This window comes from Lujinxingia vulgaris, from assembly GCF_007997005.1.
GTDB lineage: Bacteria > Myxococcota_A > Bradymonadia > Bradymonadales > Bradymonadaceae > Lujinxingia.
Map to the genome: position 1 here is coordinate 1 of NZ_VOSL01000058.1, position 57,671 is coordinate 57,671.

Here is a 57,671-nt window from a genome sequence, read left to right on the forward strand (position 1 = left end):
CCACCCCCCCCCCCCCCCAACCCCCTCACAAACCTCCCCACTCCGCAAACCCCCGCGCCTCACAACCACCCAACAACCCAACCACCTAACCTCAACCCACACACCCCCGAACCCCCTCACAAACCTCCCCACACCGCAAACCCCCGCGCCCCTCACGACCCCTCAATACACCACCTTCTCCACCAAAAACTCCAACACCTTCCGATGGAAGTGGTCGATGGTCTGCGCCCGACGCCACCCGTGCCCCTCCTCCTCATACACATGGTAGAGGTGCGGCACGCCCCGACGCCGCAGCGACCCGGCGATCGCCTCGGCCTGGTCGAGCGGCACCACCGAATCTTTGGCCCCGTGAAAGATCGCCAGCGCGTCACTGATGCGCTCCGCCCGATTAATCGGGGAGCGCTCCCGATAAAGCTCGGCGGCCTCGGGCAAAGGCCCGATCAGGCTGTCGTTATAATGCGCCTCAAACTTATGCGTGCCCCGCTGCAGGGCAAAAAGATCCGAGATACCGTAGAGGCACACCCCGGCCTTAAAGGTGCCCGGATGATCCACCAGGGCCTTGAGCACGGTGTAGCCGCCGGCGCTCCCGCCCATGATCACCGCGCGCTGGCCGTCGGCCAGACCTTCGTCTTCCAGATAACGAACCGCCGCGACGGCATCCTCGACATCGGCCTCGCCCCACTTGCCAAAGAGCGCCTCCATGTAGGCGCGCCCGTAACCGGTGGAGCCGCGGTAGTTCACATCAAGCACCGCAAAGCCGCGCGTGGCAAAGAACTGGTTGCGCGCCTCCCACCCCATCACCCGCTGCGCGGTGGGGCCCCCGTGAATCATCACGAGCACCGGCGGCTTGCCGCTGGCGCTGTAGGTGGGATTGGTCGGCGGGTAGAAGATCCCGTGCACTTCCACCTCCTCGTCATCCTCACCCCTCACAGGCCAGCTCACCGCCCGAGCCGCCGCAAGTTCATCTTCTTGAAGACGCTCGCTCGACGCGAAGCGACGCACCTGCACGGAGCCCGCAGCCACCGTGATCACCCGCGGCGGACGTTTGGACGATGACGCGATCAGCGCCACCGCCCCCCCGGTGGTAACCCGCGGCTGGGCCAAGGAGGTATAGCCCTCCAACCCCGGCAGCCGCCGCGCGCTCCCATCAACGCCCAGCCGCTCCAGGTGATGCTCCCCGCGCACACTGCCCAGCGCGATGACCGCCTCGCTATCCTGGGTCCAATCATAAAAACGCAGCCCCTGAATCCAGGGCGGCCCGCCAAACTCCACCCCCTCGCGCGCGATCACCTGCGACTCCCCGCTCTCCACATCGCGCAGCACCACCTGCCAGTGCCCGGTGGCGTCGCTTAAGTACGCCAGCCACCGACCATCGGGAGAATACTGCGGCTGCTGCACCGCCACGCCCTCCTGCCCCACCACCGTGGCCCGCGGCCCCACCCGCACCACCCCGCCGGTCATGTCGATGCCCGCCGACTCCACCCGCGTCTGCGTCCAGGGCATCTGCGGATGATCCCAGCTCACCCACACCAGCCTGTCGCCCTCAGGCGACCACGCCGGCTGCATGTAGAAGTCCGCGCCCTCAGCCACTTTCACCGGCCACTGCGACCCATCGGTGGGCACCACCGCCACCACATCCTCATCGTTGACTCGATGCACATAGGCCACCCACGCCCCGTCCGGAGAGATCGCCGGGCTGGCCACCTTCCCCCACTCTGGCGAGAGCGGGCGAGGACGCCCTTTGTCGAGATCGGCGGCGTAGAGGCGCCCGTCGGAGGCCGCAAACACCACGAGATCGTCACGCACATCAAACTCACCGCCCCCGTAGCCCACCCCGCCGCTGACGCTGAGCTCATCGTTAAGCGCGCGCGCAGCCTGGTCGGGGCGTTGCACCATCAGCACCCCGCGCCCATCCACCCGCTCCGCCCACACCAGCGTGCGCCCCTTGCCTCCCCACGACACATCTAAAAAGCGCAGCTCCCCGGCCAACATCTCCGGCCCCAGCTTGCTCGACCACAACCCGAAGGGCACCTGCTTCTGCGTCGACTCACTCATCTGCGCTCCTCACATCCTCACATCGTCCATCAACCGGCCCCGACGCACCGTCAGCACCGTCGCGGCTCACCCCGCTTCACGTGGCCGCAAAGCTAAAACACCCGCCACAAAAAAAGAACCCCTCCCGACCAGTGCGGCCAGGAGGGGTTCTTTGTATTGCTCACCTCGCGACGCTCGCCGGCGTCGCGGAGGGCGGGGCGATCAGGTCTCGATCACGCCCACATTCTTATCGTCACGCTTGTACACCACGTTGATCGCCTGAGTCTCGGCGTTGGTGAACACGAAGAACTGACGATCTTCGAGAAGGTCCAGCTGCAGCACCGCCTCATCAATGCTCATGGGCTTGGCCTCATAGAGCTTGTTGCGCAGCACCGAGACCCGGCCCGACGGGGTGTTCACCGTCTCCACCACCGGCACCTCTTCGGCGGCCGAGGGCTCCGGGTAAAGCTCGTAGTCTTCGGCGAACTCGCTGTCGATATCACCCGCTGCTTCTGCGGCGAGTGGCGAGACCACCGCCATCTTGAACATCTTGGCCTGACCGTTGGTCGGCTTGTGGTCACGAAGGCGATCCTTGTGGCGACGCAGCTGCTTCTCGATCTTGTCGAGCGCCAGGTCGATCGAGCTGTACATATCCTCGCTGCGCTCCGCCCCCTTCACCGTCAGGTTCTTGATCTGCAGCGTGAAGTCGGCGATGTGCCAGAACTTCTCGACGGTCATCACGACCGAGGCGTCGATCTTGCCCTGAACATACTTGTCGCAGATGCGCTCCAGCTTGGCCGTAGCGTAGTTGCGAAGCGATGCCGACGAATCCATGTTCCGGAAGGATACGTTTGCGTTCATGAAGGACTCCTTCTTCGGGTAGATGATACTGCATTCTAGAATGAGCCGACGAAGCTCCAAGACGACACCGCCTCACCACCTCGTCTGCGCTCGAAGGTCCAGCATAGTCCGAAACGCCAGTACCTACCAACCGTATTCGTTACAACTCGCAGAGCAAACAAGCCCCCCTCTGCGCCGGCCTGCACCTTTTGACGCGCTCAGAAGAGCTGCTTGCGTTTGCTGCTCGACAAAATCCCCATCATCTCCCGGTACTTGGCCACGGTGCGCCGGGCGATGTCGATCTCTTCTTCTTTCAAAAGCTCCACGATGCGCGCGTCGCTCAGCGGCTTTTTGGGGTCTTCATGGGCGACGATGTCGCGGATCTTGGCCTTAACCGCCTCGCTGGCCAGATCGTCCCCGCCCAGGTTGGTGATCGAGGAGTTGAAGAAGTATTTCAGCTCAAAGACCCCCCGGGGCGTGTGCACGTACTTGGCGCTCGTCACGCGGCTGACGGTCGACTCGTGCATGCCGATATCCTCGGCCACATCGCGCAGCACCAGCGGCTTGAGGTGCTCGACCCCCTTCTCGAAAAAATCCCGCTGAAACTTAATGATGCTCTCGGTGACCTTCACGATCGTGTTCTGGCGCTGCTCAATGCTGCGGATCAGCCAGAGCGCCCCGCGCAGCTTGTCCTGGATATAATCCTTGACCTCGTCGCGCTCCCCCTCCTCTTTTTTGCGCGCGAGCTCCTTCTTATAAAAGTTGGAGATGCGCAGCCGCGGGAGCCCATCCTCATTGAGCACCGGCACCCACTCCCCATCGAGCTTGCGGATATAGATGTCCGGCGTGATGTAGCGCGGCTCATCATCGGAGTAAGCACGCCCCGGGCGCGGCTCAAAATGCGAGAGCGCTTTGGCCGCGGCGATCACATCATCGAGATCCACCCCCTGAGCGCGGGCGATCTTCCCGTAGCTCTTCCGCTCCAGATCCGGGATATGCTCCTCGATCATCGCATGCAACAACCCGAAATCCGGATGCTCGCGCCGCGCCTGAATCAACAGGCACTCCCGCAGGTCGCGCGCAGCCACCCCCACCGGATCAAAGGTCTGGATCAACGTCAGGATCCCCTCGACCCGATCCACCGAGGTGCCCGCGTCCTCGGCGATCTCCTCCAGACTCACCGCGCTCAGAAACCCCGCCTCATCGAGGTTGCCGATCAGAAGCGCCCCCACGTACTCATCCTCCGGGGCGAGCTCGGCCAGGCGCAGCTGCTCCATCAGATGATCGACCAGCGACTCGCTCGTCGAGAGCGTCTGCTCCAGCCCGGGCAAGTCCTCCCCGCGCATCCCCTTATAATGGTTGGTCGGGCCATCGGAGCCTCCGAACTTCTCGGCGTAAGCCTCCCAGTCCACCTCCCCCATATCGCGCTCATCGGCCCGAACCTCGGCGAGCTCTTCGCGCCGCTCCGGCTCGCGCTCAGCCGGCCCCTCCGACTCGTAGGGCTCCGGGATCTCTTCGAGCACCGGGTTCTCCACCATCTCCTGGCGAACCTCGGCGATCAGCTCCATGCGCGAGAGCTGCAGTAACTTAATCGCCTGCTGCAACTGCGGGGTCATCCGCAGCTGCTGCGACATCTTCACTGATTGGCGCAGCTCCATCGCCATACGCGTCTCTCCCGTCTTCAGTCATCCATCACGGAGCGCCCGACCCGGCCCCCGAATCCGCGGCGCGATCGCCACCTGTCAGGTCCAACCGGCACTCTCTACAGACCTCTAACGTATAAAATCGTCGCTCACTTCGCAAGCTCCTGAGCTTTTGGTACAGCTCTTGCTTAATACTACCCACATCGAGCCTGGCGCGTAGCTCGGACTCGGAGAGACGACCATCTGACACCCTCGAAACACTCATGATATCAGGCACTTGCAACCTCTTTCCCCCACGTCCCTTCCGCGCGTCATTTGAGCGATGTTCTCAGACCATGACATCGATGTCAGAGCCTGGAGCACGCTCGCTTCATCGACCCTGTTTGTATGGAGTTTTACCATGAAGAAGACATTGAAATGGTTGGCCCCCCTGCTGATCGCCCTGCCGCTGAGCGCCTGCGGCGGCGACGAGCCCCCTCCCTTTGACGAGCGCGAGAACCTGCTCACCATCGACGATCAGAGCCCCGAGATCCCCAACGAGATCGTCGTCGCCGAAGTACTCGCCGAGAGCGCCGGCTACGTTGTCATTCACGACGCCGATGACGAAGGAGAGCTCGGTGAGCCCCTGGGCACGCTCCCGGTCGAAGCGGGCAGCGCCTCCGATCTGACCATCGAGCTCGCGCGCCCCCTCCTCGATCAAGAGCTCCTCTACGGTAGCCTCTATCTGAGCGAGGACGACGCCGAGACCTTCGAGCCCGACGACGCCCTCCTGGCGATCGACCGCGGCGAGCCGGTCCGCGTTCAGTTTACGGTCAGCATTGAGGTTGAGGAGATCGCCCCGGCGCTGGTGGCCGAAGATCAGATCGCCGACCCCATCAACGAGGTCGTCATCGCCGAAGTCGCCAGCGACGTCGACGCCTGGCTTGTGATTCGTGCCGATGATGAGGGCACCCCCGCCGACGTCATCGCCACAGCCTCGCTGGAAGCCGGCTCGTATGAAGACGTCCGCGTGATCCTCTCGCGCGATGCCTTCGAAGACGAGACCCTTCACGCCTCGCTGCACATCGACGCGGAGCCCGAAGATGACTTCGACCCCGAGTCGGACATTGTTGTCACGGTGGATGAAGAACCTCTCACCACCAGCTTTGTCGTGACCCTGCCGGAGCTTCAGCCGGTCGCCACCATCTCGGTCGACGATCAGTCGGTGAGCTTTGAGGCCGCCGACAGCATTGTGATCGCAGCAGCAGAGCTGCAGGGCTTTGCCGGCTGGATCGCCATCTACGCCGACGACGAAGGGGAGCCCGGCGACCTGCTCGCCAGCGAACTCTTCTCCGCCGGTGAGCTCGAGAACATCACCATCGCGCTCGACGAAGCGCTGGCGGCCAGCGCCACCCTTCACGCCCGCATCCACCAGGAGAGCCCGGCCGACGGCGACTTCACCTACGATGGCGAGAGCGACGAAGATCCCATCGTCGTCGTCGACGAAGCGCCCGTCATGGCCACCTTTGACGTAACCCTGATCGACCCCTCCGCCCCGCAGCTCACCGTCGAAGATCAGCTCCTGGAGAGCCTCCCCCTCAATGAAGTTACGATCGCTGAGCTCGTCTACGACCAGGACGGATGGCTTGCGATCTACGACGCCGAAGACACCCTCCTGGGCGCGGTCGCCGTAGCCGCCGACCCGGCCGTGAAAGCCAACATCGTCGCCCCTCTGAACCGCGACATCGAAGATGGCGAAGCGTTGCGCGTGGTGCTGCACAGCGACATCACCGCCGGCGACGCCTTCGACGCCGACGTGGACCTTCCGGTGCTCGACGCCACCGAAACCGGCGTCGAAGCCAGCTTCATCGTCGAGCTTCTCGAAAACAGCCTGGAAGCCCGCGACCAATCGCTCGATGAAGTCTCCACCGAAGTTCGCATCGACGCGCTGCACGCCGGCGAGAGTGTCATCCTGGAGATCTTCGCCGAAGCCGACGAGAGCGTCCTTCTGGCCGAAGCCGCTCTGGACTATGGCATCCACCAGGACATCGCCCTGACCGTGGGTCGCCCCCTGGAAGATGGCGAGGTCATCGTCGCGCAGCTCTTTAAGCTCGAAGAGGGCGAGCGTGTGCCGGCCGAAGATGAGGCCGGCGACCCGGTGCGCGTCACCTTCGAAGTGACCGTCCCCGATGGCACCCCGGCGGTCTTCCTGACCTTCAGCAGTAACGGCAACTCCTACCGCGTCTCGGCGGTGCGCCCGGCGGGTTATGTCGACATCGTCGACGGTGGCTCGACCACCGATGATCCCACGCTGACCCTCTTCCGCGGCTGGCGCTACGGCATCAACAACACCGTCTACAGCGCTAACCCGCTGCAGTTTGGCCACCCCTCGGGCATTGCCGGCTTGGACTTCACCAGCCTGATCTCCCAGGACGAGAGCGGCTCCTACAACGGCGACTCTCAGGTCAACCGCGTCGCCGACGGTCAGCGCATCTGGTTCACGCTCACTCAGGACCTGGTCGACGCCAACATCAACACCTACCGCTCGGCCGACACTCCCATACTGATGCGCGGCGACCTCGACATCGAAGACGCCCCGACGCTCATCGAGCGCTGATCGTCGCGTTACCGCGCACCCTACGGAAGCTCTTGTAGGGCGCGTTTTAAGCCCGCGAGCCGGTCATTTCAGACCGGCCGCGGGCTTTTTGTTGTGCATCGCCCACGCACTCACTACCCTCTCCCTGGACCTCACACCTTCGCCGGAGCCTCCCCATGCCTGTTCGCACAACTTTCGTCTTCTGCCTGACCGCGCTGACTCTGATGATCGTCGGCTGTCAGGAACCCGAGCGGGTCCGCGATGTCAACGACTCCACCGGCCCCGGCGGGCTTGTCGGAAACAACTCCGGGGGCGACCCGGACACCGGCTCCGACGCTGGTGACGCAGGTGACACCGGCGACGCGGGTGATACCGATACCGACGCAGCGCCCTTCTGCCAGCTGACCCCGCGCCCCGGCGCCAACCCCACCGTGGCGCCCTGCTGTTTCACCGACCAGGATTGCCAGAGCTCCAGCGCCCCGAACGCCGAGTTCATGCGCTGCTACGCGAGCCTCTGCACCACCAACGGCGAAGGCGTCTGCCGCATCCCCCCGGCCCTCGACGCCGACTGCTGGGACGACTCCGACTGCGACGCCAACCAGGCGTGCATCGACGCCTACGTGGGCACCTGCAACCAGCCACTCAACGGCGAATACACCGGCATCTGCCGCGATCGCTGAGGCCGTCGAAGTCCGCATAACAAGCCGCTCCACGGCACATCACACAGTGTGGCGAGCCGACGCGCCATCTGATGCCTTACAGCGGGTCCTGCTCATCGCGAAGTTTGCGATGGGTGCGCACCCGTCTTCGGCCCGGCTCGCGTTTGACTTTCTCACGAGACGACTTCGCCCGCGGTGGCTCCAGCGTCTGGGCGGCGCCGGGCTTCTCATACCAGGCCACCCCGGCCCGATCGGCCCGATCCAGCTCCGCGATCACCTGCGCGCCCAGCAGCAGGATCACCGAGGCCACCTCCATCGAGAGCAGCACGATCACCACGGTGGCCAGCGAGCCGTAGATCATATTTACCAGCGAGATGCTGGTGAAATACCACACCATAATATGGCGCACGATCTCCCAGAGCACCGCTGCGGTCAGCCCGCCTACCAGCGCCCTGCGAAAGGAGATCTCCGGCAGAGGCAGTACCCGGTAGATCGCCGCAAAGAGCAGCGTCAGCCCCACCACCCCTGAGACATAGAGCGCCACGCTGGTCGCCGTGTCCATGCTCAGCTCCCACCCCAGCAAGGGCACCTCGTAGATCGCCCAGGGGATGGCATCGAGCGCCGCGGTAAACGCGGTCAACGCCGTGATCGCCACCCCCATCACGCAGATAAACAGGTAGGGGATCAGCACCGAGACCCACACCGAGCGCTTCACCGGCTGCTCGGGCTGATCAAAGATCACGTTAAGCGCGTTCTCCAACACCCGAAACGCAATCGAGCTGAAAAAGAGCAGCACCAGCAAGCCCACCACCCCGATGAGCTCCTTCTGCTCCAGAAAGCCCTGGAGCGCGCGCACCATCGACTCGCTCTGCCCCGGCGCGATCAGGCTCAACTCCACCTGAATCGTCGAGAGCAGCAGGGCTTCGTCCACAAAGGTCGAGAAGAAGACGGCGATCAGCGCAAAGAGCGGGATCACCGAGAGCAGGGTGTTATAAGAGACCGCCCCGGCTAAAATCAGCCCGTTCTTCTCTCCGAAAAATCGCAGCAAGACCCGCAGCGCAAAGCGCAGCGTGTGGCCGGGAACCCCCGGGAGCCCTCGTATCCAGCTGGTGATCTTCGCGTTCAGAACGTGTCCTTCTTCTGACATCTGAGCTCGTCGTGCGCCGTCCGTACTCTGGCGCCCAACCACCTGCGCTCAACACGGCCGCGCGTCCGCGCCGACAGCTTGCATGTTTGCCTTCCCGACGTCGACGACGCAAGGCGCTTTCAACTCGGCCCCGCCTCCCTGGGAGCATCCAGGCCGAGACGCTCGCGTCCTCACCATGCACCACGCCCTCGCCACATCACACGCCCAGAGCTTTATGTTCACCGCCGAGCCACAAACAAGGAATAAGACCTCAAATTCAACGACTTACACACGCACATCGACCATCGAACCGGCCCCCGGCTGCCGCGCCTCGGGCACACTGTTGCCGCAACTCATCGCCCTGTGCTACCTTCTTCGTATGACGTAACGCATTCGCTTCTGGCGCCTTTGCCTGATGCCCGCTGCCTGACCTGACAGGCCGCGCGGCCGCGAGGTTTATGATGTACGCCTATACGCTCAAGACGCTTGAACGCCACATGCTCAGCCCGGCGCGCCGCCTCTTTATCTACGATCAGATGAAGGCCGTCGCCGACGAGCATCAACTCCGCTCGCTCTGCCAGCGCATCGACGATGCCCGCCGCCTCGACACCCTCAACGTCGAGCGCTCCACGCGCTGGCGTCAGTGGAGTCGCATGGAGCGCACCCACCCTGGAATCATTTTTGCCGCCACCACCGCAGATGAACTGCGTAAGAGCGCGGCGCGCGGCCAGCAAGAGCTGCTCAGCCTGATCTACTTCATCGTGCACAGCCCCGCCTTTGATCATGGCGAGCTGCGCGAGCGTCTGCTTGAGCCCCTTCTCCAGCATGTGCGCCGCCTCGAACATTACGCCGACCGAGCCACCGATCAGGCCGCCTGCGTGGAGGCACCGACCTCCCCCCCCGGAGAGTCCCTCGACCTCGACCACGCCTTCACCGACAGCCCTCCCTCCTCGATCCACTGAGGCTTCGCGTTGTCCGAGCGTCACACCAGCTTCTGAGTTCCGAGCGCCTCCGGCCCATGCCCGAGGCGCTTTCGCTTCTGAGCCCTCGCACACATCGGCGGCCTTTTCGGTTGCACAAAGTTCAAAGGTTCTTAAACTTCGCACGATTGTTTACGCGGACTTAAACCGCAACGCGAAGTGAACGCCATGCCTCAGACCGCCGCAAAGCCCCTCGCCAGCGACTTTCTCTCGCGCTTTGAGCGCCAGCTCCACCTGGCCTTCGAAGATCCTCGCCACCTCGGCAAACAGCCCGAGGTGCTGCTGGAGGCCTGCCGCCACGTCTCATTTGCCGGCGGCAAACGCATGCGCCCGCTGCTCGTCGATCATTTCGGCGCGGCGCTCGATCTCGATGACGACGCGCGCATCCGCCTGGCCATCACCGCCGAGCTCATTCACACCGCCAGCCTGTTGCACGACGACGTCGTCGACGAGGGAACCACTCGCCGCGGCAAACCCACGGCCAACGCACGCTGGAACAACTCGGTGGCCGTGCTCGGCGGCGATCTGATGCTCTGCATCGCGCTGGAGCAGCTCGAAGATTACCCCCGCGAGGTTACCTTTGAAGCGGTGACGCTCGTGGCCGAGATGACCCGCGCGGCGATGCGCGAGGTCGACGCTCGGCAGGACTCCACCTGGACGCTGCCGGAATGGGAAGCGATCGCCCACGGCAAGACCGGCGCGCTGCTCGCCTTCTGCGGCACGGCCTCGGCGCGGGTCGCCGGCCGCACCGAGCTCATCGAGCGCCTCGGCCAGTGTGGACATCACCTGGGGTTGGCCTTCCAGATCACCGACGACCTCATCGACGTGGTCGGCCACCCCGTCGACATCGGCAAAGATCGCCTGGCCGATCTGCGCAACAAAAACCCCTCCTTCCCAATCGCCCTGGCCCGCTCCTCCAATGAGGATTTCCGCCGCGCCCTTGACGAACTCTGGCAACGCGATGACTTATCAGAGGACGACGTGCAACGATTCGGCGCCTGGATCGTTGAGCTGGGATGCGCGGACAAGACCCTGGCCACCGTCGAGGAGCACCTCGACCAGGCCATGGACGCCTTAGGCCCCTTTGCCCACGGCCCGGGCGGCGAACATATCGCCGAGTGGGCCGCCCAGCTCCGCGCGCAGGCGCGCTGGAGTTTGGAGAGCCGATGAAAGGCTACAACTACCGCACTACCGACAACGATCCCACCACCACGCTGCCTCTGTGGGAAGCGCTGGTGACCGACGCCGTCGGCGACGTCATCGAATTCTGGGGCTTTAAACGCAATCACGGCCGGGTCTGGGCGCTCCTCTATTTGCGCCGCCAGCCGATGAGCTCCTCCGAGATCCAGGAGGCGCTCGACCTCTCCAAGGGCGCCGTCTCCATGATCACGCGCGACCTGGAGGTCTGGAGCGTGGTCAGCCGCGTGCGCCAGGCCACAAGCTCCGCATGGCATTTTGTGGCTGAGGTGGAGTTTATGCAGATGATCGGCCAGGTGCTCGAGCAGCGCGAGGGCCAGCTCATCTCACGCGTGGCCACCGACCTGAAAGACGCCGGACGCCTGGCCTCCGAGCAAGAAGATATGGATCCGGAGACGCTCGAGCGCATCGAGCGCATGCGCCGGCTGGCGGGCATGATGCAGCAGGCCCTGGAGATCTTCACCCGCACCGCCCAGCTCGATGTCAGCAAGACCCGCGATCTTCTCTAAAGATTCGCGCCACCTCGACCGCCACGCCCCTGGCCAGCCCGAAACGCTCGCCACGCGAACGCAGGGGTTTACACTCCTGCCACTTCAGCGCGGAGCAGCTCTTTAGCGCGGAGCACCTCGGGGTCTGCGCCGCCGCGCCCCGCCATGGCGCTGGCCTCACCGCGCCGTGCAAGGCTGGCGCCCGGCCCCGGCGATGCGCTATGACACCTCGGGAAGGAATGCACGCAGCACGCGCGTTGTAAGCCACTCCAGGCGCCTGGCGCCCCCGGGGCCGGCTGCCCCACGCCCTGTGACCCAACGTTTGCCCTCTGTGACGAGCACTCATGGCCACCGATCTGAACACCGACGCCCTCACCAACCCCCTCGACGACGAGCTCGCCGCGGTCGAAGAGTTAGCCCGGGCCCGCGACGCCATCGTCGAACAGGTGCGAAAGCGCATCTTTGGCCAGGACGAGCTCATCGAGCACCTGCTCATCGCGATCTTCGCCCGCGGCCACTGCCTATTGATGGGCGTCCCCGGCCTGGCCAAGACCTACCTCATCGCCACCCTCTCCCAGGTGCTCGATCTGGACTTTAACCGCATCCAGTTCACCCCCGACCTGATGCCCGCCGACATCACCGGCACCGACATCCTGGAAGAAGATCCGGCCACCGGAAAACGCGTCTTCAAGTTCATTGAGGGACCGGTCTTTACCAACCTCTTGCTCGCGGACGAGATCAACCGCACCCCGCCCAAGACTCAGGCCGCGCTTCTGCAGTCAATGGCCGAGTACCGCGTCTCGGCCGGCGGAACGACCTACGAGCTCGATCTTCCCTTTCTGGTCTTCGCCACCCAGAACCCCATCGAGCAGGAGGGCACCTACCCCCTGCCCGAGGCCCAGCTCGACCGCTTTATGTTTCATCTTCAGGTCGACTACCCCGATCTTGAAGACGAGCTGGCGATCGTCAAAAACACCACCACCAGCCACCGCCCCGAGATCGAGAAGATCCTGGACGCGGCCACCATCCTGCGCCTGCAGGAGCTGGTGCTTAAAGTGCCCGTCTCCGATGAGGTCGTCGCCCACGCGGTCAACCTCATCCGCAAGACGCGCCCGGCCGACCCGAGCGCGCCGGATATCGTCAAACGCTTTGTCAGCTTCGGCGCCGGCCCCCGCGCCGGACAGGCCATCATCCTGGCCGGCAAAGCCCGCGCCCTCCTCGACGGGCGGCTGACCGTCTCCACCGAAGACATCGATTATCTGGCCCCCTCGATCTTGCGCCACCGCCTGCTGACCAACTTCCAGGCCGAGGCCCAGGGGCTCGACCCGCAGGCCATCATCGAGCGCCTCATCGCCGGCTGAGCCTTCGGGCTCGTCGACGATGACGTCTCACTCCCTCTCGCCACGGCAACGTCTCTATGGCCGAAGCGCTGCGCCAGACCTACCTCGATCCGGCAGTCCTCGATCAACTCGGTGATATGCACGTACGCGCCCGCCAGCTGGCCCAGGGCGTCATCGCCGGACTGCACCGCTCGCCACAGCGCGGCGGCTCGGTGGAGTTTTCCGAATACACCGAATACTCCGCCGGCCAGGAGCTGCGCCGCGTCGACTGGAAGGTCTTTGGAAAAAGCGACAAATACTACGTCAAACAGTACGAAGACGAGACCAACCTCCAGACCTTTTTGCTCCTCGATGGCTCGGGCTCCATGGCGTTTAAGAGCGAGCTCGGGCCTGTGACCAAGCTCGATCACGCCCGCTACGTGGCCGCCACGCTGGCCTACCTGCTGATCCGTCAGGGCGACGCCGTCGGCGCGCTGGGCTTTGCGGACACCCCGGGCGCCTTCTTGCCCGCGGCCGCCCGCACCAAACACCTCGACGACATCTTTTACCTGCTCGACAACCTCCCGGCGCAGGGCCCCACCGCCCTCGACGACAGCCTGCGGCAGATCGCCGAGCGCGCCCGCCGCCGAAGCCTCATCCTGATCTTCAGCGACCTGCTCGACGCCACCGAACACACCGAGGATCTGCTGCGCGTACTCAAGAGCCGCAAGTTTGACGTGGTGATCTTCCAGGGTCTCGACCCCGCCGAGCGCACGTTGCCCTTTGAGGGCTTGAGCCTCTTTGAGGGCATGGAGGAAGACGGCGAATTGCTGGCCGATCCCGACGACCTGCGCGACCGCTACATCGAGGCGATGCGCGCCCACAACGCCCGCATTGAGGCGGTCTGCAACGGGGCCAACATCACTTACCTGAGCTACGACACCACACGCCCTGTTGAGCTGGTGTGCCAGGACTTTTTGAGGAGGCGCTGATGAACTTCGTACAGCCCCTCTTTCTGGCCGGCCTGCTGGCCGCGGCGCTGCCGATCCTGATTCACCTTTTTAACCGCCGCAAAGCCGTCACGCGCCCCTTCCCGGCGCTGCGTCTCTTGCAGGAATCCAACGAGCGCACCGCCCGCAGCGTCAAGGTCCGCCAGCGCGTGCTGCTCGCGCTGCGCGTGCTCGCCATCGCCGCGCTGGCCATCGCGCTGGCCAAGCCCTTTGTGCTCAGCCAGTCCGGGCTGACCGCCGAAGAGCGCATGCCCACCGCCGTGGCCATCGTCATCGAAGACGGCCTGGCCATGGACCACGGCGACTGGATGGAAGACGCCACCGCCCGCACCGAAGGTCTCATCGACGATCTTCGTCCCTGGGACCAGGTCGCGCTCCTGCGCTCCAGCGGCCCCGGCGACGGGGAGCGTCTCTCCGAAGATCACAGCGAGGTCGCCCGCCAGCTTCGCGAACTTCAGGCGTCGACCTCCCCCGGCGACCTCGGCGAGGCGATCACCCGGGCGTCCACCCTGCTGGCCTCCTCGCAGCTGCCCAACCGCCGCCTCATCGTCGTCGGGGCGCTGACCGAGGGCAGCTTCGAGACCGCTCCGGCCGACCTGGAGATCGCCCACCCCTTAGAGGTCATCTCGGTGCGCGAGAGCCCCGAGCGCCCCACCCCCAACCTTGCCATCACCGGCGTGAGCTACCAGCAGCAGGGCAGCACCCGCGAGAGCGCCTGGACGATCACCGCCACCCTGGCCAACTTCGGCGACGAGGACGTCGACGCCGTTCAGGCGCAGCTGAAGGTCGGCGAGTCGGTAGTGGGCGGCCAGCAAGTCTCGGTGCCGGCGGGCCAGGAGAGCACCGTGGAGTTTGTGCACCGCCTGGCCGATCCCACCCTCACCGCCGCGCAAGTTGAGCTGATCGACGCCGACCCGCTCGAAGGCGACAACACCTGGCACTTCTTCATTCGCCCCCGCGAGCAGGTGCGCGCGCTGCTCATCAACGGCAGCCCCAGCAACATCCCCTACGATGACGAGCTCTTCTTTTTGACCCGCGCGCTGCGTCCCGGCGTGGCCTCGGAGAGCGCGATCTCACCGACCACCGGCGCCCCGGACCGCCTGGAGCGCGACGACCTGAGCACCTTCGATGTGATCGTGCTCGCCAACGTCAGCCGCCTCTCCGCCGAGCAGGCCACCCGCCTCAAAGCCTTCGTGGAGCAAGGCGGCGGGCTGCTCATCGGCATGGGCGATCAGGTCGACCCCGAGGCCTACAACAACCAGCTCGGCGAGCTTCTCCCCCGCCCGCTTCGCGGGCTCAAGAGGCTCGCTGAGCGCGACGACCCGGATGCCCCGGTCAAGATCACGCGCCTGGGGCCCACGCGCCGCCAGCACCCGATCTTCCGGGTCTTTAACCTGCCCGGCGGCGGCGCCATGCAGTCGGTGCAGGTCTACAGCTACATGCTCCTGGACCCGGCCCCCAGCGGCCAGCAGACCACTCTGGCGCTCTCCTACCAGGACAACGCCCCGGCGCTGCTGGAGCGCCAGGTTGGCCAGGGGCGGGTGCTCCTCTGGACCACCACCCTGGACCGCGACTGGACCGACTTCCCGGTGCGCACCGCCTACCTCCCGGTGGTGCGCCGCGCGCTGAGCCACCTGGCGCGCCGCGCCGGGTCGTCCAACGACACCCAACGCATCGTCGGTGCCGACTTCGAGGTGGAGGTCGGCGATCTGGTCAACGAGCGCGCCATCGTCACCGGTCCCGACGCGAGCCGTCAGGTGGTCGAACCCATCGACGGCCTGGTCACGCTGAGCGCCGAGACTCCCGGCCCGCATCTCTTCTTCGCCGATGACGAATCCGAGAGCGGCCTGATCGCCGGGCTGAGCTTTGCCGCCAACCTCGACCGCCGCGCCTCTCGCCTCACCCCGCTCGCCCCGGGCGTGATCGAGGGCTGGCAGCGCGACGCGCAGGGGCGCCCCATCGCCGAGAGCGCCCCGGGCCAGCAGCGCCGCGTCAACCTGTGGAGCGGCCTGCTCTTCTTCGTGACGATGGCGCTCTTGCTGGAGTCGGTGCTCGGCGCGCGCCGCAGCGTTTTGGTGCAGGTCGGCCGTCGCCTGCTGCGCAGGCGACCCGCCGACGCGTAACCCCGGCGCTCCGCCTCAAATCGGCGAGGGAGCCCCTCCGGGCACCTCGGCATCCTCCATCGCCTGCAACAAGGCCCCTGCACGCTCCACAAGCTCCACCAGGGCCTCGGACTGCTCGCTGAGAGGCAAACCCGGGCTAAGGGCCTCAAAGGCCTCCTCGACCTCCACACGCATCCACGACAACCCCGGGTAGAAGCGCTCCTGGGTGCGCCGGAGCTCGGTGACGCCGCGGCTCCAGGCCGCCCAGATCAGCGTCGCCTCCTCCACGGGCAGGATCTCGTCGGGGCGTCGATCGTCGTCGGCAACCGCGTCCGTGTCGTCCTCATCGTCGCGCTCGTCCCCCTCATCATCCTCCCGATCGTCGTCATCCTGATCGTCGGAGTCTGCGTCATCGACGTCCGGGGGCTCATCCTCCTCGTCGCCGTCCTCCGCCTCGCTGCGGGTGACGACCCGGGCCGGGGTCCCCTGATCGGCCAGGGCCAACCGGAGTGCCTCCAGCGCCAGGACCAGCGCGGAGGTCGAAGCCCACGCATAACCTGCGGCGTTCGCGGCGACCTGCTCCGGCGTGGCGCCACCGAGCTGCGCCAGCGCCCCGGCCGGTGTCATCCCGGCCACAGCCCCCTCCCAATCGCCGGTGGTGTCCGCTCCCATCGCCTCCTCCCCGCCGGCGGCGGCCTCCGCGCCGAGCGTCGCCTCACTCCCCGTCGCCGCAACCTCCTCGCCGGCGATCGGCTCGACGGCCGCCTCATCGCCGTAGAGCAGCGCGTCGACCTCCGCCTCCAGCTCATCTTCAAGCTCGGCGGCCAGGGCCTCCTCCTCCAGCATCGCCTCCTCCTCGGCCAAGGCCTCCTCCTCGCTGAGCGCCTCCTCTTCGGTGAGGGCGATGCCCCGCTCACTGGCGAGCGCCTCCAGCGTCTCCAGATCGTCGACCTCTTCCTCCTCAATCAACGCCTGCAACGCCTCGCGGCGCGCCTCTTCGTCCTGCGTCAATGCGCCCGAATCGGAGTCGTCGGACGGTCCCGTAGCATCAGGCGCATCGCCCTCGTCGTCCTCCTCCGGGTCGGTCTCATTGAGGCGAGCGCGCGTCTCGGGCTCAACCTGATCGTCGATCTGGGAGCGCTCCACGGCCCGGGTCAGCTCGGCGATGCGCTCCGGATCGGGCTCGGTCGAGAGCACCGAGCTCTCTGGAGCCCCGTCGGAGGCTCCATCATCGCCGCGGGCCGGCTCCATTGTCGGCTCTCCCCGCTCGCGGGGGGAGTCGCGCGCCGACTCCGGGTCGGTGGCCGCCGGCGGCACCTCGGCCCCTGGAGCGTCCTCCTCGCCGGGCATCGCCTGCGGACCGGAGCCATGGGGCGGCTCCTCGCGATCCCCCCAGGTCATCGCCACCCACACCAGCAAAAACGTCAGCACTGCGGCCGCGCCCCAGCGTATCCAGCGCTGGGTCTGAGGCGTTCGTCGTCGACGTACCATCGCGTACCTCCCGGCTCTGCCGCGTTGCCCTGAAGATCCTTCCATCCCGTTAAAGGTACGCACGGGCGCGCCCCACCGAGCGCTTGCCGGGAAACGTGGTGTGCCTACCATCCCCTCTCGCATGACCGGTAACGCGCCGCGAAACGAGCTTTGACCGGGTCCCAGAGCTCACACAGGCTCGCGGCGAGTCGCATCCTTGAGTTTTCCGCCATCGATGGGGGCGCGCACGAGGTCTGTGGCAGTCGCGCCGGAGCTCCGCTGGAGCTTCGCCGCTACGCCTCATCTACTGTCCTGATTATTTCCTGCCAGGAGCCTCTATGCCGCGTCGCCTCCCCCCTCGGTCGTCGTCCCCCTTCCCACTTCATCGTCTGCTGACCCCGCTCTTCTGCGCGCTCCTGATCTTCGGCGGCGCCTGCACCTGCGACGATGACGACCCGGACGACAACCCCAACCTCGACGCTGGCGATGTGGGTGATGTCGACGACGCCGGCGACACCGAAGACGTTGAGCCCCCGGATGTGGCCGATGACGCCGACGCCGACGAGGATGACGCTGACGACGCCGACGAGGACACCGGTGACGTTGGCGACGAGGTCGTCCCCATCCCCGCGGGCCAGGCGCGCATCCAGGTCATTCACGCCGCCGCCGACCCCGACGCCGCCACCGTCGATGTGTACCTCAATGAGACTCTGCTCCTCGACGACTTCGCGTTCCGCACCACCACGCCCTTCGTGGATGTGGACGCCGGCGACGATCTGGAGATCGCCATCGCCCCGGGGGATTCGGCGAGCGTCGATGACGCGCTGACCACCTTCAGCGCGGTGTCACTTCCGGCGGAGGAGCGCACAATCATCGTGGTGGCCGGCGTGCTCGATCCCGACGGGTTTGACCCCAACCCCGACGAGGCCGACACCACGCTGAGCCTTTACACCTTCGCCGACGCCCGCGAGCGCTCCAACGACAGCAATTTCGATCAGCTCGCCATCTTCCACGCCTCCACCGACCAGCCCGCCGTGGCCCTGGCCCTCCCCGACGGCACCGAGATTCTCTCACAGCTGGCCTACGGTGAGTTTGCCGAAAACTACCTCTCGGTTCCCCCCGGGGTGCTGGCGTTTGATCTTCTCCAGGCCTCCGATGGCGCTCGCCAGGGCTCTTTTCAAACCCCGGAGCTGACCGGCGGAGATGCCTTTGTGGTCGTGGCCACCGGCTTTAGCGACACCGCCCAGAACCCCGACGCCACGTTCGAGCTCACGCTCTTCCCCTCGCGCTACGGCGGCGATCGTAGCGAGGGCGTCGCGTTGGAGGACGCTGCGCGCCTGCAGCTGATCCACAACGCGCCGGATCCCGACGCCGCCTCCGTGGACCTGTACCTGGACAGCGAGCTGACCTACCCGGCGGTGGCCTTCCGCGAGGCGACCTCCTTTCGCACCGTCGCCGCCGGCCAGGACTTCGAGCTGCTCGTCACAGCCGCGGGTGACGCCAACACCGAGGTGCTCACCAGCACCCTCAACCTGGGCAACGGCCAGAGCGCGGTGGCGGTGATCGGCGGCGTCCTCGACCCGGGCGACTTCACCGCCAACCCGGACGGCGAAGACATCGCGCTGCGCATCTTCCTCAACTCCGACGCCCTCGAAGAGGCGCGCAGCGCCGACACCGTCGATCTTCTGGTCTTCCACGGCGTGCCCGACGCCCCGACCGTCGCGCTGGTCACCGACGCCGGGGAGTCAGCGCAGGTCTTGAGCCCGACGCTGACCTACGGGGATTTTGACGGCTACCTCAGCGTCGCACCGGAAGATATCGTGGCGCAGATCACGCCCGCATCCGACACGACCACCGCGTTGGCCGGCTTCGCGCTTCCCCTCTCGCTGCTCGAAGGCGAAGCGCTCACCGTGGTGGCCAGCGGTCTGCTCAACACCACGGATGCGGCGCGCAGCCTGGCGCTGCTCATCGTCAGCGCCGACGGCAACCTCACCGTCGTCTCGCCAGAAGAGTAAGGAGGTTGGCCCTGCGTGCGCTGGCGGGCGGCCCCTGCTCCTGCCCGCGCGCTTTTTGCGGGCCCAGAAACAAGCGCCCCGGGACGCTTTGCGTCCCGGGGCTGTCGTCTTCACAACCTCATTGCCACGCCTCAATGGGTCAGCGGCATCCACCCGGTCTCTGTGGGGATCTGGCTGACCTCCCAGTCTTCAAAGGACATCTCGCCAGCGCTCTCTTCCTCGACCTGCGACGCGAGCACCTCCGCACAACTTCGGTCGTCCTCACCGGCGGTCTCATCATCGGCGCAGACCGCCAGTTGCACCCCGCCCAGGTTGCTGCGGTTCACCTCGTCGAGCGCGGCGTGGTACTCCGGCCAGGTCAGCTGCTCCAGAAAACGCATGTTCACCAGCACGCGTCGCATCTTGTCCTGACGGCTGGAAGGAAGATAACCGGCCTTGATCAACGCCCCAAAACGCGAGGGCGCCGGCAAGATCGCGCCGAGCATCGCGCTCTGCGAGACGTTCAGCTCGTCCGGGTTGCGATCAAAATAGAAACGCGACGCCTGATAGAGCCCATGTACGCCGGGGCCCCAGTCCACCACGTTGATGTAGAGCTCCAGGATCTGCTCTTTGCTCAACTCGCTCTCCATGCGCCAGGTCAAAAACGCCTCCTGAAGCTTGCGCGAGATGGTGCGATCCCGGGTCAAAAAGAGGTTCTTAGCCAGCTGCTGCGTGATGGTGCTGCCGCCCCGCTCCAACGCCCCCTCGCGCAGGTTATGCACCATCGCCATGCGTAGCCCCACCCAGTCGAGCCCGGCGTGCTGCAAGAAGGTCGCGTCTTCGGCCGAGAGCAGCGCCGAGGGCACGTGCGCGGGCAGGCGCGCGATGCGCACCCATTCTTGAGGATCAATGTCGCGAGCCGGGTGAGCCTCGGAGTCAAAAAAGCCGCCGCCACCGGCCTCTTCTGGCACATCGACACCGGCCGCACGCATCGCGTCCCAGCGCAGCGAGTCTTCGACCTGCACATCGCCCGTAAAGCTCACATCGAGCACCAGGCTGTCGGGAAAGGCGCTATGCCCGGAGGTACCAAGCTCTACCCCAAATCGCCCCTGCATCTGCGTGTTGGCCAGCACTCCACTCATCGCTTCGGGCAGCTCCGAGAGCACCTGGCTGGCGTCCAGATCCTCGCCGGCCAGCGACCACCCAAACGAGAACCCCTTACCCGCGTCAATCACATGCCCGGACCAGCGCACCTCGTCGAGCGCGCCCAACTTCAGGCGCCCCTCCCCTACACTCAGCGCGCGCGCGCCGGCGTCAAAGGTCGCGCCCAGGCCGACCTCCACCGCTTCAAACTTCAGCGTCTCTTCGGCCAGAAAGGGCGCACTGACATGAAACTCCTCCAACACCAGGTCCCCGTTGAGATCGGCGATGCGCTGGGCCAGGTCCACCTCCCCATGCAACGTCCCCTCCAACAACGCCCGCTCCACACGCGACGATCCGGGCACCGGCCAGGGCGTGGTGCCATCCCAGGCAAAGTCGTGGAACCAGGCGTTGATGCCGACCATCGCGCTGGGCAAGTGCCACTGCGCCTCCACGTTGAGGTGGCCTCCCTCATCGTCGAGCACCTCGGCCACAAGGCCCAAACCGGGCACATCGGCACGGTAGCTCAGCTCCACGTCGCGCAACCCGTAGATCTTCTGCTCGCCGCGCACCCGCGCGCCCTCCGAGCTCCAGATCACCGTCGGCCCGCGACGCTCCAGCGTTGACGCATCGGCTTCCAGCACCACGTCGGCCCCCTCAACAGGCCGAACACGCATCTTCGAGAGCGTCACGCGCTCGGGCATCTTCCCGCGCCTGAGCCTGGCGAGCGCCTCCCCCAGATCGAGCGACACCGACGCCACATCGAGCTCCCCGGCGGGCGCCTTAAGGAGCGCGGCCACATCCATCGTCTCGGTGTGCACGACAAGCGCTTCCCCATCGACCGCCGCCTCAAAGGGCTGTGCATCCACCTGGCCGCGGGCGCGCAGCGACGCCAGCGTGCGCCCGGCCACATCAACGCGCGCCTCACCAGCCCCCAGGTTTACAGGCCATAACGCGCCCTGAAGCTCAACCGGTCCGCCCTCCCAGCTCACCTGCACCATCGACGCCAGAACACGCTCGGGTCCTCTCGGCGTGCCGGCAGGCGATGACGACTCGGACGGCTCGTGCGTCGAAGCCCTGTCGTCCCCAGGGGCGACGTCCCCGCCATCTTCGACGCGCGGCGCCACCGGCGCGTCGCCTCCCCACACCTCAAAGGTGCCCAGCCTCACCTCCCCCAACTTCGGCGCGCGAGCGCGCAGGCTCTCGGACCAGTCCAAATGAAGATCGACCTCGTCGAGCAGCACCTCCACCCGCTTCGCGCCCTGCGTCTTCGCCAGGCTCACCTCATAGGCGCGCACGCCCGCCCAGCCGGCCGGCCCCATCGCGCCGATGCGCAGCTCCACGCCCTGCTGATCTGCCAGCTGCGCCACGCGCGGCACCACCACCCGCTTGAGCACCATCGGGCTGCGCAGCACCTCCGCGCCCACCCAGAGGCCACCGCACACCACCGCACACGTCAGCAGCGCCATCCCTGCCGAATGACCGCTGCGCCTTGCCTCCCCCGGCCCATCTTTCAAGGTCTTTGTCACGCTATGTTCGCTCTCCGACGCCCCGTTCATGGCCCGTTTATAGAGCATAGACAGGCCTGGCGTCCAAAAAATTGCCGGAACACCTCGTCGGCTAAGACCGCGAAACATCTGAGCTTAAAGCTTGAAATCCCGCCGCGAACCCGCCATACTTACAAAACGTCACGTTCAGACAGGGAGGGATCCCGGCGCCTTCGCCACCGATCGACTCGTTGCCTGTCGCGACTGGCCGGCCTTGCAGTAGGGGAGCGCTTTGCCCGCGCTCCTTTCGCCAAAACACACTGGGATTGGGTTTGAGAGAGCCACTCTCGCTCCGTGCACCTCTCTGCCCGCAGTACCGAGGTAACACGCATGGCCGACAAACGACTTAAAGCCGAAGCCACCTACTCTGGCGTCAGCGACAAAGACATGGACACCTTTCGTGATGATGTGCTCAACGAGATGAGTACCAACAACGTCGGTGGCTATATGATCGCTGCTGAAGGAGCCTCCTGGATCGAGCTTGAAGGCGATGAGTTCGACGTCGACGACGTCTGCAACTACATCGACAACTACGGCATCTTCGCGACCTTCAATGTCGAGAGCGTCGTGACCATCACGTCGCGCAAGCTCACCAACGCGTACCTCTATTTCAAGAACCTCACGCCGGTGACCTCGCTGCCCTGATCTGGCAGGCCCACGCGCTCAGGGGGCTGTGAGAAGGTGCGGCATCGCCTCTCGCAGCTCTTTGAGCCGCGCCCATCGCCCCCATTGCTCTCCGCCATCTTCGGCGAGCGCGGTCGCGGTTTCGATGAGCAGGCGCGCGTCACCGTCCCCATAAAATTGGGTATCCCGAATCAAGCGCAACGCCTCCTCGGCGAGCTGCTGCACGCGTCCCCGATCCCGTTCGTTAAGCGCGTTCACCAGACAGCCCAACACCGCATAGAGCAAGAGCTGCGGGCGCCGCTGCCGTCTCAGGCTCACCGCCGCACGTTCAAAATACGAACGCGATCCTTCGATGTTGTCTTCGACGATCAACATCAGACCCAGGTTCATCATCGCCACCGTGCCGTTCTGCACGTTAACGCGGCTGCAATAATGCACCGAGCGCTCCAGCGCAGCGCGCGCCCCCTCCAGATCCCCCTGCAACCTCAAGACCTCGGCGCGAAGGTTATACGTCTCCGAGAGCCCCATGCTCTGGTCGGCCAACTCGCAGATCGCGATCAGCTCATCGACTTCCGCAAGGCTCGGCACATCTCCCCGACGAACGCACAAAATCAGCGTTTCATAACGGGCGTTGGCCACCATCACCATATCCCCGGAGGCGTCCGCCTGGACCGCCGCTTCCTCCAGCAAGATGGAGACCTCCGCCCACTCCGAGCGGCGCGCCAGCGAGCGCGCCAGCGCCGTGGCGCATGTCACATACGCACGCGGAAACTCCCGCGAACCGTACTCGCGAAAATGCGCCAACGCCTGTCGTAAGAGTCTCTCCCCCTGTTCAGGCTGCCCACCCATAACAGAGCAAGCTCCTGCCATGGCCCGCGCCTGCGCCACCAACGCCGCGTCGCCCAGCGCCAGCGCCAGCGCCTCGGCGCGCTCCGCCCACTCCAACGCAAGCGCGATATAATAGAGCGAGTTGTAGGCCCAGGCGCGCGCCACGGCCAACTCCACGCGCAGCCGAGCGATCGCCTCGCTATCCCGGGCATCCATGCGCTCCAGAGCCTGCCAGGCCTGGTCGAGCAGGTACGCGTTGACATGCTGCTCCCCTCGAACTCGCCGAAGTTCGCTGGCCTCCATATAGCGCCGCACCGCCTCTTCGGGCTCACCACCTTCTTTGAGCATCGCTGCGGAACGCTCCAGCGCCCCCTCCTCGCCGCGCTCAACCGCCGGTTCCAGAACCTGCGCGCACAGGGCGTGCGCCTTCTGCCAGCCTCCCGAGCCGCGCAGGTGCGTGAGCAACGCCTCCTTCAGGAGGTTTTGCGCAAACGCCAGCTTATCGCCCCCGACCTCCACCAGATGGCGTCGCACCAGAAGATGCTCCACCACATCCATCGACCACGGGATCCCGGCGAGCTCACAGGCGGTTCTCCAGTCCTTCAGCTCAAAACGCGCGCCCAGCACGGCCGCCAGCTGCAGAGCAAAGAGCCGGTCTTCGCCATACACATCTGCAAGCGCCAACGCCGGCGCCAGCCATAAGAGCTCGTCATCCTGAAGTTCACTGACCCCGGTGTCCCGCTCCAGCCTAAACCCGTCGAGCGTCGGGTGCAGGAGCTCGCGCTCAATCCAGCGCGCCACCAGCGTGGTGGCCACCAGCGGGTTGCCGGCGCAGCGCTCCGCCACCTCCCGGGCGAGCCCGGGCTCCAGAAAGAGCAGCTCCTCGACAAAATGTTGGGTCTCGGCCGGGCTGAGCGCCTCAACAGGCAGCTCCAAAAACGCCCCGCCCTCGCGCAGCTCGCCCATCGCGTGGGCGTGCGTCTCACTGAGCGCCATCGCATCGTCGCGCGCGCTCATCACCACGAGGATCGGCACCGGCTCTTGAAGCTGATGCAGCAGCAGACTTACCCACCCCAGCGCCTCGACGCCGTGATGCACATCCTGCAGCCGGATGATCAACGGCCCTGCCATGGCCAGACGCATCAAGAAGTCAGCCAGGGTGCGCTGGCGCTGAGCCTGGCCGCTCATGCGCACCCCGCCCTCATCGCCAGGCTGGGAAGGCAAGAGCAGCTCGGTCATCGCACGCCAGAGGTAGGGGTCCTCACCGCCTCCCGCGCGCACGATACCCTCCAGACGCGCCATCACCTCGTTGCGCTTCAGGCCCTCCAGGCTCAGGTGGTGCATCAGCGCCTCACCCATCGCATCGCTGGCTTCGCCATCGGCTCGGTAGCGCACACGGAGCGCCCGTGCCGAGCCCACCTCCTGCGCACGCTCCACCAGCCATTCGGCCAGATGATCTTTTCCGACGCCGGGTGCTCCGGTGAGCATCACCGCCGCCGGCTCCCGCTCCCCGATCACCTCGCGCAAGGTCGACCAGAGCTGCTCGCGCTCCTCCAGTCGTCCCACCGTGGGCAAACGTCGCAACCCAAAGAGCCCCAGGCCGGCACCGGCCACCCGAACGCTGGAGGCGCGACGGGGCCGCTCCCAGTTGGCAGGAAGTGGCGAGTAACGCTCGGCCACATCGCCTTCGGTTCGCACCGGCTCGAAGTTCAAGAGGGGCATGAGCGCATGAAAAGGCGACATCTGGCCCGAGCCCGGACCGCGCACCTCCGCCCTCGGCATGTCATGGGTCGACCCGACGTTGGCCTGCAACAGGGTCCGCCACTGGCGCGCGCTCACCGCGGAGGGCGCGCGCGCTACCGCCCGCCGCAGCTCCCGGGCGGCCACCGCCGCCGACGCCCAGCGTTGCTTCGGATCTTTGGCGAGCAGGCGCGACAGCCACCCTTCCACCCCCTCGGGAACCTCACTGCGCGGCCGCAACGCCGGCACGGGCTTGTCGAGATGAGCACGGGCGATCTGCATGACGTTGTCGCCGCCAAAGGGCACCTGGCCACAGACCATCTCAAAGATCACACACCCCAGCGCGTACAGATCGGTGGCCGGGCCGTAGTCGCGCCAGCGCCCCAACAACTGCTCCGGCGCCATATACTGCGGCGTGCCAGCCACCTTCTTGCTCTGCACAGCCCCCTCGTCGGGCTGAAGCGCGTACGCCAGCCCGAAGTCGGTCAGCAGCACCCCCGGCCAGCCCTCTTCGCCGCGATCCAGGAGCACGTTCTGAGGTTTGATATCGCGGTGAACCACACCGCGGGCGTGGCTGTGAGCAAGCGCGTCGAGGATGGCGTAAACCACCAGCTCGATCACCGCCCATGGGAGGGCCTCGTCCATCAAGCCCGCCAGCGTGCCGGCGCGCGCGTACTCCATGACCAGATACGGGCTCCCCGGACGGAACGCGCGCGGCGCCAACGCCTCATCGCTCTCGCCAATCACCCCGTAATCAAAAAGTCGTACAATCCCCGGATGATCCAGCCCCGCCACGCTGCGCACCTCGTGCCCGAACGCGCGCTGGTAACGCTGCTCTCCGGCCTGCTCCCCCGAGATCACTTTGACGGCGACCTCCATCCCCTGCTCGGGATGATGCCCCCGGTAGACTTCGCCCATCGCCCCCTGGCCGATCTGCTCGAAGATCTGAAACTTCCCCAGGCGCACCCCCGAAGGGGTGATAGGCTGGCTCCCCGAAGATGGCTCCTCGGATGTGGTCATGCAGGCGGTGTGGTCCGAAACAGGTCTTCCAAACGTCAGGATTGCGATAGCGCTACCCTAACGTCGAAGCGCCCAGATCCCAAGCTTCAATTGCCATCCCTCGCCAGGCGAAGGCATTGACGAGCGCATCATTACTCGGCCTGGCCGCGTTTCTCCATGCGCTGCTGCAGCCGAATCATGAGGTATTCCGAGAGGTAAGCCGGGTCTTCAAAGAGCCGACACGCCACGATCTCCACCCAGAGTGTGGAGCCCTTCGAGGGATCGATGCGCGTGGGGAAGCTGCGCCGTGGCCAGATCACATTATGCGACTCGACCTGATAGAACTCAGTCGAGGCGTCGAGCAGCTTCTGAAAGCTCAGCCCCTGATCCTGACCACGGTAAAGATCGGTCACATCGGCCACCGCAAGGCACGCCTCATCGGAGATGTTCAAGATCGCCGCCGAGTCGTCGATCGTCACCTGGTAGCTCTTCCACAGGCTCTTGTCAGCGTTGAGAATATCGACCTTCGAGGTCCCCCCGATCAGCTCCACGATCTGGGCGTTCTGCGCCAGGACCGGCTCGGGCTCGCGCCCTTCCACCTGCACAAAACGCTCCTCATCGCTCAAGTTGAGCACATAGAGCTCGCCGGAGCCGTAGAGGATCGAGCGGTAGCCCAGAAAGCCCACCCCGGCCATCTGCGTGACCGCGCCCAATATGGCCACAACCACCAGCAACGCCGCCACGCCCAGCGCGACGCGCTTGCCGGTGGACATCCCCGCATCGACCTCAAACCCCTCGAACGACTCGGGCTCTGTGCCCATCATCTGCCTCACGCGCTTTGCTCGGCCCCCGGCGCGCTCATCGCGTCGGCCAACCGCTCCCGGGCAGCCATATCACAGCCCTCGCTTAACGCGGAAGACAGCGCTCGGAGCGATCGCTTCCCAGATAATGATCGTGACGCTTCATCCGACCGCTGAGCACCGAACCGGCGGCCATCAGCACAAACACCGGCTTGGAGAGCAAAAAGAGCAACACCACGTCCGTCGCCGACATCTGCGAGAGACGGATGAAGATCTGCAAAAAGCTCGTGGTCAACACGAAGTTCTCGATCAACTCAAGCATAGCTGGACCCCGGGGGCTGGCCATCGGCAACGCGTTTAACAGGCACCTATTGAACCTGATCACCGGCGGCGACTCGTCCTGTGCTTCGTTATAAATCCTCCCAGATTGCGTCGGTGAGCGCAAAACTCGCCGCTGACTCCCCCTGCCCCTGACGTCCCCTAGCCCCGAGTAGTCAACGCGTCGGGATGACGCTGATACCACCAGCGCTTGACCGCCGGCGCCGACCACACCACCGGCGCCGGCGGCAGGCTGTTGAGGAAGTAGCGCCCGTAACTCTTATGGGCCACGCGCGAATCGAGGATCGCCACCACCCCCACATCGCTCTTCGAGCGAATCAGGCGGCCAAACCCCTGCTTGAGCGTGATCGCCGCCGAGGGCAATGAGATCTGCGCAAAGCTGTTGCCCCCGCGCTCATCCACCAGGTTGAGGCGAGCGCGCGTGAGCGGATCGGAGGGGTTGGCAAAGGGCAGCTTGTCGATGATCACCATGCTCAGCGCCTCGCCCTCCACATCCACCCCCTCCCAGAAGGAGCTCGTGGCGAAGAGCACCGCGTTGGGCGTTGCCCGGAACTTCTCCAGGATCTCGCGCTTGCTGGCCTGCCCCTGCAAGAGCACCGGGAAGTCGATCGTATCGACCAGCAGATCGTAGACCGCGTTCATGTTCATGTAGCTCGTAAAGAGCACAAAGGCGCGCCCCTCGGTGATCTTGAGCAGGTAGTCGACGATCAGCGCTACGTTATCGCAGAACTTCGGATCGTTGGGGGCCGGGAGTTTGTTGGGCACATAGAGCACGCACTGGTTCTCGTAGTCGAAGACCGGCTCCAGGATCAGCTCCTCGACCTTGACCGGCTTGACCGAGGGCCCCTCCTCGCGCTCAAAGCCCAGCATGCCCATGCGACGCTTAAAAAACTCGAAGTTGCCGCCGGTGGCCAGGGTCGCCGAGGTGAAGACCAGGGCGTCGTGGGTGTCGAGCAGCTTGCGCCGCATCAGGCCGGCCAGGTCGATAGGCGCGGCCTGCAAAAAGACCCCGCGATCGCGCCGCTCCACGATATACGCGTAGCGGGCGTTATCGCAGTTCATCACCTGCTTGAGCTCAAAGCTCAGCTCGCTGGCCCGCTGCGCCAGGCGCTGCCCCGACTCTCCCAGCGCGCTCACCGCGCGCACCGCCCCGCCCAGATCATCGAGCGAGTCGTACACCTCAGCCAACGCCTCATCGATGGCGGGGCGCTCGGGGATGCCGTCGAGCACGTCGAGCCCGTGGCGCCCCTCTCGCAACACGCCCAGAAGGCGATCGAAGAGTTGGCCGGCGACCTTGACCATGTATTTGGTCGCCTCCAGCACGTCGGCCGAGGCCTCCACGCTGACCTCGTCGCTCTCCATGGCCCGCTCCACATCGCCGGCCAGCTCCCAGAAACGGAAGTTGGAGACCTGCAGTCCGAAGTACTCCGTGGCGACGTTCTCCAGGTGGTGGGCCTCATCGAAGACCACCGCGTCGTAGGAGGGCAAGATCTCGGCAAAGCCCGTCTGGCGCAGCGCCAGGTCGGCAAAGAAGAGGTGGTGGTTGACCACGATGACGTCGGCTTCCTGCGCATCCTCGCGCACCCGGTTGACGAAGCACTCATCGTAGAAGGGGCATTTGGTGCCCAGGCAGGCCTCCGAGCCCACCGAGAGCTCTTGCCAGGTGGGGTAGTTGTCGGGGAACCCCTCGATCTCGGCGCGGTCGCCGGTGCGGGTCTTGCCCGCCCAGCTGCGGATCACCGGCCACATGCGCACATCTTCGGCCGAGCGAAAGGCGGGCTTGCGCTCCATCTCCTCAAAACGATGTTTGCACAGGTAGTTACGCCGCCCCTTGAGCAGCACCGCCTTAAAGGATCGCGGCAGATGTTCTTGCAGAAAGGGGATGTCCTTAAAAAAGAGCTGCTCCTGCAGCGCCTTGGTGCCGGTGCTCACCACCACCCGGCGCTTTGAGAGCAGCGCCGGAATCAGGTACGCCAGCGTCTTGCCGGTGCCAGTGGCCGCCTCCACGATCGCCGCGTGGCGGCCCTCCAGCGCGTCGGCCACCATCCGGGCCATCTGCACCTGCTGGGGGCGAAACTCATAGCGCTCAAGTTTCTGATCGAGCAGCCCCCCGGGCTCCAGAAATCGCTCCACCGCGCTGCTCATTGAATCACCTCACCCAGGGTCTCGATCAGTCGACGCCAGTCGTTGGCGCTGACGTTGGCAGGCACATCCACCTCCTGCTCGCTCAGGTCGGCCAGCCTTCCGGCGTAGGCCACGGGCACATCGTCGGCGTGAAGACCGCTGGCGCAGACCCAGATCGCGTCGCGCTTCTTTCCGGAGCGCGGCCGCAGCCCCGCACAGATCGTCTCGCCATGCACTCGAAACACAAGCTCTCGTCCGGGACGATCCACGAGCACGCGCCGCAGCATCGTCTGCTCGGTGTGCAGCTCCAGGCGACGCCCGTCAAAGACCACGCTCCCCGGCTCTCGGACCGGGCGCGTGCGATCGGCCGCCCGCGCCCTTAACCCGTTATGAACGCTGCGTTTTTTCAACTCACGAACCGGCGCCGCGATCGCCAGCGCGGCGGCCAGCGCCCCCAGAACGATCGGACCGACGGAGCCGCCGAAGATCATCGCCAGCACACCCAGCACCGCCAACCCCACCTTGACCTGGCGGGCCCGCTGACGTCCGGCGCGGCTGTCGCGGTAGGAGGGCATGTAGCCCCAGAGGTAGTCGAGCGCGCGCCAGAATCTGCGGCTGCGAGGCGCATAGGCCTCCTCGCGCTCCAGCTCAGCATCCAGCCTCAATGTCATTGCGCCAGTCTCAGTCATTGGCCTCGGGCACGCTCATGTAGAGGGCGCGAAGCGGGTCGGCCTCGTCACCGTAGATGTAGGCCGGCCCCAGCCCGATGGCCGCCCCGCCGAGCGCGTCGCCCAGCGACTCAAAGTCGCCGCCGCTGCGTCCGCGGCCGCGCCAGCCGCTCATCTCGGCGGCCTGCTGCTGCTCCCACTGCGCCTGGAGCATCAGCAGCGCGTCGAGCTGCTCGGGGAGGCGATCGGAAAAGGCGTAGAGCACATGCCCGGTGACGGTGGCGTCGTGAGTGGCGCGGTGCGCCTCCTCAAGCGGGATGCCCAGAAGTTTGCAGATCGCGCCGAGGTTCTTGCGCGGATGATTTTTGAAAAACTGGCGCGCAAAGATCAGCGGGTCGAGCGTCGGCGACTCATCCGGCCAGCTCAGCCCGCAGCGCTCCAGCTCCTGGCGAATAAAGCTGCGGTCGAAGGCCAGGTTGTACGCCACAATGCCCACCCCCTGAAGACGCTCATGCACCTCGGAGGCGATCTCCTCAAAGCGGGGCGCGTCTTTGACGTCCTCGTCTTTGATGCCAGTGATGCGCGTGGACTCCTCGGGGATCGGGCAGCCCGGGTTGACGAGCTTGCCGTAGGTCTCCACGACCTCCCCGCCCTCAAAACGAATGATGCCCACCTCGGTGACGCGATCGGTCTGCGGATCGAGGCCGGTCGTCTCCACGTCGATCACCGAAAGGGTGAGATCTTTCCAAAGCTCGGGCCAGTTCGACATCGGGAGGTCTCCGGGGGGGAGGTAAATCAACCATCGGGGCGGCGCGCCACCATCGTGCGCACCGCAGATCGTAGCGGGCTTATGCGCCGGCGGCGCGTTTTGCCATCAGCTCGCGGGCGCCGGCCAGCAGCGTATCTTCATCGACGTGGCGGCGATCCTCAATCACAAGGCGTCCGGCCACCACGGTGTGGCGCACCGCGCTGGCACTCATACTCAAAACGATGTGGTCCAACAAGCTCCCGGACGAGGCGCCCCACAGCGTGGGATCCTGAAGATCAAGGGCGACGAAGTCGGCCGGCTGCCCCGGCTCAATGCGCCCGCTGACGCGTTGACCCAGCGCGCGCGCGCCCCCCACCGTGCCCATCTCCCAGAGCACCGCGGCGCTCTCGGTGCGGCCTTGCGGGTCGCAGGCCGGGAGCACGTTTCGGGCCTGTGCGCGCAGCCTCTCGTGGTACTCCACGAGGCGCATCTCCTCAAAGGGGTCGATGACCGTGTGGCTGTCGCTTCCCAGCGCGATCGGCACGCCGGCTTTGACGAGCTCGCGCGCCGGCAAAAACCCGTCGCCCAGGTTGCGTTCGGTGGTGGGGCAGGCGCAGATCGTGGGCCGCGTCTCGGCAACGATCCCAAGCTCCCGCTCGCTCATATGGGTGCCATGCACGAGCGTCCAACGCGGGTTGAGGCCCGCCCACGCGTGCAACGCCTCGACCGGCCCCATGCCGTAGGCGCGCTGGGAAGCGGCGATCTCGGCGGGCTGCTCGCAGACGTGGGTGTGAATGACCATCTGGCGCGCCTCACAGAACGCGGAGATCGCCTCCACCCAGCTCCGATCGACCGCCCGAATGCTATGCGGCGCCGAGCCCAGGCTGACCCCCGGCGTCGTACCCCAGCGATCCTCGAGCGCAGCGAGCCTCCCCAGGTACGTCTCGACATCGGGCTCGATAAAACGCCGCTGGCGCGGCTGCGCGCCCTGGCCGATGTCACCCGTGTGGTACGCCACACGCAACAGCGTGATGCGAATCCCCACCGCCTGTGCGGCCGCAATCACCCGATGCGCAAGCTCGTTGGGATCGTCGTAAGGTGCGCCGTCAGGGCGGTGATGCACATAATGAAACTCGCCAACGTGGGTGATGCCCGCCCGCGCCATCTCCCAGAAGGCCAGACGCGCGGCCGCCTCGACCTCCTCGGCAGATAAGCTCAGCGCCACCCCGTACATCGCCTCGCGCCAGGTCCAGAAGTCGTCGTCGGCCCGGGCCGGGTCACGACGCTCGGCCAGCCCGCGCATCACCCGCTGAAACGCGTGGCTGTGCGCGTTGACCTGCCCCGGCACAAGCGCCACCTCCCCCAGATCCACGGTGCGGTAGCGCGTCGGGCGCTCCGGCATCGCCCCCACGGCCACGACCTCCCCGGCCCTGACCCACACCGAGCTGTGCTCGGTCCCCCCCTGAGCCCCCCACACTCGCCGCGCTCTGTACTCGATGAGCTCGTCGTTTGTTCGCTTATCGCTCTCCACCACCATCGTTCCCTCAAAGTTGATGCCGCACTCGCCAGGCGCCCGCAGGCCAGAAGTTCGCTCCCACCCTGCTTAACACGCCCCCCGCTCCCCCGCGCAACATCGCAGATGCGACGGGTTGCGCGGGGGCCAGACACAAAAGACGCGGCCGCTTCATACGACCGCGTCTTTTGCGACGTCACGACCTGTGGGGTCAGGTTAGAACATCTTTAAGCCTGGCCCCTCACAACGCCCCAGAACCTCCGGGGCGTCGGCAGGTTTGAATCAATGCACCGAGGCCTGCGCTCCCGGCGAGCTGGCAACCTCAAAGGTGAGCTCGCCATCCTCCACACCGACCGCGATCGTCTCCCCGGGGGCGAAACGCCCGGCCAGAAGCTCTTTGGCCAGCTGATTCTGCACATCCTTCTGCACCACCCGCTTAAGTGGACGCGCCCCGTAGACCGGATCAAAGCCCCGGTCGGCCAGCAAGGTCATCGCCTCAGAGCTCACGTGCAACCCGAAGCCGCGATCTTCGAGCAGCCTGCGCAGACGGCCCAGCTGGATGTTGACGATGTGATCCATCTCTTTGCGAGTCAGCGACTGGAAGAGAATGATGTCGTCCACCCGGTTGAGGAACTCCGGCTTAAACATCTCGCGCATCTCCTCCATCACCAGCGATTCAGCGCGCTTCGGCTCGTCTTGGCCGTACTCCTGGATGTGGTGGCTGCCCACGTTGGAGGTCATGATGATGACGGTGTTGGTAAAGTCGACCGTGCGCCCTTTGCCATCGGTGAGACGCCCCTCATCGAGGATCTGCAGGAGGATGTTGAAGACGTCGGGGTGGGCTTTTTCGATCTCATCGAAGAGCACCACCGTGTAGGGTCGGCGGCGCACATGCTCGGTGAGGTAGCCGCCCTCATCGTAGCCGACGTAGCCCGGAGGCGCGCCGATGAGGCGAGCGACGGCGTGGCGTTCCATGAACTCGCTCATGTCGAGGCGCACCATGTTTTGTTCGTCGTCGAAGAGGAAGGCCGCAAGCGAGCGCGCGAGCTCGGTCTTACCTACCCCCGTCGGGCCCAGGAAGATGAACGAGCCGATGGGGCGCTGCGGATCTTGAAGGCCGCTGCGCGCGCGGCGCACCGCGTCGCTGACCGCCTCGACGGCCTGATGCTGACCGACGACCCGCTCGTGCAGGCGATCTTCCATCTTCAGAAGTTTGCGCTGCTCGCTCTCCAGCATCTTCTGCACAGGGATGCCCGTCCAGCGGCTCACGATCTGCGCCACATCCTCATCAGTGACCTCCTCACGCAGGAAACTTCCGCTCTGCTGAAGCTCAGCGAGCTCCTCGTGGGTCGCCTCCAGCTCCTTCTCAATGGCCGGAATGGTGCCAAAGCGAATCTCCGCCGCTTTCCCCAGATCGCCACCGCGCTCGGCCTGCTCGTACTCGACGCGAAGATCTTCGAGGCGCTGCTTGAAGTCGCGGGCCTTCTGAATGACCTCCTTCTCGCGCATCCAGGTGGCCTTCATGCCGCTGGCCTTCTCGCGCAGCTCGGCGATCTCACCTTCGACCTCTTCAAGGCGCTGTTTGCTGGCCGGATCATCCTCGCGTTTGAGCGCCTGGCGCTCGATCTCCATCGAGGTGATGCGACGCTCCATGCGGTCGATCTCTTCGGGGAGGCTCTCCAGCTGCATCTTCACGCCGGCGGCGGCCTCATCGACAAGGTCGATGGCCTTATCGGGCAGAAAACGGTCGGTGACGTAGCGGTGGCTGAGCTGGGCTGCGGCCACCAGCGCCGCATCCGAGATGCGGATGCCGTGGTGCACCTCGTAGCGCTCTTTGAGCCCGCGCAAAATCGTCACGCTATCTTCGACCGTGGGTTCATCGACCTGGATGGGCTGGAAGCGGCGCTCCAGCGCGGCGTCTTTCTCGATGTACTTGCGGTACTCCGCGATCGTGGTGGCACCGATGCAGCGCAGCTCCCCGCGCGCCAGCGCCGGCTTGAGCATGTTGGAGGCATCCATCGACCCCTCCGAGGCCCCGGCGCCGACCAGGGTGTGCAACTCATCGATGAAGAGCACGATCTCGCCAGCGGCCTGGTCGATCTCCTGGAGCACCGCTTTGAGGCGATCTTCAAACTCCCCGCGGAACTTCGCGCCGGCGATCAGCGAGCCCAGATCCAGCGAGACCACCCGCTTGTTTTTGAGGCTCTCGGGCACGTCGCCGGAGGTGATGCGCTGGGCGATGCCCTCGGCGATCGCCGTCTTGCCGACGCCGGGCTCACCGATGAGCACCGGGTTGTTTTTGGTGCGCCGGCTCAGGACCTGCAGCGCGCGGCGGATCTCTTCATCGCGGCCAATCACCGGATCGAGCTTGCCGCTCTCGGCCATCGCCGTGAGATCACGGGTGTACTTCTCCAGAGCCTGGTACTTGTTCTCCGGGTTGACGTCGGTGACGCGCTGGTTTCCGCGCACCTCGGTCATCGCCGCCAACACCCGATCGCGGGTCACACCGACCGAGCGCAGCACCTGGCCGCCCTCATCCTTCGCCTCACTCAACGCCAGCAAAAGGTGCTCGGTGGAGACGTACTCATCACGCAGCCCGTCGGCTTCCTTCTGGGCCACGCGCAGCACCTCGCCAAAGGCGTTGGACACTGAAGGCGTTGTGCCTTCGACCCGCGGCATACGCCCCAGGGCGTCGCGCACGGCCTTGCGAAGCCGCTCGCTGCTCGCGCCGAGCTTGTTGATGATGGGAGAGACGATGCCCTCATCCTGCTCGAGCAGCGCGTCGAGCAGGTGAATGGTGCGAACCTCGGGGTGCTGCGCCTCGGCGGCGCGGTCCTGAGCTTCGGAGAGGGCCTCACGCGACTTGATCGTAAACTTCTCTATACGCATCGCTTTTGCTCCGTCGCGGACCCTCGCCAGGGGACGTTGGGATCAGGGGCAAACGCACCACAGCGCTCTCAGCCATGAAACTGGCCGGCCTGACTCCCCTCCCGCAGCGAGATGTCCATCTTCAAACGTTATCTAGGTCTGGGCCGAAGGCGGACTCTGCTTCCGCCCAAAGTCCCACTGTCGGAGATCAACCTACGCACGACTGTACAGGCGTCAAGCACTCGGCCGGGTCGAGTGCTTGAGTCAATCCGCTTCCCCGCGTAGCAACTGCTCGAGCGCGACCTCCCAGTCAGCCTGAATCTGCCCGCTCACCCCGTTGGTCTCCTCATAATGGGAGCCCGGTGCGGCGTTGGTGCCCTGGGGGGCCTCGAAGTCGTAGGCCGGCACCATATAGCCCAAAAAGTCGCCGCCCAGCCCGATGAAAAAGGGCATCGCCTCGGCATCCAGCCGATCATAGATGTAGGGGCCCTCGGGGGCCTGCTCAAAGTTCGGCGGGTTCTCCTGATCGGGGCGCACCACGCAGGGCGACTCCCCCTGCTCCCCCTCTTCGAGGGGCATGCCATCGGGGCCGCAGACCGCCTCGACGCGCCGCTCCTCCACATCACCGATCACCGGATCCCAGACCGACGCGCGCCCCGGGTACCCCCCTACCAGGCTCTCTGGAAACACCTCCCCGGGGGCCGTAAAGAAGGCCACAGGGCCCAGACGCACCATCGAGGTCTCGGTGAGCACCTGCGGCGGCCCCGGGTAGAAGCGCTGCGCGTTGATCTGGGCGGCGTTGTAGACGTCGCGCTCAATGAGCTTTAAGCCAAACGCCGCCACCTGAAAGATCGCGTTCTCGATCGGCGTGAGAAACTCCGTCGTGCGAAAGCTCAGCGCCGGCGAGTTTTGCGGGAGGAGCTCGCCGCCGTGATGAGCTTGCAAGACGTGCATCGCCAGGCGTTGGCCCACCGCATCGGCGGCCTCAAAGCTATGGCGCAGCTCGCCCTCAAAGGCCTCGTCCGCATAATTGAGCGCGCCGCCTCGCCCCGGGTTGATGAGCCCGCCCAAAGCACCGGCAAAAAAGACGGTGACCCCGCCCAGCCCCTCAAGCGCGGGCTTGAGCTCCTGACCCTGCGCACCCTGCACGGCATCGAGGCCCTGCTCGATGTAGTGGCGAACGTAATGCGGATAATCGGCCGTGATGAGCTGATTGCCCGCCCAGAGCACCTCGGGGTGGTTCGCGAAGCTGAGCAAAGTGGCGATCGTCGCGCCATCGTCCACCGCGCTCAGGCGCACCACCGGCAGGTTATCATCGAAGATGTACGGGGGGCGGCTGTCGCTGATCGCCAGCCCCTCGACCCCGGGTTTGAGCACCGCAGATTGAACGTCGGCGGGCTGAAGAGTCTCCACGGCCTGCTCCAACCCCAGCAGAGTCTGCGAGAAGATGCGCTCGATAAAGGCCGGGTTGCGCCCGCTACGCTCGGGCAGGGGTGAGCCCGGCCCCCACTGTCCGGCGGTGTCGGGCGCCTCGTGGTTATGCGTGGAGGCGACGATCAGGTGGTCGATGCCCAGCTCCGCCGGGATGCGGGCGCGCAACGCCTCGATGTCGGTGTGAAAGAAGCCCACCACATCGAGCGAGACCATCGCCACCGTCGTCTCATCCTGGCGCAGCACCACGATCTGGCTCTTTAAGTCGTCGTGGGCAAACTTCGAGACGCAACACTCCGGCCCCTCGCAACCGATGCGCTCCTCGGGGCAGAAGATCGCCGGGCGCCCGCTGGAGAAGCCCGCAAGCCACATCGCCTCCTCTTCCCATCCCGGGTCACTCTCGCCATCGGCCGGCGGCGCTTTGAAGGACTCCGGGGTGATGATCATGCTGGCGGCCCCGGCCAAAAGCACCTCCTGCGCTCCCGCCTCACACCCTGGCTCGCCGGGGCATCCGCGCGGCGCCGGCGGCTCATAGATGCAGACCTTCGGGCGCCCCGCCTCGATCTCCTGGCAGGTCTCCTCGGGGCGGCACTCATCATCGTAGGAGCAACGCCGATCGAGGTTGGAGATACACTGGCAGTCGACCCCCCGCTCATCATCGGCGCATTGCGGGAACGCCTCACAGCGCGGCGGCTCAAGCCCTCCCCCGTCGGCATCGCCGCCGCCATCCTGCGACGCGTCGTGCTGGTCGCCAGCGTCACCCTCACCCCCATCGTGTTGCGCGTCATTGTCGGGCGTGCAGCCCACCATCCAAGCCATGATCAGCATCACGCCGACCCACGCACCACCTCGCAAGGCCCCTCGCCACATCGCACGCTCCTTTCGTCTGTTGACCATTGCCGTAGGTGCTGACGATAACACTGCGCGCAGGCCCTGCCCAACGCCCCACCCCCTCGCCAGAGTTGCCCCTTTGTTCCACGCCCGGAGTTCTTCCATGCTACGCCCCCTGCTCAAGCGCGCGCGCCGCGCGATGACCGAACGCCTCGATCTGGTGCTGCGCCTCTACCCGCCCTACCTGGGCGCGGGCATCCGCGTGCGTCACATCTCCAAAGACTACCGTCACATCCGCGTGGAGATGCCGCTTACCCTCACCAACCAGAACTACGTGGGCACCCACTTTGGCGGCTCGCTCTACGCGATGGTCGACCCCTTCTACATGTTGATGCTGCTCAAAAACCTCGGCCCCGAGGTCATCGTCTGGGACAAATCCGCCACCATCGACTTCAAGCGCCCGGGGCGCTCCACGGTGCACGCTGAGTTTCGCCTCACCCAGAGCGACATCGACGAGGTCTGGCGCGCGCTCGACGACCAACGCGTCTACGAGCCGGTCTTCCCCGTCGAGATCCGCGATGAGGATGGCGCGCTCGTCGCGCGGGTCGAAAAAACCCTCTACATCCGGCGCAAAGCGACCTGAGCGTCGCTCAGAAAAGGGCCGCTCGACCGCACGGCGCAACAACCTCGTGCGCCCCGAAGGTCGCGTCCTCCAGGCTCGCCCCTCACCTTCGGGCGCAGGCAGCAAAAAACCCTGACGAGCCCGCGCTCGCCAGGGTTGTTCATGACGTCAGCAACGTCGCCGGATCAGCCTGATTGAAAGGATCAGGCCGCGCGGCGACGCAGGCGCGCGCGCAGCGGTCGACGAACCTGAGGATCGACCAGCGCTCGCCGCCAGCCCTCCCGCTGAAAACGCAGCGCCAGCACACCGGCCACCACCGCCATCTCGACCACCAGCGCCATCCACGCTCCCACCGCGCCCATGCCCATCACGTAGGCGAAGAGGTAGGCAAAAGGCACCAGCAAAAACCAGGAACCGGCAATGCCCGCAAACATCGTAAAGCGGGTGTCGCCAGCGCCGTTGAGCGTGCCCGCGGTCACGATCACCGTGGCGTCAAAGAGCTGGAAGATCGCCGCGACAATCAACAACTTCCCGGCCAACGCGATGGTCGCCCCGTCGCTGGTAAACACGCCCACGATCGACTCGTGGAAGAGCACAAAGCTCACCCCGAAGAGCCCCATCAAAAGCCAGGTGAGCACGAGCGCGGCCTGGTAGGAGCGGGCCACCTCCGAATAATGCCGGGCGCCCACGTGCTGGCCGGCCAGAATGGTGGCGGCCTGGCCGATGCCCTTCCCGGGCAAAAAGCTCACGCTGACCACCTTCAGCGCGATCTGGTGGGCGGCGAGCTCCACGGTGCCCAGGCGAGCGAGCAGCGCGGTGAAGAGGGTAAACCCGCCGATGCCCAGCACGTAATGCACGCCCATCGGCAGACCCAGCCGACCGATCGAGCGCACCACCTCCATCGGCACTCGGCGCAGCAAGCCGCTGTGGCGCGCAAAATGCCAGAGCACCGCCACAAGCCCCACGCCCTGGGCGATCACCGTGGCGATGGCCGCACCCTGCACACCGATGGCCGGGATCGGGCCGAAGCCGAAGATCAAGATCGGGTCGAGCACGATGTTGATCGCGTTGGCCAGGATGTTGATCTTCATCGGCGTGCGCGTATCGCCCACGCCCTGGTAGTAGTTGCAGAGCGCCAGCGAGACGTACCAGAGCCCGGCGCCCAGCGCGCGAATCCCGAAGTACTCGCGGGCCATCGCCTGCACGTGCGCCTCCCCGCCCAGCGCCTGGAAGATCCACACATCGAGCAGACTCAGCCCCACCACCGCCAGCCCGAAGGGGATCGCCAGCAACACGCCGGCGCTGGCGCTCTGCAGGGCGCGCTCTTTATTGTCGGACCCGCTGGCCTGGGAGGCCACCACGCTCACCCCCTGGAGCGTGCCCATAAAAAATCCGTTGATCAGAAAGGTCGCCGTCGTCGCCAGCCCTACCGCCGCCAGCTCCGCGGTGCCCAGCCACCCTACAAAGAGGGTGTCGGCGAGCTCCATCGCCGTGAATGAGAGCATGCTGATCACGATCGGCCACGACAGGCTGGCCACCCGTGGGATGCGCTCGGCCAGGCTGCGGCGCCGCTGATGTACACCGGGTTGTCGCAACATCTCTTACCTCGTTTGCGTCAGGGCAATCCCTGCGAACCTGGCAAGAAATCAAAAGGCCGCAGGAGGGGATTCCTGCGGCGCTAGAAAAATACGTTATTTGTGTAAATTTAACGTTTCTTTACCGCAGGAGGGTCGGCGATCAGGACGCCGAAGACGTGGCCGCTGCCGCCGGCAGCTGGCCCGCTAATCTGGGGGAGGATGGGGTTGGACATGGTCTTCCGAACTCTGCAGGTGCGCCAGGCCCGGTCAGCTCTGGCGGGTCATCGACCCCACAGGGTGGGGGGTGATGTCACGTTTCAATCAGATGGCGAGGCCGAAGTCAAACCTCAGCCTCAACGCGCTCCTCCGCACTCGAATCGGCAGCCAGTCGGGAGACCGGCGCCGACTCGCCGGCAACCTTTACAGGCGGCGCCGGGTCCACCGAGGGGCGCTCGATGTGCGCGGCCGGGTAGCCGAAGATCTCGCGGGCGGTGCGCGCGCCAAAACACTCGTCGAGGATCTCGAAATGATCCAGCGTCACCTCCGAGGGGTGCGCCACGCCCACCGCGCGGGTCAGCCACATCACCTCTTTGCGCAGGGTGACCATGTAGTTGGCCAGGCGCGCGGCCTTGTTGGTGGGATCGAGCCCCCGCATCAGCCAGCGGTTCTGCGTGGCCACCCCCGCCGGGCAGCGCCCGGTGTGGCAGGCCTGGGCCTGGATGCAGCCGATCGAGAGCATCGCCTCCCGGGCCACGCCCACCATGTCGACGCCCATCGCAAAGGCCAGCAGCGAGGCTTCTGGAAAGCCCAGCCGGCCGGTGCCCATAAAGACGATGTTGTCCTGAATGCCGCGACTGGCGAAGATCTTATAAACCCTTGAAAACGCGAGCTTAAACGGAAGCGCCACGTTATCCGCGAAGACCAGCGGCGCCGCGCCCGTGCCGCCCTCCCCGCCGTCGATGGCGATAAAATCCACGCCCCGGTCGCCGGGCACCATCTTGTCAGCGAGCTCCTCCCAGAACCCCAGATCGCCTACGGCGGACTTGATCCCCACGGGCAGGCCGGTGGCCTCAGCGATGGACTCCACAAAGTCGAGCAGCTCATCGACGTTGTTAAACGCGGAGTGCGACGCCGGGCTGATGCAGTCGCGCCCCATCGGGATGCCGCGAATCTGGGCGATCTCGGCGGTGATCTTCTCGGAGGGAAGCACCCCGCCGCGGCCGGGCTTGGCGCCCTGGCTGAGCTTGATCTCGATGGCTTTGACCGGATGCTTCTCCAGCCTGGCGAGCAGCTCCTCGATGGAGAAGTTCCCGTCGCGGTCGCGCGCACCGAAATAACCGGTACCCAGCTGCCAGATCAGCCCGCCGCCGTGCTGGTGGTAGGGCGAGATGCCGCCCTCCCCGGTGTTATGAAGCGCGCCCGAGAGGGCGCAGCCGCGGTTGAGCGCTTCGACCGCCGGCCCACTCAGTGAGCCGTAGCTCATCGCCGAGACATAAAATACCGACTTCGGCCGAAAGGCCTTCGCTCGCCCGCGCGCCCCGCCCAGCACCTTGGCGCAGCCGATCGGGTGCAGCTCATCGTAATCCTCATCGCCCGGCTGCGGCTCGCGGTAAGGGAAGACCGAGGGCTTGATCACCAGGTAGTTCGGCGAGGTCTCCAGATCGTTGCCGGTGCCAAAACCGAAGTAGTTGTTTTGCTTTTTGGCCGAGGCGTAGACCCAGCGGCGCTGGTCGCGGGAGAAGGGCCGCTCCTCGGCGTTGTTGGTCACGATGTACTGCCGAAGCTCCGGCCCCACCGACTCCAGCATGTAGCGGAAGTGCCCGATAATCGGGAAGTTTCGCAGGATCGCGTGCTTGCGCTGGGTCACATCATAGACCACCACGAGCAACAAGAAGAGAAGTATCGCGCCGGAGATCGTCCACACCATGGGTAACCTCACACACCCAACGCCGGGGCGATGGGTTCGTTATGTTCGACTTGGAAAGAGGGGGGCGACGTGTCAATCGGGGGCACGCTAACACAGCGGCGGCTCGCTGGCCAAAGAAGGCGGCCTCCTCTACGATGACGCACATCCTACATGGCCCATCGCTGCGCTTTTCGCGGCGCTCCCGACCTCGGAACGATCTATGCGTCAGCCCCTCTTTGTGCTCCTTACGCTCACCACCGCGACCCTCATTATCGGGTGCGATCGCAAAAGCGAGCCCCCGCCGCAAACGCAGCCCGCTGGCGAGCTGGCGCCGGAGGCCTTTGTGGAGGCGCTGCCCGAGACGATCACGCTGCGTGCGCTCAACGAGGCCCCCGCCGAGCCGCCTCATTACGATCTGGAGGCGTTTAAGCTCTGCCCGCTTCGCTATGAGTTTGTGGCCGACACCTCCATTGTGGCCCCCGAGGAGTTCAGCCCGATGGGGCGGGCCGTCGATCTGAAGAGTTCGCAACAGGGCTCGTTCAGCGCGCGCGTTGAAGGGGAGCGCTGGGCGCTGCATGCCGGCACGATCGACCGCTTTGAGTATGTCGACGAGGATCGGGTGCGCCACCCCGGTCTGGCCGCCGATGCCCTGGCACCGATCCTGCTCAAAGCCGAAGGGCAGCGCCTCGTTGAGGACGACGGCCCTACCGCCCTCTGGTCGGCGATGGGCGAGTTTCCCGGCCTGACGATCTTCTTTCCGGCGCTTCCCGCTCAGGCCGCACCGGGCAGCAGCACCACCTGGAGCCCGCTCCTTCACCAGCGCGGAAGCTCCAGCGAAGTTGAAGCGCGGCGCGGCAAAGCGACCCCTCCGCCCGGTTACACCCACCCCAAACCTCAGGGCACCACCCACCAGGCCGAGGTCACCCTGGAGCGCTGGCTCGACCTTGGCGAGAGCCGCGCCGCGCTGCTCCGCGCCGAGTGGTCCACCGGGCCTTATAAGGAGTACATGCGCTCACGCCAGGGCGCCACGCCGGAGCCGGTGCACGTGACGATCACCAACACCGACGACTACGCCGCGACCTACGTCGTCAGCGAGGCCGGGCGCGTGCTCTTCGCCCGGGTGCAGTCCACCCGCGAGCAACACATCACCAGCACGGGCGCGATGCCCGAGCAGCGCTTCTTCATCACGCTCACCGCGCAGATGAACCTGGTGCAGGGGTGCGACGACCCGGTGCTCGCCAGCACCGCCGAGAGCTCCGACCTGGAGATCGATGAGGCCACGCGCGCGGTCAACCGATTCATCGCCGCGGTCAAACGCAACGATCTGGCCGCACTGCATGACCTGCTCAGCCCCACGCTTCGAGAAGAACCGGGAAGCCGCGTGATTCTGGAGACGCTGCGCGCGCACCTTCAGAAACACGGCCCCGACGCCCTGGGTCACCCCGAGCTACCCACCGACCTGATGGGCTTTGACCAGGGGCACCGTGTGGAGCTGGCCGGCGCCTCGACCCACCTGGCCGAGGAAGATGAGAATGTGCTGGTGACCGTCTACTACACCGAACCCATTGAGGGAGAGACGCGCATCACAGGCCTGGGCGCAGATACGTCGGCCCGCGATATGCTCTGGGAGGTGTTGGAGATCACCGAGAAGCGATTTTTTTACGAGGGCAACCCGTGAGCCCGACGCCCGGCCTGCCCACCCCGGCTGAGAGCCGGGTCGGGGCGCCCATCTCGCTGAGCGAGCTTCGGCCGGTGCTGGCGTGGATGCAGGAGCGCACCGGCCTTGTGTTCCCGCGGGCGCGTCGCACCCACGCGTTGCGCGCGCTGCGAAAGCTCGTGCGCGAGCACCACATTGCACCTTCGCAGCTGGTCGCCCGCGCCCGACAAGAGCCGGCGTTGCTCGACGCGCTGTGCAACGCGCTGACCATCTCGGAGAGCTATTTCTTTCGCATCCCGGAGCACTTCGAGGCGATCGCCACCCGTGTGTTGGGCGCGCTGCCACCGGGCTCCCCGCTGCGCTGCTGGAGCGCGGGCTGCTCCGAAGGTCAGGAGATCTACTCGCTGGCGATGCTCCTCGACGAGCACGGCCAGCTCGGCCGCAGCGAGCTCTGGGCGACCGACCTCTCCCCGGGGGTGCTCGATGTCGCGCGTCGGGGGCGCTACCGACCCTGGGCGCTGCGCGGGCGCGCGTGCCAGCCCTTGCGCGCGCTGCTCAGCGATGAGAGCGCGGACTTTGAGGTCGCCGAACACATGCGGCGCGCGGTGCACTTCGCCCAGGACAACCTCGTCAGTGGGACGCCGGCGCCCGGCCCGGGCGCCCGGGGAAACTTCGATCTGATCCTCTGCCGGCACGTGCTCATCTACCTGGATGACGAGGCCGTGGCCCGCGTCGCCCGCCGCCTCTTTGGGGCGCTGCGCCCGGGGGGCTGGCTCTTCTGCGCGCCGGCGGACCCGCTGCTCTATGAGCACGCCCCCTTCGAGGTGATCCCCTCGCCCGGCGGGCTGATCTACCGACGGCCGGAGCAGGCACCATCGCCGCAGGAGCGCGCAAACACACAACCTTTCGAGGCTCCGACCGAGCGCGCCGCGCCCGCGATAGACCATCCTCCCCTCGCTCATCCCGCGCCGCTCACAGAGCGGATGCCAACCTCGGCGGTGTCGCGACAGCGGGAGGCCGCCGCGACCTCGGCGTCTGCATGCTCAACGCCCTCGCCACTCGAGGAGGCCCGCGCTGCCTTTGAGGCCCGGGACTGGGCCGGGGCGGTGCGCGTGCTCGAAGCGCCCGGGTTGGAGCCCTCGCCGGAGGTGGCGCTTTTGCACCTGCGGGCGCTGACCCACCTCGATGTGGAGCGTGCGCTCCGCGCCGCGCCAAACTATGAAGCGATGTTGGCGCAACACCCGCACTTCCATTACCTGCGCGCCCGGCTGGCGCTGGCTCAGCGCGATGACCAGGCTGCGCTCGACGCGATTCGCCGCGCGCTCTACCTGCAGCCGGGCTTTCTGATGGCCCTCCACCTGCAGGCCCTCGTCTGGATGCAACTCGCCAACCGTGAGCGCGCCCACGCCACACTGACCTCCCTCCAGCAGCGCTGCGCGGCACGTCCGGGCGACCAGTCTGTGACGCTGGGAGAAGGCCGAACCATCGCAGCGCTGCGCGCCGAAGTCGACGCCGCACTACACACCCTGACCCCATCGGGAGACGGCCATGTCGGATGATCCTCACCGGCGCTGGTCGGAGCTACGCCGCCGCATGACCCACGCCGAGCATCAACTTCGCCTGGCGAGTGCGCCCCGCCCCTCCGCCACCCAACCTCGCCACCCCGCGGCAAGCCCGGTGCGCGCCGAAATCACCCTCTTCTCGCGAGGCGACCAACGCTACGCGCTCAGCTCGCGACGGGTGCTGCGCATCATTCGCCTGGAGCGCCTTTTGCGCATCCCCACCGCCCCGCCCTCGCTTCTCGGCGCGACCTTCGACCAGGGCGAGCTGCTGCCGGTCTTCGATCTGCACCTCTTCTGGCGACGTCCTTCGGTGGGCGTGCGCGATCTTCCCTGGGCGGTGATTCTGGGCCAGGGCGACCTTCGCCTCGCATTGGCCTGCGAAGATGTCGACGCCGACACCCGCACCCCGGAGCCGGAGCCTCATCACCTGCAGCCGGTGTCCCGAGATCAGGAGCGCACCTTTGTGCTTGGACGCCTCTACAATGAGACGCTCTGGCTCGACGCCGACGCTATTCTTGAAGATCCCGCGTTTGACCTTCATGACACTACGGCCGCATCGGCCCGACTGATGAATGAGACCCCCGATGGATGAGCTTGAGATCACGCCGCCCCCCTTTCGTTCGCTGACGACACGCCTGGCGTTTCTGACGATGGCAACGATCGCGGTGATGATCACCGTGGTCATCGTCATGTTCTCCCTGGCCTCCGATCTCGAAAAGAGCCACCAGATGATCATGGAGGCGCGCTCCAGCGAGGCCCGCCTGGAGACGTTGGACGAGTTCGAGGCCCAGTCGAACGAGCACCTTGAGCGTATCCGTAACACCATGTTTGCGCTGCTGATGCTCGGGGGAGGCATCTGCGTGGTGACGGCCGTCTCCCTGGTCACCACGACCCGCCGACTGCGCGGGCTCTCGGTGGCGAGCGCGCGTATCGCCAACGGCGACTTCGATCACCGCGCCCCGCGCGATCCGAGCGGCGATGAGATCGCGATCCTCGGTCAGGCCATCAACGCCATGGTCGAGCGTATCCACCAGGCCTTCGTCCAGCAGCGTAAGGCCAGCGAGGTGGCCACCGTCGAACACGCCCGCGCCAGCGCGATCTTTGAGGCGACGGCCGAGGCCATCATCACCCTCAATGAGGCCGGAGAGGTCACCGGCGCCAACCTCGCTGCGTCTCGCCTCTTTGGCCGGGATCCGGAACACCTCGAGGGTCGCTACGCTGGCGACCTGCTCAAACTCGATGCCACCCCGATCGCCTTGATCACGCGCGCCAGCGCGCACGAACCCATCGACGTGGAGGGCGAAGCCCTGCCGCACTCCGGGGATGCCATCCCCGTCTACGTCCGCGCCTCGGCGGTGCGCCATGACGGAGAGCGTATCGGCCTTGTCGTCCTCCAGGATCGTCGCGCCGAAGCCCGGGAAGAGGCCGAGCGCGACCGGCTTCTGGGCATCATCCGCGAGCTGGCAAGCCAGCTCAGCTCCGCCACCGCCGAGCTGCTCGCCACCAGCTCCCAGCAACACGCCGGCACGCTCGAGCAGATGGCCTCGGTCTCGCAAACCGTCGCCACCGTCGACGAGGTCACAGCCACCAGCGAGCAGTCTGCCGAACGCGCCCGGACCGTCGCCGAAGCCGCACGCCGCTCGGAGGCTATCGGCAAAGAAGGCCAGGACACCGTCGCCGAGACCACCCGGCAAATGGAGCAGATGCGCACCCACACCGAGGAGCTCGCCCGTCGCGTCGTCGAGCTGGCCGAGAACGCCAGTCAGATCGCCTCGATCACCGCCACTGTCAATGAGCTCGCCGAACAGACCAACCTCCTGGCGCTCAACGCCGCCATTGAAGCCGCCCGCGCCGGTGAACACGGTCGGGGGTTCTCGGTGGTCGCCGCCGAGATCAAAGCGCTGGCCCGGCAGTCCAAGGGTGCCACCAGCGAGATCCAGACCATCCTCGCCACCATTCACACCTCCACCCGCGAGGCCATCGCGGCCACCGAGGCCAGCGACCAGAGCGTGTCCACCACCATCGCCTCGGCCCGTCGCGCCGGCGAGACCATCGACGTCCTCTCGCGTACCCTCTCGGAGACCGCCCGCGCCGCCAACCAGATCCTCGCCTCCTCCAGCCAGCAGGCCATCGGCATCTCCCAGATCAACGAAGCGATGAGTGCCATTGAGAGCGTGGTTCAACAGCACCTCGCCGCCAGTGGCCAGGCCGAACGCGCGCTGGGCGAGCTGACCGAGATGGTCGACCGCCTCGAAGAACTCCTTGAGGCGCGCACGTTATGAACTCCGACCAGCTTCGCAACCGCCTGCGACACATCTTCATCGGCGAGCTGCAGGAGCAGGTGGCCCGCATCCGCTCGGAACTTCTCGACTACGACCAGCTCGATCAGCCCGCGCGGCACGAGTCCTTGCAGACCCTCTTTCGGGCCGTTCACGCGCTTAAGGGTGCCGCCCGCGCTGTCGAGGAACGCGCAATCGAGCGCACCTGCCACCGCTTTGAAGACGAGCTTGCGCGACTGCGTGCCAGCCGCAGCGATCTGCCGGCCGAGCTCATCGACGCCTTTCTCAAGGTCACCGACGCGCTTGAGCAGGCCGCGGAGCTGCTCGCTACCGGGCAACCGGTCCATGACGAGCTCTTCCACTCCGCAACCTCCGATCGCGCCCCACAACCACCCGCCGCTGACCCGGGCTCCAACCGGGATCGCGAGACCTCGTCCACCCCGCCACAACGCGCCCCTGAAGCTACGCCCGACACGTCGCGCCCACCCACCGAGCGCCCACCTTCGGCGGTGCTTCGAGCTCTGGGCGCTTCGACCGCCGATGGCCCCCAACACATCCGGCTTGACGCTGCGGAGATCGATCGCCTCGTCGCCCTGGGCGGCGAGCTCTGGACCGCCCACCGTCGCCTCGATCGCCTCGCTGCTGATCTGGTCGATCACCCCGAGCGCGCCCGCGACGCCGCGGCGACACTCTACAACCACAGCCGCCGCGTCAGCCGCCTGATCGAGGATCTCAATGAGCGCCTCCAGGCCGCGCGCATGCAACCGCTGAGCCTGACCTACGAGGTGCTCGCGCGCGTCGCTCACGATCTGCGCCGCGCCTTCCCCGAGCGCGACTTCGTGGTGCATTGCCGCGGCGGCGACCTGCGCCTCGACGGCGACATCATCGAAGGACTGAGCGCCTCGCTCCTTCAACTTCTGCGCAACGCGGTGGTCCACGGTGTGGAGCCCTCCGAGGAGCGCATCGCCGCCGGAAAGCCCGCCCGCGCGGCCATCCACGTGGAGGCCCACATCCAGGGCGATCACCTCCACATCGTCTTTCGTGACGACGGCCGAGGCATCGACTGGGACGCCGTCAACACCGCGGCCCGACACCTGCACCTGCCCGCGTCCTCCGACGAGGAGGAGCGCGTGGCCATGCTCTTCACCCCGGGCCTCTCCACCACCGCCGTCGGCACGCACAGCGGCCGCGGGGTGGGGCTCGACATTGTGCAAAACCACCTCAATCATCTGCGCGCCACCATCGCCCTGAGCACCGAAACCGGACGCGGGACCTCGTTCTTTCTGCGCATGCCGGTGAGCCTCGCGACCACCGAGGCGCTCGTGGTCACCGCCGCCGGCCAGGACGTCGCCCTGCCCACCACCGCCATCGCCTCCCTGGACCGCATCCACTGCGCGCAGGTGGAGCTTCTGGATGGAAAACTCTTCACCACATCGGACACCACCCCACGCACACGTCTGGTTCATCTCAACTCCCTCCTCGCGCTGCCCGAGCCTGCCCAAACGCCCACCCACCTCTGCGTTGTGGAGTTGCGCTCAAGCTCCGGCCGCCTGGCCCTCATCGTCGAGGACTGGCACAGCGTGCAAACGCTCGTTGTCAAACCCCTGGGCCGACGACTGCGCGGCCTGAAACTGCTCGGCGGGTACGCCCAACTTCCCCACGGGGACGTGGCTCTGCTCCTGCAACCGACCGAGCTCCTGGCCCGTGTCGCCGGCGCTCCGGCCAACCTCAACACCCCCCCCGCCCCCACACGCTCGGTGCTCATCGTGGATGACTCGGTGACCACCCGCACCCTATACCAGCGCCTGCTTGAAGACGCCGGCTGGCGCGTGCGAGTTGCCAGCGACGGCAAGCAAGCTTTAGAACTTCTGCGCTCCTCCTCGGTAGACGCCATCATCAGCGACGTCGAGATGCCTCGCCTCGATGGTTTTGAACTCACCCGCGCCCTGCGCCAGCTCCCGTCCACCCGCCAGCTCCCGATCATCCTGGTGACGGCCCGCGCATCCGATGAAGATCGCGCCCGGGGGTTGGAGGCCGGTGCCGACGCGTACATTGTCAAAAACCTCCTCGACCCGGCCCACCTCTTGCTCACGCTCGCTGACTTCCTTCCTCCGACGTCCCGCTGATGACCTCGCCATCCAGCACACCGATTCGGGTCGCCCTGCTACTGCCCGAAGCCGTGCAGCGCCAGAACTTTCTGGAACTGTTGAGCGACGATCCTCTCCTCGACGTCTGCCTGGAGCTCAGCTCCACCGACACGCTGATCGACCGCCTCAATCGCGCACGAGCCGACCTGCTGGTCATCGCCGAAACGCCCGGCCCGGGGGCGTCGCTTCGATCGATCATCGCTGCGGTGATGAGCCACGCGCCCATGCCGATCGTCATCGCCGCGACCACGCACCACGTCGACCAGACCCCGGGCCCACGCGCGATGGAAGGACTTCGGGCCGGCGCGCTGACGGTGCTCCCCGGTCTCATCAGCAACCTCGATGCGCATCAACGCGGGCAGCTCCTCTTGACCCTCCACGACATGAGCGCACTCAAAGTCGTGCGCAGGCGCCATTCGCATCCGCCATCGTCGCCGCCACGCAGCGCCAGACAACGCCCCACGCCTGAGGTCATCGGCATCGCCGCGTCCTCGGGCGGCCCGGCCGCGCTCCACCAGATCTTGATCGAGCTTCCCGCGGACTTCCCCACCCCCATTCTCATTGTTCAACACTTTACGGCGGGGTTTCTCTCGCCATTTATCCGCTGGCTCAGTCACGACACGCGACTGCACATCGACATCGCGCGCGATGGGCAACCGCTGAGGCCGGGGTGCGTCTACATCGCACCCGATCACCATCATCTGGGAGCGTCGCAGGGCAAAATTCTCCTCAGCAACGCCCCCGCGATTGGCGGGTTTCGGCCCTCGGCCACCCACCTCTTTACCTCGCTGGCCGACAACTACGGCCCGCGCGCCTGGGGGATCATCCTCACCGGTATGGGCCGCGATGGGGTCGATGGGTTGATGCACATGCGGCACCGCGGCGCCCTCACCATCGCCCAGCACGAACAGGGATGCGCCGTCTACGGCATGCCCCGTGCCGCGCTGGAGTCGGGGGCTGCCGCTCACGCCCTGCCCCTCTCTCATATGCCACGCCATCTCCTCGACCGTCAGCTTTCTCATGGGCTCCATCCCCCCGATTAGGTATTTCGCCGTCCATGTTGTAACCTTTCGTAGAGCACCATCATCGCGCCTCATTTCTACAAGCGACGGGACACCTCATGGGAAGCATCACGTCCAAACACGCCGCCGCACATCCAGCCCGCATCCTCCTCGTCGAAGACAGCCCCACCCAGGCGCACTACCTGGCGGCGATGCTTGAAGACGCCGGACACCAGGTTGAGATCGCCCGCGACGCCGAGAACGCCTGGAGCGCCCTGGAGCAACGCAGCTTTGACCTCGTCCTCAGCGACGTGCATATGCCCGGCGAGAGCGGCATTGAGCTCTGCAGCCGCATCAAGTCCGACTCCCGCTTCGAACCCCTCAAAGTCGTACTGCTGACCGCCCTCTCCGACGCCCTCAGCTTAATGCGCGGTCTGGGCGCCGGCGCCGACTACTTCATGACCAAAGAGCGCGGCGACGATTTTCTGCTCCACCAGATCGACCGCGTACTCAAGCCCGACACGCCTCATGACGTCGCACCGCCCCCCGCAGAATGGGAAGGCGAGCTGCAAGATATTGACGAGACCCATCGTCAGCTCGCACGCATCCTCACCACCGCTTTCGAAGACCTCTACCTGATCAGCGACGAACTTCGCGCCAGCCGCGAGAGCGTCCAATCCACACTGCGCAGCGTCCTCAATACCGTGCCTGTTGGCGTCATCATCACCCGGTCCGATGGCACCACTCGCCTGGCGAACCGCGCCGCCCGAGGCATGCTCGGCATCGACGATCTCATCCCCGTCTCCCAGTGGTGCGAGCGCCTGGGGCTGCAGACACCTGACCGCCGCCCTCTGCAACCCGACGCGCTCCCCACCCACCTCACCCTCCAGGATCGCGAAGCGCGCCTCGAGATCGAGCTCCTGATCCGCCGCGAAGACGGCGAACCTCTGCCGGTACTGGTCAACACCCAGCCGGTCCGTAACAAGCAGGGACAACTCGAAGAAGTCATCACCACCATCACCTCCATCGTCGAACGCAAACGCATCGACATCATCCGCGAGCAGCTCGTTCAACTCGATCACCTCGCGGCCATTGGCGAACTCGCAGCGAGCATCGCGCATGAGATCAACAACCCCTCGGCCTACGTCATGGCCAACCTCTCGGTGGTGCGCCAGCACCACTGCGCGGAGCTCAACGCGTTTACGCAAAAGCTCGACGCCCTCATCGCCACGGAGCCCGACCCGGAGCGCGCCCGCGCGCTCAAGGATCTGATGAGCAGCCACAACGTGCGCCACCTCGTCGACGATCTTCAGGACACCATCGACGAAAACCTGAGCGGTATGTCCCGCATCAAGACCATCGTGGGCGAGCTACAAGACTTCGCGCGGCCACCCTCGTCACCGCCTATGACGACCGTCGCTCTGCAAGACGTGGCGACCACGGCCATGAAGATGGTCTACAACGCCCTGCGCTACAGAACGAACTTCTCGATCGACGCCCCGCTCGAGCTGGCCTTTGTGCGCGCCCAACCGGTCCGACTTGTTCAGGCCATCCTCAACCTGCTGCTTCATGCCGCGCGCTCCTTCCCCGAAGATCAACATCAACGCGACGTCATCCTGCGCGTCCGCCAGGACACCTCCACCGCCTCCATCATCATTGAGGCCAACGGCAACCCGCCCATCGAGCAAGACGTCCAGGCCATCATCAGCCCCTTTCATCAGGGGCAGCTGCGCAATGAACAGCGTGGCCTGAGCCTCTCGGTCTGCGCCGACATCATCAAGACCTTCCGCGGCACCCTGCGTCTGCATCCGCTCGATGACGACGCCGGGATGTGTTTCGAGGCCACCTTCCCCCTGCACGACGCCCCCGACACTGAACCCGTTGAGCTGCGCGTCCCCGAGCCCGAGAGCGACACGCCCGAAGAACCTTAAACTCGCCGAACGCACCGGCGAGCACATTTCCTGAAAAAAATAACAGGGAAAAAATCTTCAGTTTCGGCATTGCTTCCGGACCGCTCGTGGTGAGGATCACGGACCATCACCTTGTAGGCCCACCCTGCACTTCGAGTTTGATATGCCTGGTTTTCCAGCCCTCGCCGTCCTCATCGCAATGCCCCTGATGGCCCCCTCGCCGGCCCCCCTCTACGAGGCACCGCAGCCCCACGTGACCTCTGCGCTCACCGCACGTTCGGGCCTTGCCCTCGCGAGCGATCCCGCGGAGTCGGAGGCCACACCGCCCGACCTCAGCGGGCGCTTTGCTCAGAAGCTGGTCACCACCGCGCGCGCCAAAGTCATGGGTGTCGGACGCGTCGACACCACCACCACCGCCTACCTTATTGTCGACGTGGAACAGGAGGGCACCCGCCTGCGCATGAAGTCGCGCGCGTGCAACGCCACCCTCGACGGCTCGCGGGTGGTCCGCACGACCATCCCCGACGCCTTCGTCGAGAGCCTCCCGGAGCGCACACGCCGCGGCACACTGCGCCGCGACAACGATGCCTGGGTCCTCGATGTGGCCCGAGCCTGGGACATCCGCGGCGTTCGACTTCGCGACCCCGCCAATGAGACCTTGCCCGAAGACGCCGACGACCCGCGCGTCTTCGACCAGGATGGCGACGGGCACCCGGGCCTCTCCGTGCAGGTCGAGGGCCTTATCGACGGCGAAGTTCGCGTGGTGCAGCGCGGCTGGGACGAATACTCCTTCCACGTTCAGGCCCCGGATCACCTGCGTGGCAGCGTCCGCTGGAACAGCGAGCAGAGCGTCGTCGACGCCACCAGCCGATTTCTACGCGGCGGCCCCGAAGCCGAGCCCCTGAGCAACCCCGATCTCAACTACGTGGAACTCAAACGCGTCGCCCCCTCGGTCGACTGTCAGGCCCTGAAGTCCAGGCCTGACGCCGTCTTTTCCGACTAAGCGTGCTCGACCTGCGAGACGCCACGCCCCACCTGCACCGCGCCCTCCAGGTGCGTGAGGCGACCATCGGGGCTCTGACAGCAGATCTCAAACCCTCCGGCCTCATCATCGGCCGGCCAGGCGGCGATCCACAATCGCGCCGGCAACTTCACCGGCTTGCGAAATCGCACCGAGAGCGCCACCGGAGCCTGCACGTCGATCAGCTCCTGCACCTCCCCCCAGGCCCGCGAGAGCGTCCACATCCCGTGCGCGATCGCCCGATCAAAGCCGAAGGGCCGCGCCGTCCACGCATGCAAATGAATCGGGTTGAAGTCGCCAGAGACCGCCGCATAACGCCGCCCCAGATCTTCAGGAGCGCGCACCATCACCGACACCCGGGCGCCCTGGCGCTCCCCTACCTCCGGCGCCCTCCTGGAACTCGATGTCTGCTTCGATCGCTTCGAGCGCACCGGCGAGAGCGCCCGCAGGCGGCTCTCCCAGACAAGCTCGTCGCCGACGTAAGCCTCACTGACCAGCGACACCACATAACCGAGCCGCTCATCCCACTGCCCCTCGTCGACCCGCGCGCTCAAACGCAGCACCTCGTCCACCTTCACCGCCCGGTGCTGATGCAGGCTGTTCTCAAGATGCACCAGGCCCAGCGCCGGCAGGCCGAAGTCCGCGTGCGCGATGATCGCGGCGTGCAGCGGCGTAGCGAGCACCTGCAGATAAGGCAGCGGCACCACACCGTGATCCGCGATCCCGCAGAGCGCGCGATAACGCGCGAGCTCATCGTGATCGATGCGCACCCGATCCACACGCGCGCTCAACGCCTTCAGCTCGGTCTGTGGCGTGGGCACGGCGCGGCGGCGCGCGGCGGCCTTTACATAAAGGGGGCCCAGCGCGGGCAACGCCTCAAACACCATCTCGTTTTGCGTCCCCGTTTGCATCACTTCACCTCCCAGACCGCTTCACGCCGCCAGGTCGCAGGCCAGGCCGCGCCCTTATTGCCCGGAATCCCTCGCCCCTTCGGGTCGACCACGAAGTTGTTCACATCACCAAACGCGCGCTCCGCGTTGACCTTCTCGTCACGCCGTCGCATCGGCTCGAGCCTGCCGCCCCGCGCCATCTGAACCACCTCATGCGGCCCCGGGCGAAGATCGACGAGCTTGCCCTGGCGGCGCGGGTTCATCAGCTGCTCCTCATTACCAATCGGGTCGGCCACCGTCTTCGCTTTGAGCGTCCACACCAGGAGCGACGTAGGATCGCGCCCCTCAAAGGTCTTCGCCAGAAGATCGGGCTGACCGTAAAACGCCTTGCCGATGTCATTCTGGTTGACCGGACCGGCCATCAGGCAGAGCCCCGCGAGCAGATCGCAGCCCTCGGGCAGCTCCATCACCCCCATCAACTCGGCGACAAGCCCGCTGCGCGCCGCACACGCGCCGATAGCGCGCACGCACTGATCCCAGTCCAACCCAGCCCTGGCCACCTCGCGACGAGAGAGCCCCCCGATGTAGATGCGCTGCCCGGCCAGCCCGAAGGCCTTGCGCCCCCGCTCGGCGTTGCGACTAAACGCCCGGCCCACCGGAAGATCGGCCCAGGTCGGCAGGGTCGCAATCACCCGGTCGGTCACCTCATCAAGCCCGCGCTGAACCTCGTGAATGCGCGCCTGCCCCGCGGGCGTCAGCACGTCGATTCGCTCCAGCATCATCAGGCGCTTGGCCCGCTCGCGATCGCAGCCAGTCCAATGCGCAAACGCGTTGTAGGCCGCGCGACCGGCCATCACCGTGAGCTCCTCCGGAACCACCATCCCCTGATCGTGCTGATACTCCTCGGGTGCGCTCTCATCGGCGTTGCTACCCGGTTGAATGCGCTCACTTCGAAACGCCATCAAGTTCGCGCCGATCTTGCGGCAGAGCTCCCGCGAAAGCGAAACCCCCTCCCCCGGCAGCGCGCGGCCCACCTGCGCGACCAGCGCCACCCGCCAGCCCTGGGCGCGCTCCGTCGAGGTCAACCCGCACATCTCCTCGATCGCGCGCAACATCGGACGGTTCTCTTTGCGTCGCGGCTCGCTGCAAAAGGGCGCCGAGAACACCTGCGCGCGCCGCCGCCCACAGGAGGCCACCACCGCCGCGCGCTCCATCGCGTCCGCCAGAATGCCCACGTGCAGCTGCTGCAGATACCCCACCGAGGGGATGTCGTCTTCATGCCAGAACTTCTTGCGCAACGCCCGATACGGCACCGTCAGCAAGCTCTTCACCGGCTTATGCCCGATCAGCGTCAAGAGCAGCGTAAAAGGCGTCCGGTAGGGCCGGCTCAGCACCACATGGGTATACGAGGCGTTGTCCAGCACCGGCGCATCCAGGTGCCCCAGGCTGCGCAGCACATGCGCCAGCCGCACCGAATCTTCAGGGCCGAAGCTCACCTGACGGTGCCCCCGAAAGTTCGTCGACTGCCGCGCGCTCATCACCCCCAGCGCGCACTCCTCAAAGAGCTCGCCCTCCTCAATCGCCTCCACCGCCCCGAACCCGCTCGGGCGCTCCAGCGAGAGCAGCTGCAACGCATCCTCCGCCTCTTCGCGACTCAGCGCCACGCGCCGCCGATAGCCCACCGGCGACGCGCTGTGCAGCTCCTCGGGGAGCGAGTAGCGCGTCTTTCGCTCGCCGACTTCTGCAAAGCTCGCCATACGTCGGCGCAGCGTGTTCGGAGGGGTGATCGCCACCACCTCCACCGGCTTCTGCTGACAACCATCACCAGGGGCATGCTCGGACTGCACTTCAGGCTCTGCGCTCATCGTGCGCCTCCCTTCTGTGGGGGATTCAAGGTGTGTGCAAACGCCGCCAGCCCTAGCCCGCCCCCGCGACTTTTTCAAGCCGAGGTGCGCGCCGGCGGTCGCATCACAAGCGCCAGCACCACCGCCAAAGCCGACATCGCGCCCAACACCACGAGCGCCCGCTCGAAGTGGGCGGCCTCCCCGATAAGCCAGGCCACCAGCGGCGGCCTCACCGCCGTGGAGCCGTTGCGCACCGCGTTGACCCCCTTTATCGCCCCCAACGCCTCAATGAAGAGAGCGCACAGGCCAGAAAGCTCAGGCCGACCACCGTCCAGCCGTAAAAACGCGGATTGGGGAAGAGGCGCGCCCACAGCGCGCCTCCGCGGCCGGGAGATGAAGATGTCATAGGATGGGTCTGGGAACAGAGAGCGAGGACGCCCGCACTCTGGCGAGCGCGCCTACTTTAGCGACTTTCCCACCCGCGTCGACCTTGCTGTGCCCCGGGCGACGACGCGCACTCACCCCTTCACAGCATCGCGCAGCGCCTCCTCCACCTCCGGATGCTCAAAGCGATAGCCCCCCTCCTCAAGCCGTTTCGGGCGTACGCGCTGGCCCTTGAGCAGCATCTCTTCGGCCATCTCACTGCCCAGCGCCACCTTCAGCGCAAAGCCCGGCGTCGGAACCACCGCCGGACGGTTCATGGCGTGGCCCAGCGCTTTTGCAAACGCGGCGTTGGGCACCGGATTGGGGCTGACCACGTTGATCGGCCCCTCGATCTTCGACTCCAGCAAGAGCCAGCACAGCGCCCCCACCACGTCGTCCAGCGCCACCCAGCTCATGTACTGCTCACCGCTGCCCATCGGCCCACCCACGCCCATCTTAAAGGGGAGCATCATCTTATCGAGCGCTCCCCCTTCCGAGGAGGTGATCACGCCAAAGCGCGCGTTGACCACACGCACGCCCGCCCCACGCGCCGGCTCGCAGGCCCCCTCCCACGCCCGACACACCTCCGCCAGAAACCCCTCCCCGGACGCCGAGCCCTCATCGACCCACTGACTCCCCGTGTCGCCATAATACCCCACCGCCGACGCGCAGATCAGCGTCTTTGGCCCCTTCTCCATCCTCGCCAGCGCCCCGGCAATCAGCTCGGTGCCCTGAACCCGACTCTCCAGAATCCGCCGCTTCTGCGCCTCGGTCCACCGCCCCGCCGCCAGGCTCTCACCGGCCAGGTGCACCACCGCGTCCACGCTGGCGAGCGCCCCCTCATCAAGCTCCCCACGCTCGGCGGACCAGTAGATGCCGTCGCGTTCGCGCGAGCGCACCATCGCCACCACCTCCACGCCCTCGGCCTCCAGCCGCTCCCGCAACGCCCCACCCACAAGCCCGCTCGCACCACTGATCGCCACTCGATTCATTGCATCATCCTCATACTGGACACTCGCATCGCCGCGACCATCGGGGCGACTTCGGCTGCGAAAAGTAGAGCACCCGGCCTTGTTTTCAAGCCCCCGGTGTGTTCCTTCGCCCGTTAGAGGCATCGACACATCCCTTTGATGCCTCTACAACGCCCCTATTCGCAGCATCTCCCCTTCTGCCGCAAGGCCGATGAAGGCCCCTG

41 protein-coding genes are annotated in these 57,671 nt (G+C 66.0%); 19 read left to right on the forward strand and 22 right to left on the reverse strand.

The window, feature by feature from the left end; translation table 11 throughout:
• Positions 1–162: 162 nt before the first annotated feature.
• The 3 genes from FRC96_RS14615 to rpoN all read right to left on the reverse strand — a co-directional run bounded on the left by FRC96_RS14615 (position 163) and on the right by rpoN (position 4,538).
• On the reverse strand, positions 163–2,055 hold the full coding sequence (locus FRC96_RS14615) for a S9 family peptidase (protein WP_146975451.1): 1,893 nt from the start codon (positions 2,053–2,055) through the stop codon (positions 163–165).
• Between the two features lie 201 nt (positions 2,056–2,256).
• Entirely contained in the window at positions 2,257–2,895 is a 639-nt protein-coding gene (gene hpf / locus FRC96_RS14620; RefSeq protein WP_146975453.1) for a ribosome hibernation-promoting factor, HPF/YfiA family, read from the reverse strand.
• A 197-nt stretch (positions 2,896–3,092) separates the two neighbouring features.
• Entirely contained in the window at positions 3,093–4,538 is a 1,446-nt protein-coding gene (rpoN, locus tag FRC96_RS14625; RefSeq protein ID WP_146975455.1) for an RNA polymerase factor sigma-54, read from the reverse strand.
• A gap of 379 nt (positions 4,539–4,917) precedes the next feature.
• On the opposite strand from rpoN, the gene FRC96_RS14630 reads away from it, so the two are divergent.
• Together FRC96_RS14630 and FRC96_RS14635 are read left to right on the forward strand one after the other, a co-directional pair.
• The gene (locus FRC96_RS14630; RefSeq protein WP_146975457.1) at positions 4,918–7,113 is read left to right on the forward strand and encodes a DUF7282 domain-containing protein; all 2,196 of its coding nucleotides are present in this window, start codon (positions 4,918–4,920) and stop codon (positions 7,111–7,113) included.
• Positions 7,114–7,268: 155 nt separating this feature from the next.
• Complete coding sequence (locus tag FRC96_RS14635; protein WP_146975458.1) at positions 7,269–7,772, forward strand: hypothetical protein; 504 nt, start codon at positions 7,269–7,271, stop codon at positions 7,770–7,772.
• A gap of 76 nt (positions 7,773–7,848) precedes the next feature.
• Here FRC96_RS14635 and FRC96_RS14640 read toward each other — a convergent pair whose 3' ends face one another.
• Positions 7,849–8,898 carry a YihY/virulence factor BrkB family protein gene (locus FRC96_RS14640; protein WP_146975460.1) on the reverse strand — a complete coding sequence of 350 codons (1,050 nt, stop codon included), beginning with the start codon at positions 8,896–8,898 and terminating at the stop codon, positions 7,849–7,851.
• A gap of 437 nt (positions 8,899–9,335) precedes the next feature.
• Between FRC96_RS14640 and FRC96_RS14645 the strand changes: the two genes are divergently transcribed.
• From FRC96_RS14645 to FRC96_RS14670, 6 genes are all read left to right on the forward strand, one after another.
• Complete coding sequence (locus FRC96_RS14645) at positions 9,336–9,839, forward strand: hypothetical protein (protein ID WP_146975462.1); 504 nt, start codon at positions 9,336–9,338, stop codon at positions 9,837–9,839.
• 186 nt (positions 9,840–10,025) lie between these two features.
• Entirely contained in the window at positions 10,026–11,027 is a 1,002-nt protein-coding gene (locus FRC96_RS14650) for a polyprenyl synthetase family protein (protein ID WP_146975463.1), read from the forward strand.
• A complete protein-coding gene (locus FRC96_RS14655) occupies positions 11,024–11,563 on the forward strand; it encodes a GbsR/MarR family transcriptional regulator (protein WP_230470282.1) in 540 nt (179 codons plus the stop codon). The genes FRC96_RS14650 and FRC96_RS14655 overlap by 4 nt, the downstream gene beginning before the upstream one ends.
• 323 nt (positions 11,564–11,886) lie before the next feature.
• On the forward strand, positions 11,887–12,903 hold the full coding sequence (locus tag FRC96_RS14660; RefSeq protein ID WP_146975467.1) for an AAA family ATPase: 1,017 nt from the start codon (positions 11,887–11,889) through the stop codon (positions 12,901–12,903).
• A gap of 56 nt (positions 12,904–12,959) precedes the next feature.
• Positions 12,960–13,853 carry a DUF58 domain-containing protein gene (locus FRC96_RS14665; protein WP_146975469.1) on the forward strand — a complete coding sequence of 298 codons (894 nt, stop codon included), beginning with the start codon at positions 12,960–12,962 and terminating at the stop codon, positions 13,851–13,853.
• A complete protein-coding gene (locus FRC96_RS14670; RefSeq protein WP_146975470.1) occupies positions 13,826–15,994 on the forward strand; it encodes a BatA domain-containing protein in 2,169 nt (722 codons plus the stop codon). The genes FRC96_RS14665 and FRC96_RS14670 overlap by 28 nt, the downstream gene beginning before the upstream one ends.
• Before the next feature lie 15 nt (positions 15,995–16,009).
• On the opposite strand, the gene FRC96_RS14675 is transcribed toward FRC96_RS14670, so the two are convergent.
• Positions 16,010–17,464 carry a hypothetical protein gene (locus FRC96_RS14675; protein WP_146975472.1) on the reverse strand — a complete coding sequence of 485 codons (1,455 nt, stop codon included), beginning with the start codon at positions 17,462–17,464 and terminating at the stop codon, positions 16,010–16,012.
• 317 nt (positions 17,465–17,781) lie between these two features.
• On the opposite strand from FRC96_RS14675, the gene FRC96_RS14680 reads away from it, so the two are divergent.
• A complete protein-coding gene (locus tag FRC96_RS14680; RefSeq protein WP_146975474.1) occupies positions 17,782–19,458 on the forward strand; it encodes a DUF4397 domain-containing protein in 1,677 nt (558 codons plus the stop codon).
• A gap of 131 nt (positions 19,459–19,589) precedes the next feature.
• Here FRC96_RS14680 and FRC96_RS14685 read toward each other — a convergent pair whose 3' ends face one another.
• Positions 19,590–22,106, reverse strand: a complete 2,517-nt coding sequence (locus FRC96_RS14685) for a biosynthetic peptidoglycan transglycosylase (protein ID WP_230470283.1) — start codon at positions 22,104–22,106, stop codon at positions 19,590–19,592.
• 348 nt (positions 22,107–22,454) lie between these two features.
• Here FRC96_RS14685 and FRC96_RS14690 point away from each other — a divergent pair, with 348 nt between their 5' ends.
• Complete coding sequence (locus FRC96_RS14690; protein WP_146975478.1) at positions 22,455–22,769, forward strand: hypothetical protein; 315 nt, start codon at positions 22,455–22,457, stop codon at positions 22,767–22,769.
• Positions 22,770–22,787: 18 nt separating this feature from the next.
• On the opposite strand, the gene FRC96_RS14695 is transcribed toward FRC96_RS14690, so the two are convergent.
• The 9 genes from FRC96_RS14695 to FRC96_RS14735 all read right to left on the reverse strand — a co-directional run bounded on the left by FRC96_RS14695 (position 22,788) and on the right by FRC96_RS14735 (position 37,625).
• Complete coding sequence (locus FRC96_RS14695) at positions 22,788–26,336, reverse strand: serine/threonine-protein kinase (RefSeq protein WP_146975480.1); 3,549 nt, start codon at positions 26,334–26,336, stop codon at positions 22,788–22,790.
• A gap of 131 nt (positions 26,337–26,467) precedes the next feature.
• Positions 26,468–27,136, reverse strand: a complete 669-nt coding sequence (locus FRC96_RS14700) for a hypothetical protein (RefSeq protein ID WP_146975481.1) — start codon at positions 27,134–27,136, stop codon at positions 26,468–26,470.
• A gap of 85 nt (positions 27,137–27,221) precedes the next feature.
• Positions 27,222–27,437 (reverse strand): hypothetical protein, encoded by a 216-nt coding sequence (locus FRC96_RS14705; RefSeq protein WP_146975483.1) that lies wholly within the window; start codon positions 27,435–27,437, stop codon positions 27,222–27,224.
• Positions 27,438–27,595: 158 nt separating this feature from the next.
• Entirely contained in the window at positions 27,596–29,599 is a 2,004-nt protein-coding gene (locus tag FRC96_RS14710; RefSeq protein ID WP_146975485.1) for an ATP-dependent DNA helicase, read from the reverse strand.
• Complete coding sequence (locus FRC96_RS14715) at positions 29,596–30,249, reverse strand: hypothetical protein (protein WP_146975486.1); 654 nt, start codon at positions 30,247–30,249, stop codon at positions 29,596–29,598. Before FRC96_RS14715 ends, FRC96_RS14710 begins: the two co-directional genes overlap by 4 nt.
• Positions 30,250–30,259: 10 nt before the next feature.
• Positions 30,260–31,015, reverse strand: a complete 756-nt coding sequence (locus FRC96_RS14720; protein ID WP_146975488.1) for a 3'-5' exonuclease — start codon at positions 31,013–31,015, stop codon at positions 30,260–30,262.
• 79 nt (positions 31,016–31,094) lie between these two features.
• The gene (locus tag FRC96_RS14725) at positions 31,095–32,531 is read right to left on the reverse strand and encodes a formimidoylglutamate deiminase (protein WP_146975490.1); all 1,437 of its coding nucleotides are present in this window, start codon (positions 32,529–32,531) and stop codon (positions 31,095–31,097) included.
• 258 nt (positions 32,532–32,789) lie between these two features.
• Positions 32,790–35,396 (reverse strand): ATP-dependent chaperone ClpB, encoded by a 2,607-nt coding sequence (clpB, locus tag FRC96_RS14730; RefSeq protein ID WP_146975491.1) that lies wholly within the window; start codon positions 35,394–35,396, stop codon positions 32,790–32,792.
• Between the two features lie 243 nt (positions 35,397–35,639).
• A complete protein-coding gene (locus FRC96_RS14735) occupies positions 35,640–37,625 on the reverse strand; it encodes a hypothetical protein (protein WP_146975493.1) in 1,986 nt (661 codons plus the stop codon).
• A 175-nt stretch (positions 37,626–37,800) separates the two neighbouring features.
• On the opposite strand from FRC96_RS14735, the gene FRC96_RS14740 reads away from it, so the two are divergent.
• On the forward strand, positions 37,801–38,280 hold the full coding sequence (locus FRC96_RS14740) for a DUF4442 domain-containing protein (protein ID WP_146975494.1): 480 nt from the start codon (positions 37,801–37,803) through the stop codon (positions 38,278–38,280).
• Positions 38,281–38,462: 182 nt separating this feature from the next.
• On the opposite strand, the gene FRC96_RS14745 is transcribed toward FRC96_RS14740, so the two are convergent.
• On the reverse strand, positions 38,463–39,857 hold the full coding sequence (locus FRC96_RS14745) for an MATE family efflux transporter (RefSeq protein ID WP_146975496.1): 1,395 nt from the start codon (positions 39,855–39,857) through the stop codon (positions 38,463–38,465).
• Positions 39,858–40,176: 319 nt separating this feature from the next.
• Positions 40,177–41,763: an FMN-binding glutamate synthase family protein gene (locus FRC96_RS14750; RefSeq protein ID WP_146975497.1), complete on the reverse strand. Its 1,587-nt coding sequence runs from the start codon at positions 41,761–41,763 to the stop codon at positions 40,177–40,179.
• 199 nt (positions 41,764–41,962) lie between these two features.
• Between FRC96_RS14750 and FRC96_RS14755 the strand changes: the two genes are divergently transcribed.
• The 8 genes from FRC96_RS14755 (at position 41,963) to FRC96_RS14790 (ending at position 53,301) form a co-directional block, all read left to right on the forward strand.
• Positions 41,963–43,420, forward strand: coding sequence for a hypothetical protein (locus FRC96_RS14755; RefSeq protein WP_146975499.1), 1,458 nt, complete (start codon positions 41,963–41,965; stop codon positions 43,418–43,420).
• Positions 43,417–44,958: a CheR family methyltransferase gene (locus FRC96_RS14760; RefSeq protein WP_146975501.1), complete on the forward strand. Its 1,542-nt coding sequence runs from the start codon at positions 43,417–43,419 to the stop codon at positions 44,956–44,958. Before FRC96_RS14755 ends, FRC96_RS14760 begins: the two co-directional genes overlap by 4 nt.
• Positions 44,948–45,553: a chemotaxis protein CheW gene (locus tag FRC96_RS14765; protein ID WP_146975503.1), complete on the forward strand. Its 606-nt coding sequence runs from the start codon at positions 44,948–44,950 to the stop codon at positions 45,551–45,553. Before FRC96_RS14760 ends, FRC96_RS14765 begins: the two co-directional genes overlap by 11 nt.
• Positions 45,546–47,243 (forward strand): methyl-accepting chemotaxis protein, encoded by a 1,698-nt coding sequence (locus FRC96_RS14770; protein ID WP_230470284.1) that lies wholly within the window; start codon positions 45,546–45,548, stop codon positions 47,241–47,243. Before FRC96_RS14765 ends, FRC96_RS14770 begins: the two co-directional genes overlap by 8 nt.
• Positions 47,240–49,366 carry a hybrid sensor histidine kinase/response regulator gene (locus tag FRC96_RS14775; protein ID WP_146975506.1) on the forward strand — a complete coding sequence of 709 codons (2,127 nt, stop codon included), beginning with the start codon at positions 47,240–47,242 and terminating at the stop codon, positions 49,364–49,366. The genes FRC96_RS14770 and FRC96_RS14775 overlap by 4 nt, the downstream gene beginning before the upstream one ends.
• A complete protein-coding gene (locus tag FRC96_RS14780) occupies positions 49,366–50,430 on the forward strand; it encodes a CheB methylesterase domain-containing protein (protein WP_146975508.1) in 1,065 nt (354 codons plus the stop codon). Before FRC96_RS14775 ends, FRC96_RS14780 begins: the two co-directional genes overlap by 1 nt.
• 77 nt (positions 50,431–50,507) lie before the next feature.
• The gene (locus FRC96_RS14785) at positions 50,508–52,319 is read left to right on the forward strand and encodes a response regulator (protein ID WP_146975509.1); all 1,812 of its coding nucleotides are present in this window, start codon (positions 50,508–50,510) and stop codon (positions 52,317–52,319) included.
• A 142-nt stretch (positions 52,320–52,461) separates the two neighbouring features.
• Complete coding sequence (locus FRC96_RS14790; RefSeq protein WP_146975511.1) at positions 52,462–53,301, forward strand: hypothetical protein; 840 nt, start codon at positions 52,462–52,464, stop codon at positions 53,299–53,301.
• Here FRC96_RS14790 and FRC96_RS14795 read toward each other — a convergent pair.
• From FRC96_RS14795 to FRC96_RS14805, 5 genes are all read right to left on the reverse strand, one after another.
• Positions 53,298–54,230 (reverse strand): MaoC/PaaZ C-terminal domain-containing protein, encoded by a 933-nt coding sequence (locus FRC96_RS14795; protein ID WP_146975513.1) that lies wholly within the window; start codon positions 54,228–54,230, stop codon positions 53,298–53,300. The genes FRC96_RS14790 and FRC96_RS14795 overlap by 4 nt on opposite strands.
• Complete coding sequence (locus FRC96_RS14800) at positions 54,230–56,074, reverse strand: hypothetical protein (protein WP_146975515.1); 1,845 nt, start codon at positions 56,072–56,074, stop codon at positions 54,230–54,232. The genes FRC96_RS14795 and FRC96_RS14800 overlap by 1 nt, the downstream gene beginning before the upstream one ends.
• A gap of 74 nt (positions 56,075–56,148) precedes the next feature.
• Positions 56,149–56,334 (reverse strand): hypothetical protein, encoded by a 186-nt coding sequence (locus FRC96_RS22220; RefSeq protein ID WP_230470285.1) that lies wholly within the window; start codon positions 56,332–56,334, stop codon positions 56,149–56,151.
• Positions 56,322–56,459, reverse strand: coding sequence for a hypothetical protein (locus tag FRC96_RS22225; RefSeq protein WP_230470286.1), 138 nt, complete (start codon positions 56,457–56,459; stop codon positions 56,322–56,324). Before FRC96_RS22225 ends, FRC96_RS22220 begins: the two co-directional genes overlap by 13 nt.
• A 112-nt stretch (positions 56,460–56,571) precedes the next feature.
• The gene (locus tag FRC96_RS14805; RefSeq protein WP_146975516.1) at positions 56,572–57,468 is read right to left on the reverse strand and encodes a TIGR01777 family oxidoreductase; all 897 of its coding nucleotides are present in this window, start codon (positions 57,466–57,468) and stop codon (positions 56,572–56,574) included.
• Positions 57,469–57,671 lie beyond the last annotated feature (203 nt).

Bases quoted from the DNA above. Each gene is read 5' to 3' on its own strand.
- FRC96_RS14700 (WP_146975481.1), bottom strand. From the start codon at position 27,136: ATGGGCACAGAGCCCGAGTCGTTCGAGGGGTTTGAGGTCGATGCGGGG.
- FRC96_RS14645 (WP_146975462.1), top strand. From the start codon at position 9,336: ATGATGTACGCCTATACGCTCAAGACGCTTGAACGCCACATGCTCAGC.
- FRC96_RS14735 (WP_146975493.1), bottom strand. From the start codon at position 37,625: ATGGCTTGGATGGTGGGCTGCACGCCCGACAATGACGCGCAACACGAT.
- FRC96_RS14705 (WP_146975483.1), bottom strand. From the start codon at position 27,437: ATGCTTGAGTTGATCGAGAACTTCGTGTTGACCACGAGCTTTTTGCAG.
- FRC96_RS14630 (WP_146975457.1), top strand. From the start codon at position 4,918: ATGAAGAAGACATTGAAATGGTTGGCCCCCCTGCTGATCGCCCTGCCG.
- FRC96_RS14790 (WP_146975511.1), top strand. From the start codon at position 52,462: ATGCCTGGTTTTCCAGCCCTCGCCGTCCTCATCGCAATGCCCCTGATG.
- hpf (WP_146975453.1), bottom strand. From the start codon at position 2,895: ATGAACGCAAACGTATCCTTCCGGAACATGGATTCGTCGGCATCGCTT.
- clpB (WP_146975491.1), bottom strand. From the start codon at position 35,396: ATGCGTATAGAGAAGTTTACGATCAAGTCGCGTGAGGCCCTCTCCGAA.
- FRC96_RS14805 (WP_146975516.1), bottom strand. From the start codon at position 57,468: ATGAATCGAGTGGCGATCAGTGGTGCGAGCGGGCTTGTGGGTGGGGCG.
- FRC96_RS14740 (WP_146975494.1), top strand. From the start codon at position 37,801: ATGCTACGCCCCCTGCTCAAGCGCGCGCGCCGCGCGATGACCGAACGC.
- FRC96_RS14785 (WP_146975509.1), top strand. From the start codon at position 50,508: ATGGGAAGCATCACGTCCAAACACGCCGCCGCACATCCAGCCCGCATC.
- FRC96_RS14765 (WP_146975503.1), top strand. From the start codon at position 44,948: ATGTCGGATGATCCTCACCGGCGCTGGTCGGAGCTACGCCGCCGCATG.
- FRC96_RS14795 (WP_146975513.1), bottom strand. From the start codon at position 54,230: ATGCAAACGGGGACGCAAAACGAGATGGTGTTTGAGGCGTTGCCCGCG.
- FRC96_RS14635 (WP_146975458.1), top strand. From the start codon at position 7,269: ATGCCTGTTCGCACAACTTTCGTCTTCTGCCTGACCGCGCTGACTCTG.
- FRC96_RS14755 (WP_146975499.1), top strand. From the start codon at position 41,963: ATGCGTCAGCCCCTCTTTGTGCTCCTTACGCTCACCACCGCGACCCTC.
- FRC96_RS14695 (WP_146975480.1), bottom strand. From the start codon at position 26,336: ATGACCACATCCGAGGAGCCATCTTCGGGGAGCCAGCCTATCACCCCT.
- FRC96_RS14715 (WP_146975486.1), bottom strand. From the start codon at position 30,249: ATGACATTGAGGCTGGATGCTGAGCTGGAGCGCGAGGAGGCCTATGCG.
- FRC96_RS14675 (WP_146975472.1), bottom strand. From the start codon at position 17,464: ATGGTACGTCGACGACGAACGCCTCAGACCCAGCGCTGGATACGCTGG.
- FRC96_RS14650 (WP_146975463.1), top strand. From the start codon at position 10,026: ATGCCTCAGACCGCCGCAAAGCCCCTCGCCAGCGACTTTCTCTCGCGC.
- FRC96_RS14655 (WP_230470282.1), top strand. From the start codon at position 11,024: ATGAAAGGCTACAACTACCGCACTACCGACAACGATCCCACCACCACG.
- FRC96_RS14725 (WP_146975490.1), bottom strand. From the start codon at position 32,531: ATGGTGGTGGAGAGCGATAAGCGAACAAACGACGAGCTCATCGAGTAC.
- FRC96_RS14665 (WP_146975469.1), top strand. From the start codon at position 12,960: ATGGCCGAAGCGCTGCGCCAGACCTACCTCGATCCGGCAGTCCTCGAT.
- rpoN (WP_146975455.1), bottom strand. From the start codon at position 4,538: ATGGCGATGGAGCTGCGCCAATCAGTGAAGATGTCGCAGCAGCTGCGG.
- FRC96_RS14660 (WP_146975467.1), top strand. From the start codon at position 11,887: ATGGCCACCGATCTGAACACCGACGCCCTCACCAACCCCCTCGACGAC.
- FRC96_RS14710 (WP_146975485.1), bottom strand. From the start codon at position 29,599: ATGAGCAGCGCGGTGGAGCGATTTCTGGAGCCCGGGGGGCTGCTCGAT.
- FRC96_RS14680 (WP_146975474.1), top strand. From the start codon at position 17,782: ATGCCGCGTCGCCTCCCCCCTCGGTCGTCGTCCCCCTTCCCACTTCAT.
- FRC96_RS14640 (WP_146975460.1), bottom strand. From the start codon at position 8,898: ATGTCAGAAGAAGGACACGTTCTGAACGCGAAGATCACCAGCTGGATA.
- FRC96_RS14800 (WP_146975515.1), bottom strand. From the start codon at position 56,074: ATGAGCGCAGAGCCTGAAGTGCAGTCCGAGCATGCCCCTGGTGATGGT.
- FRC96_RS14750 (WP_146975497.1), bottom strand. From the start codon at position 41,763: ATGGTGTGGACGATCTCCGGCGCGATACTTCTCTTCTTGTTGCTCGTG.
- FRC96_RS14780 (WP_146975508.1), top strand. From the start codon at position 49,366: ATGACCTCGCCATCCAGCACACCGATTCGGGTCGCCCTGCTACTGCCC.
- FRC96_RS14775 (WP_146975506.1), top strand. From the start codon at position 47,240: ATGAACTCCGACCAGCTTCGCAACCGCCTGCGACACATCTTCATCGGC.
- FRC96_RS14720 (WP_146975488.1), bottom strand. From the start codon at position 31,015: ATGTCGAACTGGCCCGAGCTTTGGAAAGATCTCACCCTTTCGGTGATC.
- FRC96_RS14615 (WP_146975451.1), bottom strand. From the start codon at position 2,055: ATGAGTGAGTCGACGCAGAAGCAGGTGCCCTTCGGGTTGTGGTCGAGC.
- FRC96_RS14690 (WP_146975478.1), top strand. From the start codon at position 22,455: ATGGCCGACAAACGACTTAAAGCCGAAGCCACCTACTCTGGCGTCAGC.
- FRC96_RS14770 (WP_230470284.1), top strand. From the start codon at position 45,546: ATGGATGAGCTTGAGATCACGCCGCCCCCCTTTCGTTCGCTGACGACA.
- FRC96_RS14745 (WP_146975496.1), bottom strand. From the start codon at position 39,857: ATGTTGCGACAACCCGGTGTACATCAGCGGCGCCGCAGCCTGGCCGAG.
- FRC96_RS22225 (WP_230470286.1), bottom strand. From the start codon at position 56,459: ATGACATCTTCATCTCCCGGCCGCGGAGGCGCGCTGTGGGCGCGCCTC.